The following is a 55,573-nucleotide window of genomic DNA, read 5'->3' as shown; positions in this document are numbered from 1 at the left end:
CACCAGACCTCGGCGGCCGGGTGAAAGGCGTAGACCAGCACTGCGTCGGCGCGGCTGCAGGCCTTGGCAAGGGGCTTGTCCTCGGGTTGGCCGACCTCGATCCACAGGCGCTTGCGGCCGGTGAAGTCGGTGAGCGACACGTCCGGGTCGTCGGTGTCGGAAAGGCCCGCGCCGAAGGCGAGCGTGCCGTCGCCCTGGCAGGTGTCCTGCAGCGCGTGGGCGTTGAGCGCGAGTGCCGCCAGGCGCACCATCATGCGCTCGTCGGTTTCGCTCGGGTGGCGTGCCAGCGTCAGCGCGTGGTCGGCGTAGTAGCCGTGGTCGATGTCGGCGATCGCGAGGTTCGCCTTGAAGATGGTGGATTTCAGAGCCACGAGAAAGCTTGGGCGTTCAGGGTTGAGCGTTCAGGGTTGAGCGTTCAGCGTGGCAACTTACGTGCGGCGGGCGAGTTCGGCGGCCTTGCCGATGTAGCTGGCCGGGGTCATCGCCAGCAACCGATCTTTGTCGGCCTCGGGAATCGCCAGGCTCTCTATGAGCGCGTGCAGCGCTTCGGCGCTCACGGTTTTGCCGCGCGTCACTTCCTTGAGTTTTTCGTAGGCACCGGCCACGCCGTGGCGGCGCATCACCGTCTGAATGGGCTCGGCCAGCACTTCCCAGCTGTGGTCGAGGTCCTGCGCCAGGCGCTCGGCGTTGAGTTCGAGCTTGGACAGGCCCGTGGCCAGCGAGGCGTAGGCCAGCACCGCATAGCCCAGCGCCACGCCGATGTTGCGCAGCACGGTGGAATCGGTCAGATCGCGCTGCCAGCGGCTGATCGGCAGCTTCTCGGCCAGGTGGCGCAAGAGCGCGTTGGCCAGGCCCAGGTTGCCCTCGGCGTTCTCGAAGTCGATCGGGTTGACCTTGTGCGGCATGGTGGACGAGCCGATCTCGCCCGCCTTCAGGCGCTGCCTGAAATAGCCCAGGCTCACATAGCCCCAGATGTCGCGTGAAAAATCGATCAATATGGTGTTGGCGCGCGCCACCGCGTCGAACAGCTCGGCCATCCAGTCGTGCGGCTCGATCTGGATGGAATAGGGCTGGAATGTGAGGCCCAGGCCCTGCGGCTGCGGAGCTTCGACCACCTTGCGCGCAAACGCCTCCCAGTCAAACTCGGGCCAGGCCGCGAGGTGCGCGTTGTAGTTGCCCACGGCGCCGTTCATCTTGGCGAGGATTTTGACCTCGGCAATCCGGACGGTGGCGTGTTCCAGGCGCACCAGCACGTTGGCGATTTCCTTGCCCACGGTGGTGGGGCTGGCGGTCTGGCCGTGCGTGCGGCTGAGCATGGGCGCGGCGGCGTACTGGTGCGCCATGGCGCGCAGCGTGGCGGCGATGCCGCGCAGGGCGGGCAGCAGCACCGCGTCGCGCGCGGCCTGGGTCTGCAGCGCGTGGCTGGTGTTGTTGATGTCTTCGCTGGTGCAGGCGAAGTGCACGAACTCCGCCGCCTTTTCCAGCGCCGCATGGCCCTGGATGCGTTCCTTGATCCAGTATTCGACGGCTTTCACGTCGTGGTTGGTGGTCTTCTCGAAGGCTTTGATGGCAGCACAATTTTCTTCATCAAAACCAGTCACAAGGCTTTGTAGATAAGCGCGATCAGCTCTTGATAACGGAGCAAATTCAGCAAAACCGGCATCCGACAGCGCGATGAACCAGGCCACTTCCACCTGCACGCGCCGGTGCATGTAGCCCATCTCGCTCATCAGGGGGCGAAGGGCGGCGAGTTTGGCGGCATAGCGCCCGTCCAGGGGCGAAAGAGCGGTCAGGGGCGAGAGTTCCATGGGGCGCGATTGTAGGAGGCGGGCCTGCATAAAATGCCTTCCTTCCCATTGCCGTGCCCTTGGCCGCCGTCCCATGAAGCTCATCGGAACCCTGACCAGCCCCTATGTGCGCAAGGTACGCGTGGTGCTGGCCGAGAAGAAGCTCGATTACCGCCTGGAACTGGACAACGTCTGGTCTGAGGAGGCGGCGATCGGCCGCTCCAATCCGCTGGGCAAGGTGCCCTGCCTGGTGCTGGACGGGGGTGACGCGATGTTCGATTCGCGCGTGATCGTCGAGTACCTGGATACGCTCTCGCCGGTGCAGCGGCTGATTCCGGCCGGCGGGCGCGAGCGCTCCGAGGTCAAGACCTGGGAGGCACTGGCCGACGGCGTGCTCGATGCCGGCATCCTGGCGTGGCTGGAGCGCAACTGGGCCGGACGCGGCGATGGCGAGCGCAGCCAGGCCTGGATCGATCGCCAGCTGGGCAAGGTGCGCGCGGGTCTGCGCGGGATCGACCAGGGCCTGGGTGACAAGCCTTTTTGCACTGGCGTGTACCTGAGCCTGGCCGATGTTGCCGTGGGCTGCGCGCTGGGCTGGCTGGCATTCCGGCTGCCCGAACTCGACTGGCGCGGGGAGCACCCCAATCTGGGGCGGCTGCACGACAAACTGATGCAGCGCGCGAGCTTCATCGACACCCAGCCGCGGCTGCAATAAGACCGCCACCCCATGACGCGCAAGGCGCGCATTCCCGTTGGGGAATGCGCGCCTTGCGCGTTGTAAAAACAGTCGCGAAGCGCCCTGAAACGAAAGAAGAGAGGGAGGGAGGAGAGGCCGCCTCAGGCTTTCAACCGGAGATCCGGAAGGCTTCGCAACTGGAAATGGTGTGGTCGTCCTGTTCCTGCAAATCAGTGTCAACGCTCTCGCGGACACCGTATGGACTATACGCTTTGCCCAAAAGTTCCGCGGACGATTGTGGCACTTCAACTCGTCAAGGCAATTTGAAAAGTCGCTGAAGCGACACCTGCGGGCGCACCCCGTGCGTGGTCGGGCGCCGGTCCGCGCCGGCGCATGGCCGTCGATCTTCATCGCCGCGATCTGGGCGTGAGGGACAGCGGCTTGCCCAGCGGCAGGAATCGATAGTGGCCGGGATCAGGTTCATTGGCAGCGCCGTTCAGCCTGGATTATCGGCAGCTCCCGCCCGGGCATGAGGCCGCCGATGCGCCAGCCGGCGGATCCAGTGCTCGAAATCGTCCACGTAGGTGAATACGGCGGGCACCACCAGCAGGCTCAGCACGGTGGAGGTCAGCAGCCCGCCGATCACCGCCATCGCCATCGGCGAGCGAAAGCTCATGTCGGCGCTGCCCAGACCCAGCGCCACCGGCATCATGCCCGCGCCCATGGCGAGCGTGGTCATGATGATGGGGCGCGCGCGCTTGTGGCAGGCATCGAGCAGCGCATCGAGCCGGCGCATGCCGAGCTCGCGCCGCGCGGTGATGGCGTATTCCACCAGCAGGATGGAGTTCTTGGTGGCGATGCCCATGAGCATCACCAGGCCGATCAGCGAGGGCATGGAAAAGCTCTGGTGCGCCAGCATCAGCGCGACGAAGGCGCCGCCGAGCGACAGCGGCAGCGCCACCAGGATGGTGAAGGGCTGCAGCAAATCCTTGAACAGCATCACCAGCACGATGTAGATGCAGACCACGCCGGTGAGCATGGCGATGCCGAAGCTGGAGAACAGCTCGGACATCATCTCCGCGTCGCCCACGTTGACCAGGCGCACGCCGGCGCCCATGTGCTGCACGGCGGGCAGATCGCGCACCGCCTGCTGCACCTCGCCCAGGCCGCGGCTGCCCAGTTCGATCTCGAAGCGCACGTTGCGCGCGCGGTCGTAGCGGCGGATCACGGCCGGTCCGCCCGCGAGCGTGAGCGTGGCGACCTCGCCCAGGCGCACCGGGCCCTTCTGCCCCGGCACCGCCAGGCGTTCGAGCACGCTCAGGTCGGCGCGCGCCGCATCGTCGAGCCGCACCAGGATGGGTATCTGGCGCTGCGCGACGTTGAGCTTGGCCAGGTTCTGCTCGAAATCGCCCACGGTGGCCACGCGCAGCGTCTCGGCGATGGCGGCACTGGTCACGCCCAGATCGGCGGCGCGGGCGAAATCGGGCTGCACGTAAATCTCGGGCCGCGCCAGGCTGGCCGTCGACGTGACGCCGCCGATGCCGGGAATGGTGCGTATGCCGCGCTCCACCTCGCGCGCGGCCCGCTCCAGCTGCTGCGGGTCGTCGCTGGAGAGCGTCATGATGTATTTGTCGTTGGAGCCGCCCAGCCCGACGCGCACGCGCGCGCCGGGCAGGTCGCGCATGGCCTCGCGCAGGCGCGCCTCGATTTCCTGCTTGGACGGGCGTTCGGCGCGCGGCGCCATGCGCAGCGTGAGCGTGGCCTTGCGCGGATCGGCCGCGCCGCCGCCGGTCACCGGGTCCGCACCCGCGCTGCCGCCGCCGATCGTGCTGTACACGGTCTGCACATGGCCGACGCCGAAGGCGCGCTCCGTGGCTTGCAGCACCAGCGCTTGTGTCTCGGGCAGCAGCGTGCCGGGCGGTAGTTCCAGGCTCACCTGCGTCTGAGCGTTGTTGTCGGGCGGCATGAAGCCCGAGGGCAGCAGCGGAATGAGCGCCAGAGATCCGGCGAAGAACAGCAGCGCCGCCACCAGCGTCGCGAAGCGGTGGTGCAGGCACCAGCCGACGGCGCGCATGTAGACCCTGAGCCAGCCCGGCTCATGATCGGCATGCTTCACCGGCTTGAGCAGATAGGCGCACATCATGGGCGTGAGCAGGCGCGCGACGATGAGCGAGGCGAACACCGCCAGCGCCGCCGTCCAGCCGAACTGCTTGAAGAAGCGCCCGGGAATGCCGCTCATGAAGGCCGTGGGCAGGAACACCGCGATCAGCGTGAAGGTGGTGGCCACCACCGCCAGGCCGATCTCGTCGGCCGCCTCCATCGCTGCCTGGTAGGGGCTCTTGCCCATGCCCTGGTGGCGCACGATGTTTTCCACCTCGACGATGGCGTCGTCCACCAGGATGCCGACGACCAGCGACAGCGCCAGCAGCGTCAGGATGTTGATCGTGAAGCCGAACTGCTGCATGCCGATGAAGGCCGGAATCATCGACAGCGGCAGCGCCACCGCCGAGATCATCGTCGCCCGGAACGAGCGCAGGAACAGCCAGACGACGGCCACGGCGAGCGCGGCGCCTTCGTACAGCAGCCGCATCGAGCTGTCGTACTCCTCCTGCGCGATGTCGACGAAATCCACTGTCTTGGTCAGCTGCAGGTGGGGGTAGTCGGCCTGCAGCCTGGCAAGCACCTTCTGCACGCCCGCGCCCACTTCCACTTCGCTCGCGCCGCGCGAGCGCGAGACCTCGAAGCCGATGACCGGCTGGTCACCCAGCAGCGCGGCGGCGCGCGGTTCGGCAAAGGTGTCGGTGACGCTGGCAAGCTGATCGAGCCGCACCTTGCGCGCGCCCGAGAGCGCGATCTGGATGCGCGCCACCTCCGCGGCCGTCTTCACCGTGGCCAGCGTGCGCAGCGGCTGCTCGCCGCTGCCCAGGTCGGCGCGCCCGCCCGCGCTCTCCAGCTGCACCTGGCGCAGCTGGCGCGAGATTTCGCTCGCCGTGGCGCCCAGCGCCTGCAGCTTCACCGGGTCCAGCAGCACGCGCACTTCGCGCGTCACGCCGCCGACGCGGTTGACCGCGCCCACGCCGGGCACGGCCAGCAGCCGCCGCTGGATGGTGTCGTCGACGAACCATGACAGTGCTTCGTCGTCCCAGCGGCTGGAAGCGACGGCGTAGGCCAGGATGGGCTGCGAGGTGAACTCCAGCTTGTTGACGATGGGGTCGCGCAGGTCGGCCGGCATGTCCGATCGCACGCGCGAGACCGCCGAGCGCACGTCGTCCACCGCCTCCTGGATGGGCTTTTCCAGCACGAACTCGATCGCCAGCGTCGCCACGCCGTCGGTCAGCGTGGTGGTGATGTGCTTGAGCCCCTGCACCGTGGCGATGGTGTTTTCCAGCCGCTGCGCGACATCGCTTTCCAGCTGCCCTGGCGCCGCGCCCGGCAGCGCCGCGGTGACGATGACCACCGGCAGATCCATGTCGGGGAAGTTCTGCACCTTCATGGTGCGAAACGCCATCAGCCCCGCCAGCGTCAGCAGGACGAACAGCATCGCCGCAGGAATGGGGTTGCGGATGCTCCAGGCCGAGACGTTCATGGTGACTCTGTTTTTGTAGCTGCCTGCGCTTTATTGGCGGTTGCTGGAGCCTGTTTTTGTTCTGATTTTTCAACCACCCGCACGAGATCGCCGTCGTTCAGGAAGGTGCCGCCGCGCACGACGATGCGGGCGTCGGGCGCCAGCCCCTCGACGACTTCGATGCGCTCGCCGTTCTTCTGGCCGGTGCGCACGCGGCGCAGCAGCACATGCGCGCCCTCGCCGAGCTCGAACACGCTGGGAAAACCATCGCGCACCACCACGGCCGACAGCGGCACGGTGAGCGCCTGGCGCTGGCCGAGCAGGAACTGGCCACTGGCGTACATGCCCGCGCGCAGCGCGCCGCCGCTGGGCAGATCGACATAGATCAGCGCGTTGCGGCTGGCGAGATCGACGGTGGGCGCCAGCATGCGCACCCGCCCCTCGGCCTGCGCACCGCCGGGTGCCGTCACCACGGCCCGGGTGCCGATGGCCAGGCGTGCAAGGTCGGCCGAATTCACTTCCGCGCGCCACTCCAGCCGGTTCCTGCGCACCAGCCGGAACAGCTCGGCGCCGACGTTGACGACCGCGCCGACGGTGGCGCCGCGGGCGGAAATCACGCCGTCATCCGGTGCGCGCACCTCGGTGTGCTTCAGGCGCAGCCGCTGTGCCGCCAGCTGCGCCTGCGCCGCCGCCAGCGAGGCACCGGCACTCAGCTCGGCGGTGGCGTACTGCTGGATCTGCTGCTGGCTCATGGCGCCGCTGCCGGCCAGCGCCTGGGCGCGCGCGGCGTTGGCCCGTGCCTCGGCGACGGCGGCCTGCGCCTGCTGCAGCGCGGCGCGCGCCTGCGCCACGTCGCTTTGCACCAGATCGGTGGCAAAACGCGCCAGCACCTGGCCCGCGCGCACCTGATCGCCCACGTTGACCAGCACCTGCGCGATGCGCAGGCCGCCGATTTCAGCGCCGACACTCGCTTCCTGCCAGGCGGCGATGTTGCCGTTGGCGTTCAGGTGATCGGTCAGCGGTCCGCGCACCGGGGTGGCGGTGGTGACGGTGAGCGCCGGCTGGGGCTGGGGCTTGGGCTGCTCGGCGGCAAGCTGCCCGGCCAAGCCTGCCGAAAGCGCCAGCGCAGCCGCGCACGAAAGGAATCGCGGCATGGGCATATATGCGCAAAAGGCGCGAGTGTCGCACGCAGCAGCGGTGGCCCGGGTCGCGCGCGGCTCACAATTTGTCGAGGGCGATGGCGCCGGGCCAGTCTCCTCCCGCGGCGTGGGCGAGGCGCTGCAGCAGCGCCTGCACTGCGATCCATTGCGTGGCGTTGGCATGGCTCAGCTGCTGGAAGCTGGGCTCGTCAATCGCCAGGATGGCGATCGGCCGATGGCTTTTGCCCGGTGCCGCCAGCAGACTCCAGAGGTCGAAGGTCTTGAGCTCCAGTGCATGCCAGGGGGTGTGTCAACGTCAAGGCAAAAACCAGCGCCAGCGCAAGCAGGGCGGTGCCAATGGATTTAAAAACGATAGCTTTCATCGTGGGTGACGCGGGCCTCGCGCCGCGATCTTCGCATCCGGCGGGCGCCAGACGTACCCAGAAAAACCCGCATCAATCAGACAGGGGGCGAGGCGGGGGTGCTTGCGGCGCCGCTGGAAAAACCGCCTGCCAGAGCGCCAGCACGGCGCTGCGCTCCTGTGCGACCTGTCCGGGCGCGATGCGCGTGGGTTCCTCGTTCAGGCGCGCCTGGTGTTGCACCTGGCGCAGCTGGCGGTAGGCGGCGGCGGCGGCGCGGCCCGTGCCCGCCGGCAGCAGCCCGGCAGCCTCGGCACGCTCCAGCAGGCCGATGTTGCCCTTGTTCTCGCGCAGCCCGGGATGGGCTGCGGCGTGGGCGAGCACGAGGTATTGCACGGCAAATTCCACATCCACCATGCCGCCCGGGTCGTGCTTGACATCAAACAGCCGCGGGCTGCTGCGGTGGGCGGCGCGCAGGCGTTCGCGCATCGCAAGGATTTCCTGCGCCAGCGCGGCATGCTCGCGCGGGGCGGTGATCACGGCTTCGCGCACGGCGTCAAAGCGCCGCCGCAAGGCATCGGAGCCCAGCACGCAGCGCGCGCGCGTCATGGCCTGGTGCTCCCAGGTCCAGGCGGTATTGCTGCCGCGCTGCTGCTGGTAGGCGGCGTAGGCGTCAAAAGTGGTGACGAGCAGCCCCGAATTGCCGTTGGGGCGCAGCTGCGTGTCGATCTCGAACAGATCGCCCTCGCCCGTCTTCGCCGTGAGCCAGGAGGTGAGCTTGCGCACGAAGGCGGCATAGGCCTCGGGCGCCCGTTCGTCGGTGTCGTCGTAGGCGAAGACGATGTCCAGATCGCTGCCATAGCCCAGCTCTTTCCCGCCGAGCTTGCCGTAGCCGATGATGGCGAGCTGCGGCGCGTCGCGGTGGCGGTCCCTGAGTCGCTCCCAGCACCATTGCACCGTGATGGCGAGCAGGCTGTCGGCCAGCAGCGAGAGATCGTCCGCGACCTGTTCCACCGTGATGCGTCCGTCCACGTCGCGCGCCAGGGTGCGGAACACCTCGGCATGGTGGGCGCGGCGCAGCAGGTTCAGCAGCGCCTCTTCGTCGTCCTCGCCGGTGGAGCGCAGGCTGGCGCGGCGCGCATGCAGCTCGCGCTCGAAGGCCGCGCGGTCAAAGCGCTCGTGGAACAGCGCTTCGCTGGCCAGCTCGTCGATCACGCCCGGGTGCTGCTGCAGGTAGCGCGCGGGCCAGCGCGCCGCGCCCAGCAGGACGACCAGGCGGCGCAGCACCAGCGGACGCTCGACCAGCAGCGCGAGATAGCTTTCGCGGCGCAGCAGCAGTTCCAGCCAATCGAGCAGGCGCAGCGCGCCCTGCTCGGAGACGCTGCCTTCGCGCAGCCATTCGCCCGTCTGCTGCAGGATGCGCAGCAGCCGTGCCGTCGCCTGCTCGCGCAACTGCGCCACGCGCGGCTGCTCGCGCCATTGCTGCATGCGCTTCGCCATGGCGGCGGGCTGGGCGGCGATGACGCTTTCCCAGTCGGAGGCGTCGTCCTGTCCGCGCCCGCAGCCGGGGCCGCTGCATTTCTTCTTTTCCGGGCCGCCCAGCAGCGCGTCGAATTCCTGCGCCACGCGCTCGCGGTGGGCGTCCAGGGTGCGCAGAAATTCGCAGCAGCCCAGGCCCATGGTGCGGGCGATCCAGGCCAGATCGTCATCGCCCGTCGGCAGCACATGCGACTGCTGGTCGTCCAGGTACTGGATGCGGTGTTCCACCTGCCGCAGAAAGACATAGGCCTGCGCGAGTGCGTCCGCCGTCTCGCGCTGCATGAGCTGCGCGCGCGCAAGGCGCTCCAGGGCCTCCAGCGTCGGGCGGCAGCGCAGCTCGGGGAATTGCCCGCCGCGCACCACCTGCACCAGCTGCACGGTGAACTCGATCTCGCGGATGCCGCCGCGCGAGAGCTTGACATCGTTGGCGCGCTCGGGGTGGCCGGCGCAGCGGCGCTGCGCCTCCTGCCGGATCTGGCGGTGCAGCACGCGCAAGGCGTCAAAGACTGCGTAATCAAGATAGCGCCGGAATACAAAGGGTAAAACCACGCCGCGCAGTTGCTGTACGCCGGGGCTGGCAAGCGCTGCCGCCGGCGCGACCACGCGGCTCTTGAGCCAGGCAAAGCGCTCCCATTCGCGCCCCTGCTGGCGCAGGTAATCCTGCAGCGTGGCCAGCGACACCGCCAGCGGTCCCGAGTTGCCATGCGGGCGCAGCGCGAGGTCCACGCGGAAGACAAAGCCGTCTTCGGTCTGCTCGCTGACCAGACTGCCCACGCGGCGCACGGCGCGCACGAAATATTCATGGTTGGTAATCTGCCCGCGCCCGTCGGCCAGGCCGGCGGTGTCGCCATCGGCTTCATAGACGCAGATGAGGTCGATGTCGCTGGAGACATTGAGCTCGCGCGCGCCGAGCTTGCCCATGCCGATGATCCACAGCGGCACCTCTGCGCTCGTCTCCGCGGAAAGCGGCCGGCCATGCAGCGCATCGAGTTCCGCGCAGGCCTGCCGGCAGGCCCGGTCAAGCGCAAATTCGGCCAGCCGCGTCAGCGCGCTGCAGACATCGCCCAGCGCGGCGCCGTGGCCGCAGTCGAGCACCATCAGGCGTTCGATCACCAGCTGGCGCAGGATGCGCAGCGCGGCTGCCAGATCCCTGCCCTGTGCCAGCAGCTGGTCGCAGGCAGTGGCCATGGCGGCGCGGTCCGGCACGCCCGAGGGCAGCAGCGCCCACTCTGCGCCGTAGCGCCGGTGCAGGCGCTGGTACAGGCGCGAATGCGCGGCAGGGTCACCCGCGGCGGTAGGGGGCTCGGGGGCGGGTGGCATGGTGGATGAAGGTTCGCCCCCGGAAGAGCGGGGGTGAAATCCGGCGGGGCCGCGGGTCATAATTCCAGTTGCTGCAATCGATGTTCATGTCCGAGGCGTCCACACATTCCCCCCGCTGGCTGAGATGGCTGGCGGGTGCCGCGCGATGGGCCTTGGGGGCATTGCTGGCGTTCTGGGTGCTCCTGGCGCTGGCCTGGGCAGGATTGCATTGGTGGATTGTGCCGCGTATCGATGACTGGCGCCCGGTGCTGGAGCAGCAAGCCCGACGCGCCCTTGGGGTTGATCTGCGCGTGGCGCGGCTGTCCGCACGCAGGTCGGGCGTGCTGCCGACGCTGGAACTGTCGGGCGTGCAGGTGCTGGACGCATCGGGCCAGGCCGCCCTGCAGCTGCAGCGCGTGGTGCTTGCGCTGTCGCCGCGCTCGCTGCTGCGCCTGGGGTTCAGGCAAATCTACATCGATGCGCCGGTGCTGCAGGTGCGGCGCGACCTGCAGGGGCAATGGTTTGTCGCGGGACTGCCCGTGGCGGGCGCCGGCGGCGATGCCTCGGCCATCGATTGGCTGCTGTCGCAGCGCGAGGTGGTGATCCAGGGCGGAGCGGTGCAATGGGTGGACGCGCTGCGCGGGCTGCCCCCGGTCGGTCTGAGCGCCGTTGACCTGGTGCTGCGCGGTGGCGCCTGGGACCACGCGATCCGGCTGGATGCCACGCCGCCGCCGGAGTGGGGGGCGCGGTTTTCGCTGCGCGCGCGCCTGCACGAGCCCTTGCTCAGCCCCTTCAACAATGCCTGGACGCGCTGGAGCGGCGAGGCCTATGCCGAATGGCCCGAGGTGGACATGGCGCGGCTTGCGCCTTACCTCGATCTGCAGGGCGTGCGCGTGGACAGCGGCCGCGGGGCGCTGCGCAGCTGGCTGGATGTGCAGCAGGGGCAGCTGCGCCGCGCCGTCAGCGATGTCGCGCTGGCGCAGGTGCGCGTGCAATGGCCGCAGGCGCAGCAGCCGCTGGCGCTGGCAGAGGCCGGTGCGCGCCTGGGTTTCGAGCCGCTGGCCGCTGGTTTCGCGGCCAAGGCGGAGCGGCTGCACTTTCGGACCGATGACGGCCTGGTCTGGCGCAGCGATGCGCTGGCGCTGCGGATGCAGGGAGAAGGCAGCGCGCGGCGCAGCCGGCTGCAGGCGGACCAGCTCGATCTGGCACTGCTGGCGCGCATCGCCAGCCGCGTGCCGCTGGCGCCTGCCTTGCGGGACGCATTGGCCACCTATGCGCCCGAGGGCCGGGTGGAGCAGCTGCAGGCCGGCTGGCAGGGGCCGCTGGATGCGATCGCGGCCTACAGCGCCAAAGGCCGGGTGGCGGCCCTTTCGCTGGCCGGTGGCGATGGGAAGACCTGCGCCCCGGCTGCTTTCGGGTTGCGCAATGCGGCCGGTCATTTCGAGTTGACCCAGGCGGGCGGCAGCGCAGCGCTTTCCATCGAGGACGGCGCGCTGCTGTTGCCCGGTGTTTTCGAAGACCCCTGCCTGCCGCTGCAGACGCTGGCCGCCAGCGTGCTCTGGCAGATCGACGGGGATGGCGTCAGCGTCGAGAGCAGCGACCTGCGCTTTGCCAATGCCGATGCGCAGGGCCAGGCGCGGCTGCGCTGGAGCACGGGTGGCACGCCCGCATCCCGCCTGCCCGGGATGCTCGATCTGTCCGGCAGCCTCACGCGCGCCAATGGCACGCGCGTGCACCGCTACCTGCCGCTGGCCGTGGGGACGGAGGCGCGCCATTACGTGCGCGACGCGATCACCGCGGGCGTCAGCGACGAGGTGAAATTCCGCGTCCGCGGCGACCTGCGAAACCTGCCGTTCGAACACGATCCACAGGGGGAATTCCATATCGCCGCGCGCGTGAAAAATACCACCTATGCCTATGCGCCGCGCTCGGTGCTCAAGCCTGGCGACCGGCCCTGGCCGGCGCTCACCGGCTTGTCTGGAGCGCTCGTTTTTGACCGTGCCAGCATGCGGGTGGAAGGCGCCGCCGGGCAGGTGGCGGGCAGTCCGCGCCTGGCGGTCAGCCAGGTCAGCGCCCGCATCCCCGACCTGGCCACGCCGGTGGTGCAGGTCACCGGCGACGTGGCCGGGCCGCTGGCCGACATGCTGGCTTTCGTGCGTGGCTCGCAGGTCTCGCAGCTCACCCAGGGGGCGCTCGATGGCATGCAGGCGCAGGGCGCGGCATCGCTGCGGCTGCAACTGCAGCTGCCCATCGCCGGGCTGGAGCAAAGCCGGGTGCAGGGCAGCGTGCAGCTGGCGGGCAACGAGGTGCGCGTGGCCCCTGCAGCGCCGCTGCTCACGCAGGCGCACGGCCAGGTGCAGTTCAGCGAGCGTGGCTTTGATCTGCAGCAGGTGCGCGCCCAGGCCCTGGGCGGGGAAGTACGGCTCTCCGGCGGGTTGAAGGCGCCGGCGCAGGGGGGCGACGCGGTGCTGGCGGTGCAGGCCAGCGGTGTGGCCAGTGATGAGGGCCTGCGCGCGGCGACGGCCGATTCGCCCGGGCTGCGCCCGCTGGCGGCCCACCTGCACGGCCAGGCGCAGTATGAGCTGGCGCTGGGCGTGCGCCAGGGCGTGCCCGAAATCCTCGTCACCACCGACCTGCAGGGCATGGCGCTCGATCTGCCGGCGCCGCTGGGCAAGCCGCGGGAGCAGGCGCTGCCGGTGCGTTTTCAGAGCCAGCTGGTGGCGGCTGCCCACGGCAGCGATCCGCCGCTGGAGCGCCTGACGCTCAAGGCCGGGGAGCGGCTTGCGTTCAATTACCTGCAATCCCTGGGCCACGGCGGACCGCAGGTGCTCTCGGGTCGCCTGGTTCTGGGTCCGGGCGACGCGGCGGCGCAGGCGGGTGAACGCGGCGGCGTGCAGGCCAGCGTCACCCTCGATGCGCTGGACCTCGATGCCTGGAGTGCCCTGACGCTGGCGCCGGCGCCAGGCCGGACGGCCAGGCGCTCGCCGTGGGAGCCCGATCGCGTGGACCTGCGCGTGGCTTCGCTCACCTACTTGCGGCGCACGCTGCATGACGTGGTGGCCCATGCCTTTGCCGAGGGCGGTGGCTGGCGCGCCAGCGTCGCCGCCAGGGAGATGGAAGGCAGCATCGCCTACCGCCCCGCCGATGCCGACCTGCCTCAGGGGCAGGTGCAGGCCCGCCTGTCGCGGCTGTCGCTGCCCAAGGCGGCGGAGTCGCAGGTCGATAGCTTGCTGGACGACGGCCCGGGCGAGCTGCCCGCGCTGGATGTCCAGGTGCAGGACTTCGAGCTGCGCGGCAAACACCTCGGGCAGCTCACGCTGCAGGCGCACAACCGCACCAGCAGCGACGGCCTGCGCGAATGGCGCCTCACGCATCTTGACCTTGCGATGCCGGAGGCGAACTTCAGCTCCAGCGGCAACTGGGCGCTGCTGGGGCGCGCCGGCCCCGACGCGCAGCGGCGCACCGCGCTCAAGTTCGAGCTCAAGGTGCGCGATTCGGGCGCCTTGCTCGATCGCCTGGGCATGCCTGGCGTGCTGCGCCGGGGCAGCGGCCAGCTGTCCGGGCAGGTCGGCTGGCTGGGCTCGCCGATGTCGCCGGACTACCCCAGCATGACCGGGCAGATGCGGCTGGACATGGCCTCGGGGCAGTTTCTCAAGGCCGACCCGGGGCTGTCCAAATTGCTCGGCGTGCTCAGCCTGCAGGCGTTGCCGCGACGCCTGGCGCTGGATTTCCGCGATGTGTTCAGCGCCGGTTTTTCGTTTGACTTCGTGCGCGGCGACGTGAAGATTGCCAACGGCATCGCCAGCACCAACAATCTGCAGATGAAGGGCGTGAACGCCGCGGTGCTGATGGAAGGCCAGGCCGATATCGCCGGCGAAACCCAGGATCTGCATGTGGTGGTGGTGCCGGAGCTCAACACGCTGACGGCTTCGCTCGTCGCCACGGCGATCAATCCGCTCGTTGGCCTGGGCAGTTTCCTGGCGCAGTTCGTGCTGGGAGACACGTTGGTGAAAGCAGCCACGCGCGAGTTCCGCATCGATGGCACCTGGAGCGATCCGCAGGTGCGGCAGGTGCCTGCGGGCGAGACGGGCGCCAAGGAGGAAAAGAAGCCATGAAAGTTGCGGCCATCCAGATGGTGTCGGGTGTGGATCTGCAGGCCAATCTGGCACAGGCAGCCGCCCTGATCGCGCAGGCGGCGCAAGCCGGTGCCGAGCTTGCCGTGCTGCCCGAGTATTTCTGCCTCATGGGCCAAAGCGACCAGGACAAGCTGGCGCTGGCCGAGCGGCCCGGCGATGGCGCGGTGCAGCGGTTTCTGTCGGAACAGGCGCGCGCGCACGGGCTGTGGCTGGCGGGGGGCACCTTGCCGCTGGCCACCAGCGATGCGGCGCGTGTGCACAACACCTCGCTGGTCTTCGATCCGCAGGGGGCCTGCGTGGCGCGCTACGACAAGATCCATCTGTTTGGTTTTGACACCGGCGCGGAGCACTTTGACGAGGCGCGCACCATCCTGCCCGGCAGCCGGCCGGTGCGCTTTGTGCTCGCGTCACGCGGCGGTGGCTGCTGGCGCGTGGGGCTCTCGGTGTGCTATGACCTGCGCTTTCCCGAGCTCTACCGCGCGCATGCGCGCTCGGGCTGCGATCTGCTGCTCGTGCCCAGCGCCTTCACCGCCACCACGGGCCGCGCGCACTGGGAGGTGCTGCTGCGCGCGCGCGCCATCGAGAACCAGGCCTATGTGCTGGCCGCGGCCCAGGGTGGAACGCACGAGAACGGCCGGCGCACCTGGGGCCAGAGCATGGTGGTCGGCCCCTGGGGCGATGTGCTGGCGCAGCAGGCGCAGGGCAACGCGGTGGTGCTGGCCGATCTGGACCCTGCGCGGCTGCGGGAAGTGCGTGGGCAGCTGCCGGCGCTTAAACACCGGGTTTTGTAGACGTCATGCGGCGCCAGCCGCGTCATCGCCAGCGCACGCTGCGGTCATTGCGTCATTTCTCAGCCCGCCTGGCGCTCACCCACGTAAATCTCCACGCGGCGGTTGTGCGCGCGGCCTTCGGCGGTGTCGTTGCTGGCGATCGGCTCGTGCGAGCCGCGGCCGGACACCTGGACATGCGCCGCGTTCACGCCGCGATCCGCCAGGTAGTTGCGCACGCTGGTGGCGCGTTCGAGCGACAGCGGGTTGTTGATCGCGTCCGAGCCGGTCGAATCGGTATGGCCGATGATGCGCACATCCGCGTTCGGACTGGTGCGCAGGCCGTCGGCGAAACGGTTCAGGATCGCGCGGAAATTGGGCTGGATATCGGCGCGCCCGGTGGCAAACGAGATGTCGCTGGGGATGTCGAGCTTGAGCTGGTTGTCCGCCGTCTGCGTCACCGCCACGCCGGTGCCTTGCGTGGCGGCCTGCATTTCGCGCTTCTGCTTTTCCATGTGCTGCGACCAGATGTAGCCGCCCAGCGCGCCCGCGCCCGCGCCAATCACGGCGCCGGTGCCTGCGCTGCCGCCCACAATGGCGCCCAGCGCCGCGCCGCCCAGCGCGCCCACGCCGGCGCCGGTGGCGGTATGGCGCTGGGTGTCGCTCATGTTGGCGCAGCCGGTGAGCAATGCGGCGGCCGCTACAGTGGAAATGATCAATGTACGCATGGCGTTTTTCCTTTCATGGACGCTTGGAGTCAGGTGATTCGGCATCGTCCGCCGGATTCTGGTCCGCATGCAGTTCGCCCTTTTTGCGACCGGAAAACATGGTCCACCAGATCAGCAGCAGAAAGAGCGCCAGCGCCAGCAGGGCTTCAAGGAAAATCAGCAGCATGTGGCTCAGTCTCTCGCGTCAAATCATCGTCGCCGCCATTGTAGGAGTGCTGGCCGCGTGCGGCACGCGCCCGCCGGCGCCGCCCGTGGCCGCGCCAGGCGGCGAGGCGGGAACGCTGGGCCCGCCGCGCCTGGGCCCGCTGGGCGGACCGCTGGCGGTCCCGGGCACGCTGCCGGGCTACCGCAGCCGCTGGGTGCCCGTGGACTGGAACGAGCTGCCGGGCTGGTCGCAGGATGCGATGCATGAAGCCTGGGAGGCCTGGCTGCGCAACTGCGAGCGCCCGGCGCCCGCGTTCGTCCCCCTGTGCCCCGAGGTGCGGCGGCTGGCGATCGCCGGCGAAGACGAGCAGCGCGCCTGGATGCAGCAGCGCCTGCAGCCCTGGCGCATCGAGGCGCAGGATGGCAATGCCAATGGACTGCTCACCAGCTATTTCGAGCCCGAGCTGGAAGGTGCGCGCGTGCGCGGCAATGGCTTCGAGGTGCCGATCTACGCCCCGCCGCCGGGCCTGCCCGCCAGACAGCCCTGGTACACGCGCCGGCAGATCGAGAGCCAGCCCGAGGCGCAGGCGCAGCTGGCCGGCCGCGTGATCGCCTGGGTGCGCGATCCGGTGCAGGCCCTGGTGCTGCACATCCAGGGCACGGGCCGCCTGCGCCTGCAGGAGGCGGACGGCAGCACCCGCCTGGTGCGCCTCGCCTATGCCGGCACCAACAACCAGCCTTACCAGAGCGTGGGCCGCTGGCTGCTCGATCGCGGGCTGGTGCGTGACGCCACCTGGCCGGGCATCAGCGCCTGGGCGCAGGCCAATCCGGGCCGGGTGCAGGAGATGCTCTGGGCCAATCCGCGCTATGTGTTCTTTCGCGAAGAGCCGCTTGATGCGGTCTCTGCCGAGGAGGGCCCGCGCGGGGCGCAGGGCGTGCCGCTGACGCCCGGTCGCTCGATCGCGGTCGACCGCACCAGCATTCCCTATGGCACGCCGGTGTGGCTGGCAAGCGAAGGCCCGGTCGCGCGGCTTGATCGCCTGGTGATGGCGCAGGATACGGGCAGCGCCATCGTCGGCGCGGTGCGTGCGGACTATTTCGCGGGGTCGGGCGATGCGGCGGGCGAACTGGCCGGGCGCCTCAAGCAGGGCTTGCGCCTGTGGGCTCTGTGGCCACGGTAAGATTTGCGCTTCTGCGCTTGCGCCGCAGCGAGCAAGTGCCTTGTTTGCACAAGGCATTTATATAATTATTTACGCATATTTCTCACCCTCTGCCTCAGGCAGGAGCAAAACTCATGGCGGACTCTCGACAGATGGCGAACGCAATCCGTGCGCTCGCAATGGATGCCGTTCAACTTGCCAATTCCGGTCACCCCGGCGCGCCCATGGGCATGGCCGACATGGCGGTGGCGCTCTGGGGGCGGCACCTGTCGCACAACCCGGCCCACCCGCGCTGGGCCAACCGCGATCGCTTCGTGCTCTCCAACGGTCACGGCTCCATGCTCATTTATGCATTGCTGCATCTGACGGGCTACGGCCTGCCGATGGCGGAGCTGAAGAATTTCCGCCAGCTGCACAGCAGGACGGCGGGCCACCCCGAGGTGGGCGTGACCCCGGGCGTGGAAACCACCACCGGCCCGCTGGGCCAGGGCGTGACGAACGCGGTGGGCATGGCGCTGGCCGAAAAACTGCTGGCGGCCGAGTTCAACCGTGACGGCCATGCCATCGTCGATCACCATACCTATGTGTTCCTGGGCGACGGCTGCCTCATGGAAGGCATCAGCCACGAGGCCTGCGCGCTGGCCGGCGCCTGGAAGCTCAACAAGCTGATCGCGCTGTACGACGACAACGGCATCAGCATCGACGGCCAGGTCAGCCCCTGGTACGTGGACGACGTGGCGCAGCGCTTCAATGCCTACCAGTGGAATGTGATCGGCCCCATCGACGGGCACGATCCGGATGTCGTGGACGCCGCCATCGCGCAGGCGCGCGAAGAAACGGAGCGCCCCACGCTCATCATCTGCAAGACCCACATCGGCCACGGCAGTCCCAACCGCGCGGATACCGCCAAGGCGCACGGCGAGCCGCTGGGCGTCGATGAAATCGCCCTCACGCGCGCGGCGCTGGGCTGGAACCACGCGCCGTTCGAGATTCCTGCAGAGGTGTATGCCGACTGGGATGCCAAGGCGGCCGGGGCTGCGCGCGAGGCGGCCTGGAACCAGCGCTTTGCCGCCTACGCTGCGGCGTACCCGGAGATGGCCGCGGAGTTCACGCGCCGCATGGCGGGCGAGCTGCCCAAGCACTTTGCACAGACCGCCGTGGATGCGGTGGTGGAGGCGCACACCAAACGCGAGACCGTCGCCAGCCGCAAGGCGAGCCAGATCACGCTGGAGGCCCTGACCGCGAAGATTCCCGAGCTGCTGGGCGGCAGCGCCGACCTGACCGGCTCCAATCTCACCAACACCAGGAGCACGCCGCAGCTGCGCTTTGACGCAGCGGGTGCGGTGCTGAAGAACGAGGCCGGGCAGGGCGGACGCCACATCAATTACGGCGTGCGCGAGTTCGGCATGGCCGCGATCATGAACGGCATCGCGCTGCACGGCGGCTTCATCCCCTACGGCGGCACCTTCCTCACCTTCAGCGACTACAGCCGCAATGCCATCCGCATGGCCGCGCTGATGAAGCAGCGCGTGGTGCATGTGTTCACGCACGACTCGATCGGGCTGGGCGAGGATGGCCCGACGCACCAGCCGGTGGAGCACACCGCCAGCCTGCGGCTGATTCCGGGCCTGGATGTCTGGCGCCCGGCCGACACGGCCGAAACCGCCGTGGCCTGGAGCGTGGCGCTGAGCAATGCGCATCGGCCCACCGCGCTGCTGCTCAGCCGCCAGAACCTGCCCTATCTGCCCAAGAAGGCGCTGGGCGACATCGCGCGCGGCGCCTATGTCCTGGCCGAACCGCAGGATGCCGGCCTGAAGAAAAAGGCGCAGGCGGTGATCATCGCGACCGGCTCGGAGGTGCATCTGGCGCTGGAGGCGCAAAAGCTGCTCGCAATCAAAAAGATAGCTGTCCGCGTTGTATCCATGCCGAGTACAACCGCATTTGACCGTGAAACGGTGAAATACAAAAAGCTGGTGCTGCCCGACAGCCTGCCGCGCATCGCGGTGGAGATGGGCGTGAGCGAAGGCTGGTGGAAATACGGCTGCGCGGCGGTGGTCGGCATCGACAGCTTCGGCGAGTCGGCGCCGGCCAAGGTGCTGCTGCCGCACTTCGGCTTCACGGCGGAGAACGTCGCCGCGACCGTGCAGGCGGCGCTGGCACGCCGCAAATGATTCTTCGGCAACTGTGTAAAGGGTGACCCCATGACGATCAAGCTTGGCATCAACGGTTTTGGCCGCATCGGCCGCAATGTGCTGCGTGCAGCGATCCAGAATTTCCCCGACATCGAGATCGTGGGCATCAACGACCTGCTCGAACCCGACTACCTCGCCTACATGCTCAGGCACGACAGCGTGCACGGGCGCTTCGATGGCGAGGTTTCCGTGGACGGCAATACGCTCATCGTCAACGGCAGGAAAATCCGCCTGACGGCCGAGAAAGACCCGGCCGCGCTCAAATGGAACGAAATCGGCGCCGACATCGTGCTCGAATCCACCGGCCTGTTCCTGACCAAGGAAACCGCGCAGAAGCACATCACCGCCGGCGCGAAGAAGGTGCTGATGTCCGCGCCCTCCAAGGACGACACGCCGATGTTCGTCTTCGGCGTCAACGACAAGTCCTACGCGGGCGAGGCGATTGCTTCCAATGCCTCCTGCACCACCAACTGCCTGGCGCCCGTGGCCAAGGTGCTCAACGACAAATGGGGCATCAAGCGCGGCCTGATGACCACGGTGCACGCGGCGACGGCCACGCAGAAGACGGTGGATGGCCCTTCCGGCAAGGACTGGCGCGGCGGACGCGGCATCCTGGAAAACATCATTCCGTCCAGCACCGGTGCCGCCAAGGCCGTGGGCGTGGTGATTCCCGAGCTCAACAAGAAGCTTACCGGCATGAGTTTCCGCGTGCCGACGTCCGACGTTTCGGTCGTCGATCTGACGGTGGAGCTGGAGAAGGAAGCCAGCTACGAGGAAATCAAGGCCGAGATGAAGGCGCAGGCCCAGGGCGCGCTCAAGGGCGTGCTGGGCTATACCGAGGACAAGGTGGTGGCCACCGACTTCCGCGGCGATGCGCGCACCTCGATCTTTGATGCGGATGCCGGCATTGCGCTGGACAAGAACTTCGTCAAGCTCGTGGCCTGGTACGACAACGAATGGGGCTATTCCAACAAGTGCCTGGAGATGGTGCGGGTGATGGCGAAGCAATAAGAACGGCCCGGAGCCGGGCTTGCATGAAAAACGCGCCCAAGAGCGCGTTTTTCATGGGGCGGCGCAAAAAATCACCAGGTCTCGCGCAGCACGTCGTTGAACGCGTGGTCGCCCAGCTGGCGCTGCGAGGCCGGCGAGATGTAGACCCTGTCGGCGAATTCGTAGGTGGTGGGATCGGCTCCGGGGACCAGCGTGTTGCTGGTGCACAGCGCGGAATTGACCTGGCCCGTGCCGGTGCCGATGCCCGCCCCGGAATCCGTCGAGGTGCATACCGGGTTGGTGCTGTTGGCGAAGCCGATGTAGTTGTACGGGCGGTGCACGCTGTCGTCGATGGGGTTGACGTAACCCGCCATTTCCACGTAGCGCACGCGCGCGCCCAGGTCTTCGATCTTGAGCAGCAGGCTGGCGTTGAAGGCATCGCTGGCCTGCGTGAGCAGGCTGGTGTTGCTGTTGCTGTCGCTTTGTCCCAAGGCCGCGGCCCAGGGGGTGCGGCCCAGGCGGTAGACGCCGCTGACGACCACATGCAGGTTGGCGCTGGCCAGGCGGCGCACCTGCGCGGCCAGGTCTGCGCCTGCCTGCCGCACCTGCGCCAGGTATTGGTCCGCCGTCTGCGTGCCTGCCTGCACGGCCACCATGCCGACGATCAGATCGGCGGTGCCGGCGCCGATCAGCACCATGTCGCCCGGCAGCACCGTCTGGGTGGCGAGGAAGGCATCGACCTGTTCGCTGACCGTGGGCGTGCCGGCGTTGCCCGCGGCGTCGGGCTTGGCGGTGATGCGTGCATTGCCCTGGGCGAAACTCAGGCCGCCGGCGGCGCTGGAGGCGAGCGTGAGGCCGTAGCGCTGCGCGACCTGTACCGTCCAGTTGTTGACGCTGGCGTCGTTCACGGTGTAGCGGCCGTTGCCGGATGCGTCGCCGAGATAGGCCATGCTGTCGCCAAAGGCGATCATGCGCTGGGGTTTGAAACCGTCGACGACGCTGGAGCCGCAGGCGGCGAGCCAGGCGGTCGATGCGCAGGCCGCCGCAAGCAGGGTGCGGCGCAACCAAGGTGCTGACATGGGGTCGTTCTCCGAATAGAAGCAGCGAGTGTAAACGGTGCTCCGGGCCCGGATCAGCGCGCCGCAGCCGCGCGCTGCAGCCGGTCGCGCACGCCGTCCCATTCGGTGTCGGTGGGGGGTGTTTCGACCCAGATCAGGTGCGCGCCGGCATCGTCGAACGCGCGCAGCTGGGCGAACAATTGCCGTGCGGCGGCCGCGGAGTCATCGGGCATGCGCCGCAGCAGCCGGTGCCTTGCCGTGGCGCGCAGGGGGCTGCGGGCGTAGACGGCCACGTGCGCTGCGTCTTCGCCCAGCAGATCCAGGCCTGCCTGCAGTTCCTGGGCGTTCATCAGGCGGACCGTTGCCCTGGGGGCATAGTGCATCAAAAGTGTGCCTGACGCCCGTGGTTCATGCGCTGGCAGCTCCTCTTTCAGTAGAACCCGCTGCCCACAGGCGCTGGAGAGCCGCTCGCGCGACAGCATGCCGGGGCGCAGCAGCACGGGGGCGGCGCGCGTGCAGTCGATGATGGTCGATTCGATGCCGACGCTGCAGGCGCCGCCATCGAGCACCAGCAGCGCATCGCCGAACTCGTCCTGCACATGCCGGGCGGTGGTGGGGCTGACGCGGCCGAAGCGGTTGGCGCTGGGCGCCGCGAGGCCCCGGATGGCCGGCTGGTGCGCGGCGCAGGCGGCAAGCACCCGCTGCGCCACCGGGTGCGCCGGGCAGCGCAGGCCGACGCTGTCTTGCCCGCCCGCGGCGGCCCGCGCCACGCCCTCGCGGCGCGGCACGATGAGCGTCAGCGGCCCGGGCCAGAAGGCGGCCATCAGCCGCTGGGCAAATGTGGGAAGGCTGCCGGCGTAGTGCAGCGCGCCGCCGGCGTCGGCCACATGCACGATCAGCGGGTGGTTCGCGGGCCGTCCCTTGGTGGTGAAGATGCGGGCGACGGCGGCCTCGTTGTCGGCGTCGGCCGCCAGGCCATAGACGGTTTCGGTGGGCAGGCCGAGCAGGTCGCCCCGGGCAAGCGCCTGCACCGCCGCCTGTACCGAGCTGTCGGGAGTGCCGTCCAGGATCATGGTTCAGAAGGGTGCGATGCCGAGGATCTGCGCCGCGCGCAGCGCCGTGGCACGCACCGCGGCGCTGCTGCTGCCGGTGACCGTCAGGTGCCCCATCTTGCGCCCGGCGCGGGCATCCAGCTTGCCATACAGGTGCAGATGGCAGCCGGGCAGGCGCAGCACTGCGTCCCAGGGCGGAGTGCGGGCGTTGGTGCCTTGGGTGAACCAGAGGTCGCCGAGCAGGTTCAGCATGAGCGCGGGGCTGTGCTGGCGCGGCTGCACCAGCGGCAGGCCGGCCATGGCGCGCACCTGCAGCTCGAATTGCGAGACATCGGCGCCGTCGATGCTCCAGTGCCCGCTGTTGTGCGGGCGCGGCGCGATTTCGTTGACCACCAGGCGCCCATCGGCCAGCACGAAGAATTCGACGCACAGCACGCCGACATAGGCCATGCCGTCGGCGATCGATCGGGCAGCCTCCAGCACCTGGCCGGCAAAGGCTGCGGGCATGCTTTCTTCCAGCACTTCGGTCACGGCGAGGATGCCGTCGCGGTGCAGGTTGCGCTGCACCGGCAGGTGCACCACCGTGCCATCCTGCCCGCGCGCCAGCACGACGGAGCATTCAAACGCCAGCGGCAGGCGCTTTTCCAGCACGCAGGGCGCGCGCCGCAGCTGCTCCCATGCGGGCGCCAGTTCCTGCGGCGTGCCCACGCGCACCTGGCCCTTGCCGTCATAGCCCAGCGTCGCGGTCTTGAGGATGCCGGGCAGCAGGGTGGCGCTCACCGCGGCGAGCTGCTCGGGGGATTCAATGACGGCATGCGGCGCCACCGGCACGCCGCAGCGCACGAAATGGGCCTTCTCGCGCGCCCGGTGCTGGGCGATCGCCACCGCTTCGGCCGCGGGCGCCACCGGCAGCGCGCGCGCCAGGGTTTGCAGCGCCCCAGCGGGGACGTTCTCGAATTCGGTCGTCACCGCCGCGCACAGGCGTGCCAATTCGGCCAGGCCTTGCGGGTCTTCGTAGCCGGTGCGGATGTGGTGATGACTCACGCGCCCCGCCGGGCTGTCCGTATCCGGGTCGAGCACCGCCGTGAAGTAGCCCATGCCTTGCGCCGCATGCACGAACATGCGCCCGAGCTGCCCGCCGCCCAGCACCCCCAGCGTCGCGCCGGGCAGGATCACGCCGTGGCTCATGGCGCCACCGGCGGCAGCGCCATCGCCTGCGCCGCCGCGGTCTGCTCGGTCCGGAAGGCTTGCAGACGCTCGCGCAGCAGGGGGCGCTCATTGGCCAGCAGCGCCACGGCAAACAGCGCCGCGTTGGCCGCGCCCGCGGCGCCGATGGCAAACGTCGCCACCGGCACGCCCCTGGGCATCTGCACGATGGAATACAGCGAGTCCACGCCCTGCAGATGGCGGCTGGCGACCGGCACGCCCAGCACCGGCACCGTGGTCTTGGCCGCCAGCATGCCCGGCAGGTGGGCCGCGCCGCCGGCGCCGGCGATGATGGCCTTCAGGCCGCGCGCCGCGGCGTTTTCGGCATAGGCGAACATCGCGTCGGGCATGCGGTGGGCCGAGACCACGCGCGCCTCGTGCGTGATCTCGAATTGCTGCAGGAGGGCGACGGCGTGCTGCAGGGTCTCCCAGTCGCTGGAAGAGCCCATGACGACGCCGATGTCGATGGAGTTCATGGTGGGGGCGCGAGAAGCGCGCCATGCGGTGCAAGGCCCTTGATTTTAGTGACCCGCGCCTGCAGCTTGCGTGATGTTGCACACTAAGGGTTTGCCAGACAATCGGGCGCATCGCGCCTTTGCAGGAATGGATTGCCATGGATGTCACCACGCAGAATTTTGAAGCCGAGGTCATCGCCGCCTCGATGACCACCCCCGTCCTCGTCGATTTCTGGGCGCCCTGGTGCGGCCCGTGCAAGACGCTGGGGCCCATATTGGAGAAGCTGGAGGCGGACTACGGCGGGCGCTTCAAGCTCGCCAAGATCGACTCCGACCAGGAGCAGCAGCTCGCCGCGATGTTCGGCGTGCGCAGCATTCCCACGGTGGTGCTGATGATGAACGGCCAGCCGGTGGATGGCTTCATGGGGGCGCTGCCCGAGAGCCAGGTGCGCGCCTTCCTGGACAAGCATCTGCCGCCGGCCGGTGAAATGCCCGAAGAGCCGGCCGAGGCTCTTGAGGAGGAGGCCGGCGCCGGCACTGCCTTGGAAGCGCTGCAGGCCGCGGTGGAGGCGGCGCCGGACAATGACGACGCGCGCTTTGATCTGGTGAAATGCCTGCTGCAGCAGGGCCAGCTTGACGCCGCCAAGGTGGCATTCGCCCCGGTCGCGGCCAAGGTCGAGATCTCACGGCGTCTGGCGGCGCTGCAGCTATGGATCAATGCCATCGATTTCGTAGCTGAAACTACAGGCGGGCAAAGCGCTGTTGCCGAATTCGATGCAAAAATTGCCACCAACAAACGCGATTTTGCGGCGCGTTTTGGGCGTGCGCGATTCCTGATCGCCGGCCAGCGCTGGACCGACGCGATGGACGAACTGCTCGAAATCCTGATGCGCGACAAGGCCTGGAGCGAGGACGCCGCGCGCAAGGCCTATGTCGCGGTGCTCGACCTGATCGAGCCGCCGCAGGTCAAGGTGGCCGACGGCCAGATTCCGCCGCAAGACCCGGTGGTGGCAAGCTACCGCAGGCGGCTTTCGAGCGTCGTGCTCAGCTGATGCGCCTGGCGGGCGCCGCGCTGCTGCTGGCGGCGCTGTGGCTGGCCGGTTGTGCCAGCGTGCCGCCGCCCGATGCGCTGCTCGGCGGGGTCGCGCTCACGCGTGCGCCGCTCAGCCTGCCCCCGGACAGTGTCTTTGAAGCCGCGCTGCTGCAATGGCCAGGCGACGGCGCCCCCCCCGTCGTGCTGGCGCGCCAGCGCATCGATGACGCCGGCAGCCCGCCCTATGCCTTGCTGCTGCCCTACCGCCAGGCGGAGATCGCCCCGGGCCTGCGCCACGCGGTGCGCGCCAGCGTCTCGCAGGGCGACGGCCTGATCCTGCACAGCCCCGAGGATGTGGTCGTGCTGCTCGACCCGGCGCTGCGCCGCGTCGACGTGCCGCTTGCGCCGGTGGCGCCGGCGCAGGCCCAGGCGGCGGTGGCGCTGCGCCAGACCTGGTGGCGCCTGGTGGAAATCCCGGACGGCGGCCCGCCCGTCGGATGGCCCGCGGCGCAGGCACGGCCCGCCCATTTGCTGCTGCAGGACACCGAGGCGCGGGTCAGCGGTTCGGGCGGCTGCAACCGCTTTGACGGCAGCTACCAGCTGCAGGGCCGGTCCCTGCGGTTTCTCGCGCTGACGGCGTCACTGCGCCTGTGCCTGGATGGGGGCTTGAGCGAGGCCGCGTTCTTCGAGCGCCTGGCCAAGGTGGCCTCCTACCGGCAGAAGGACAGGCGCCTGGAACTGCGTGGCAGCGATGGCAAGGCCCTGCTGGAATTCGAAGCGCAGGAAGACGGCCTGGCGCCGCTGGCGCCCCGGCCCGACACGCTCAGGCGGTGAGGCGCTCGAAGGCTTCGCGGTACTTGGCGGCCGTTTTGGCGATCACATCCTGCGGCAGGTGGGGCGCCGGCGCGGTCTTGTTCCAGGGTTTGCCGTCCACCAGCGCCTGCTCCAGCCAGTCGCGCACGAACTGCTTGTCAAAGCTCGGCGGGTTGGCGCCGGCGGCCAGCGCCGCCTCGTACCCTTCCACCGGCCAGTAGCGCGAGCTGTCGGGCGTGAGCACCTCGTCCATCAGCACCAGCGCGCCGGAGGAGGTCAGGCCAAACTCGAACTTGGTGTCGGCAATGATCAGCCCCTTGGTCAGCGCATGCGCCGCGGCGGCCTCGTAGAGCGCGATCGCGGTGTCGCGGATTTTTGCCGCGAGGGGCTCACCCACCATCTGCACGGTGGCCGCGTAGCTGATGTTCTCGTCGTGCCCCGACGCCGCCTTGGCCGCGGGCGTGTAGATGGGGTGCGGCAGGCGCGCCGCGTTGGTCAGGCCCGCGGGCAGCGGCACGCCGCAGACCTCGCGGCTCGCCTGGTATTCCTTCCAGCCGCTGCCGGCCAGATAGCCGCGCACCACCGCCTCGATGGCGATGGGCTGCAGGCGCCGGACCAGCATGGAGCGGCCCAGCACCTGCGGCCGTTCCTCGGCCGTCACGGCGGATTCGGGCGCTTCACCCGTCAGGTGGTTGGGAATGATGCGGGCGAGGCGCTCGAACCAGAACAGCGCCATCTGCGTGAGCAGCTGGCCCTTGCCCGGGATGGGTTCGCCCATGATCACGTCGAACGCCGAGAGCCGGTCGCTGGCGATCATCAGGATGCGGTCGTCGCCTACCGCGTAGTTGTCGCGCACCTTGCCGCGCGCCAAGAGCGGCAGCGAGGTGATGCGGGAGGTGTGCAGGGCGTTGGAAGCGGTGTCTGTCATGGTGCGAATCGGTGCCACGCAGACCGCCGCACCCCGGACTAATCCCGCCATTGTGCCGTCTTTTCGACCGCTTGCGGGGCAAAGCCACTGGCGCCAGGCGGATGTCCTTTGCGCGGCGCAACTTCCCGGTGCATAGTGGCTCCAAGGGACAGGACAGGTTCGTCGGCCGCCCGGCACCGGGCGGCATTCTTCCACCGTGAACTACAGGAGAGTTTCATGAATTTGACGATCAGCGGCCATCATCTCGAAGTGACCCCCGCCTTGCGCGGCTACGTCACGTCCAAGCTGGAACGTCTCATCCGGCACTTTGACCAGGTGGTGGACATCAAGGTCCTGCTCACCGTCGAGAAGCAGAAGGAAAAGGAAAAGCGCCAGCGCGCCGAATGCAACGTCCGCGTCAAGGGCTCCGATCTGTTCGCCGAGGCCAGCCACTTCGATCTCTATGCCGCGATCGACGAACTCATGGACAAGCTCGATCGCCAGGTGGTGCGCCACAAGACGCGTACGCAGGACCACCAGGCCGATCTGCGCCGCGCCACGATGCAGGCGGCGGGCGCGATGGCCTGAGCCCAGCCTCGCACCCAGCGCAGCCGTCTTTCGGGGCGGTTTTTTATCGGTGTTTGTCCTTGGGCCGGACACCGATGTCATGAAATTGTCACCGGCGCACCCAATACTCCGTCGGCATGACGCCTGTGCAGACCCTCGACCCCGCTGCCGCGGGGTTCGCCGCTGGTGACGGACCCGAGGCGGCGGCCCTTGCGCCCGCCCGCCTGCTGCTGCTGAACCGCGACCACAGCATCCTGGCCTTCAACGAGCGCGTGCTGGACTGGGCGGTGCGCGAGGACGTGCCGCTGCTCGAGCGCCTGCGCTACCTGTGCATTGTCTCGTCCAACCTGGACGAGTTCTTCGAGGTGCGGGCCGCGGCCCATCTGGCCGCGGCCAGGGCGGCGCAGGCGGGCGAGACCGCCGATGACGGCTACGGCGCCGGCAGCTTCGAGGCCCTGTCGCTCAAGACGCACGCGCTGGTGGCGCGCCAGTACGCGCTGTACAACGATTCGCTGATGCCGGCGTTCGCGGCGCATGGCATCCGCATCGTCTCGCACGGCGAGCGCACGCTGGCGCAGCGGCGCTGGGTGCGCGAGTACTTCCGGCGCGAGGTGCGCCCGCTGCTGATCCCCGTGGGGCTGGACCCGGCGCACCCGTTCCCGCAGGTGGCCAACAAGTCGCTGAACTTCATCGTGCGCCTGCGCGGCGGCGACGCCTTCGGGCGCGAGAACGAGATCGCCATCGTCAAGGTGCCGCGCGCGCTGCCGCGGCTGATGCGCCTGCCGGCCGGCGTCGCGCCGACGGGGCTGCGTTTCGTCAGTCTGTCGAGCATCATCCGCACGCACCTGGCCGAGCTGTTTCCGGGGCGCCAGGTGTGCGAGTTCTCGCAGTTCCGCGTCACGCGCCACTCGGACCTGGCGGTGGACGAGGACGACGTGCGCAACCTGCGCACCGCGCTGCGCCAGGGGCTGCAGCACCGCCACTACGGGCAGGCGGTGCGGCTGGAAGTTTCGGCCGGCTGCTCGCCCGTCCTGGCGGATTTCCTGCAGACCCAGTTCGCGCTGCCGGCGGCGGCGCTGTACCGGGTGCATGGCCCCGTCAATCTGGTGCGCATGGGGCAGCTGGTGGACCTGGTGGACGATCCGGCGCTGCTGTTCACGCCCTGGCGCCCGGCCTGGCCGGCCCGGCTGCCGCAGGCCGGCGCCATCCTGGCGCGGCTGCGCCGGCGCGACGTGCTGATCCACCAGCCGTTCGAGAGTTTTGATGGCGTGCTGGCCTTCCTGCGCGAGGCCGTGGGCGACCCGCAGGTGCTGGCCATCAAGCAGACCATCTACCGCACCGGCGCCGATTCCGAGCTGATGGAGCTGCTGCGTGAGGCGGTGCACCGCGGCAAGGAGGTGACGGCGGTGGTGGAGCTGAAGGCGCGTTTCGACGAGGAGGCCAACATCAACTGGGCCGAGGCGCTGGAGTCCATCGGCGCGCAGGTGGTGTATGGCGTGGTGGGCCTGAAGACGCACGCCAAGATGCTGCTGGTCACGCGCCGCGAGGGCAGCGGCCTGCGCCGCTACGGGCACCTGTCCACCGGCAACTACAACCCGCGCACCGCGCGCCTGTACACCGATCTGAGCTACCTGACGGCCGACGAGCACGTCACGGCCGACATGGACGCCGTGTTCGACCACTTGGCCAACCAGAACCGCCTGCCGAAGCTGCGCCGGCTGCTGCTGGCGCCGTTCGAGCTGCAGCGCAGCCTGATCGGCAAGATCGACGCGGCGGGCCTGGCGGCCGAGCGCGGCGAGGGCGGGCGCATCGTCGCCAAGATAAACGCGCTGACCGACGAGGACCTGATCCGCGCCCTGGTGCGCGCGGGCCAGCGCGGCGCGCGCATCGACCTGATCGTGCGCGGCGCCTGCATGCTGCCCGCGCGGGTGCCAGGCATCACCGACAACATCCGCGTGCGCTCGGTCATCGGGCGGTTTCTGGAGCACACCCGGGTGTTCTACTTCTGCGCCGGCGCGCAGGAGGAGCTGTACCTGGCCAGCGCCGACTGGATGAACCGCAACATGCTGCGGCGCGAGGAGATCGCCTGGCCGGTGACCGATCGCAAACTGCGCCAGCGCATCATCGACGAGTGCCTGGTGGCCTACCTGCACGACGACCGCGACGCCTGGACGCTGGAGCCGGACGGCCGCTACGCCAGGGCGCCGCGCGCGCTGGACGGCACGGGCGCGCAGAATGCACTGATGGCACGCTATGCGCCGTCGCCTGCGTCCACGGTTCCCCATCCGGACACCTGAAAATGGACCTGATTCTCTGGCGCCACGCCGAGGCGGAGAGCGAGGGCGACGAGGGCGAGGACATCGCCCGGCCCCTGACGCACCGCGGCGAGAAACAGGCCGCGCGCATGGCCGTCTGGCTGGAGCGCCAGCTCCCGGACGGTCTGCGCGTGCTGGCCAGCCCGGCGCGCCGGGCCGAGCAGACCGCGCGTGCGCTGGGCCGCAAGGTCAAGCTGCGTGCCGAACTGCTGCCCGGCGGCAGCCCCGACGAGCTGCTGACGCTGGCCCAGTGGCCGGACGCCCGCAGCGCCGTGCTGGTCGTCGGCCACCAGCCGCTGCTGGGCCAGACGGCCGCGCGCCTGCTGGGCTTGCAGGCGCCGGATTGCGCGATCCGCAAGGGGGCCGTCTGGTGGCTGCGGCACCGGCGGCGGCAGGGGGTCGAGGAAACCATCCTGCTGGCGGTGCGTTCGCCGGATTTTTTCTGAAAACTATCGAAAAATGAGCTACTGGCACTTGTATATCAAGCGCTTTATCCACTTTTGACCATTATTTTTTCGCTGCCTTGGGGCGCCCGGTCTTGATCGCCGGAACGGCCTGCAGGGCCACCAGCAGCGCGGCGTCGTCCAGGCCGGCGAGCAGCTTCAGGCCGGCGCGCAGCAGCTCGCTCTTCTTGGCCGGGCGCGCCAGCGCCGCCGCGCGCTGCTTGAGCGCGTCGATGGCGGCGTATTCGTCCTTGGGCATGGTGAAGCCGTCGCGCACCAGCTTGGGCTTGCGCGGCTTGGCGTCGGGCTCGGCGGCGGCCGGAGCGGGCTTCTTGCCCGGTGCGGGTGCGGCCGCGGCCGTTTTGGTTTTGGTCTTGGCGGCCGGGGCGCGAGGGGTTTTGGCGGTGGCGGGCATGGTCTGGATCGGTTTGAAAACGGTATAAACAGTTTATACCGTTTGAAGACGCCGCGCCATCACGCCAGCTCGGCCACGTATTCCCAGGGCGTTTTCTGCCAGGCCTGCGCCTCCTCGCGCAGCAGGTGCGCCGACTGCGGGAAGGCCGCCGCCCAGCCGGGGCGCGAGCGCACGCTGCAGCGGCGGCCATCCAGGCGCAGGGTCAGGCCTTGCACGTCGGGCGCGCGGCGTGCGTGGCACAGCGCGATGGCGGTGCGCAGGCACATGAGCTGCAGCGCCAGCACCGGGTCATCCAGGCCGGCTTCGAGCTTGCGCAGCTTGCCGCGGTGGCCCAGCACCAGCAGGCCCAGGGCGTGCAGCTCGGGCAGGGCGAAGCCGACGGCGTCGGCGTGCTCAAGGATGTAGGCGCCATGGCGGTGGTAGTCTTGGTGCGAGATGCGGCAACCGATCTCGTGCAGCTCGGCCGCCCATTGGAGCTTGCGCGCGGCGCGCTCGCTGCCCGGCGGCGCTGCGCCGGCGAACAGCCGCAGCGCCAGCTGTGCCACGCGAGCGGCCTGCGCTTCGTCCACGGCGAAGCGCCGCATCAGTGCGCGCACGCTGGCTGCCCGCAGGTCGGTGCCGGGCCGCTCGCGATCCAGCAGGTCGTACAGCGCGCCCTGTCGCAGCGCGCCCTGCGCCACCGCCATCCGCTCGACACCCAGCAGCTCGAAGACCGCGCGCACGATGCACAAGCCCCCGCCAATGACCGGGCGCCGGTCGTCCTTGAGCCCTTCCAGGCGCACGCGGTCGGCATGGCGGGCGCGCAGCAGCTGCTCGCGCAGCCAGTCCAGCCCGGCGCGAGTGATGTATCCCTGTTCCCGGCCGGCCGCGGCAAGCATCGAACCGATGGCGCCCGCCGTGCCCGAAGAGCCGTAGGCCACATCCCACAGTTCACCGCGGTATGGCTGGGCCGCCTCGTCGAGCACCGCCTTGGCGGCGGTCTCGGCGATCTCGAAGGCTCTGGGCGTGAACATGCCATCGGCGAAATAGCGCGCCGACCAGGCCACGCTGCCGACGCGGCAGGAGACGACGGCGCTGGACTCGAACTGCCGGCCCAGGATCAGCTCGGTCGAGCGCCCGCCGACATCCACCACCAGCCGCCGCTCGTCGGACTGCGGCAGCAGCCGTGCCACGCCCTGGTAGATGAGGCGTGCCTCTTCGGGGCCGGAGACCACGTCGATCGGGAAGCCCAGAATCTGGTTGCCGCGGGTGATGAAGGCTTCACGGTTGCGCGCCTCGCGCAGGGTCTGCGTGGCGATGGCGCGCACATGCCCTCGCGGGAAGCCCGAGAGGCGCTCGGCGAAGCGCGCCAGGCAGTCCCAGCCGCGCTGCATGGCGTCGGGCGTGAGGTTGCGCTCCTCATCGAGCCCGCCGCCCTGGCGGACGGTTTCCTTGCGGTATTCGACGCGGTGGATGTGCCCGTGTTCGAGGCGGCCGATTTCGAGGCGAAAGCTGTTGGAACCCAGGTCCACGGCCGCCAGCAGTGTTCCGTCTTGCATGGTGCGCTGCGTGCTTGTTGAGGTGGGGCGGCGCAGCATAGCACCGCGCCGTGCGCAGGCGGGTTACTAGGGTTTACGCTAGTTGTGCATAATTACGACCCATCCGCCATGAACCGACTCGCATCCATATTGCCTCCCGCGCAGGTGCTCGTGGGCGTTGACGCCACCAGCAAGAAGCGCGCCTTTGAAGAGGCCGGTCTGCTGTTCGAGAGCCAGCACGGCCTGTCGCGGGCATTGATCACCGACAGCCTGTTCGCGCGCGAGCGCCTGGGCTCCACCGGTCTGGGCCACGGGGTGGCGATTCCGCACGGACGCATCAAGGGCCTGAAATCGCCGATGGCGGCGGTGTTCCAGCTGGCGCAGCCGATCGGCTTCGATGCGCCGGATGAGCAGCCGGTGGGGCTGCTGATCTTCCTGCTGGTGCCCGAGGCGGCGACCCAGAAGCACCTGGAAATCCTCTCGGAAATCGCCGAGCTGCTGGGCGATGGCCAGCTGCGCGACCGCATCAAGACGAGCGCCGATGCGGCCGAGCTGCACGGGCTGATCGCCGGCTGGCAGAGCGCGCACGCGGTGTGACCTGGGCTGAACGGCGGGCCGCATGAAAGCCAACGTCGTTCGCGCCGATACCCTGTTCGAGGAATTCCGCACGCTGCTGCATTGGCAGTGGCTGGCGGGGCAGGAGGCGGGCGAGCGCTGTTTTGAAGATGATGCGGTGCGCGCCGCGCGCTCCAGCGCCGACCTGGTCGGGCACCTCAATTACATCCATCCCTATCGGGCGCAGATCATCGGCGAGCGCGAGGTCGCCTATCTGCTGCGCGGCAGCGCGCAAGACTGCAAGCGGCGCCTGGCGCGCATCGTCACGCTGGAGCCGCCGGTGCTGATCCTGGCCGATGCCCAGGAGGCGCCCGATGAAATGCTTGAAATGTGCGAACGCGCGCAGATCCCGCTGTTTGCCACGCCCGAATCGGCCGCGTTCGTGATCGACGTGCTGCGCGCCTACCTCTCCAAGCACTTTGCCGAGCGCACCTCGCTGCACGGCGTGTTCATGGACATCCTGGGCATGGGCGTGCTCATCACCGGCGAATCGGGCCTGGGCAAGAGCGAGCTGGGACTGGAGCTGATCACGCGCGGCAACGGCCTGGTGGCCGACGACGTGGTCGATCTGGCGCGCATCAACCAGAGCACCATCGAGGGCCGCTGCCCCGATCTGCTGCAGAACCTGCTGGAGGTGCGCGGCATCGGCCTGCTCGACATCCGCGCCATCTTCGGCGAGAACGCGGTGCGCCGGCGCATGCGGCTGCGCCTGATCGTGCATCTGGTGCGCAAGGAGACGCTGGAGCGCGACTACGAGCGCCTGCCGGGCGAGCCCCTGAGCCAGGACGTGCTGGGCGTGCCCATCCGCAAGGTCGTCGTCGAGGTGGTGGCCGGGCGCAACATCGCGGTGCTGGTCGAGGCGGCGGTGCGCAACACCATCCTGCAGCTGCGCGGCATCGACACCTACCAGGAATTCGTCAATCGCCACCGCGACCTCATGGCCAGCGGCAGGGAACCCGGATGAAGCGGTGATTCAGCGCTTGGCCGCGCAGGCCTGGCACAGGCCGTAGAGCGCCATCGCGTGGTCGTGCACCTCCCAGCCGCGCTCCTGGGCGATCAGCTTCTGGCGCTTTTCGATCTCGCTGTCGAAGAACTCCTCCACCTTGCCGCAGCCGGTGCAGATGAAGTGGTCGTGGTGCTGGCCCTCGTTGAGTTCGTAGACCGCCTTGCCGCTCTCGAAATTGCTGCGGATCAGGATGCCTGCCTGCTCGAATTGCGTGAGCACCCGGTAGACGGTGGCCAGGCCGATGTCCGAGCGCTCCTCCAGCAGCACGCGGAACACGTCCTCGGCCGTCATGTGCCGCTGCGAACCCTGCTGAAAGACTTCCAGAATTTTCAGGCGCGGCAGCGTCGCTTTCAGGCCGGTGCTCTTGAGTTCTTCAATATTGGTCATCGTGGTGCGCCCCGTGGTGGCGGGCCGCGGGCGCAGGCCTGCCGCTACAATGAAAACAATCATAGACCGGATGCACAAAACCATGCCAGCCCTCCCCCGTTGGGGCGCTCTTGCGCTCGCCGTCGTCCTGCCTGCAGCGGGGCTGCTGGGGGGCTGCGCCGGTTCGGGCGATCGGCTGGCGAACATGGTCACGCCCTACCGCCCGGAGGTGGTCCAGGGCAACGTCGTGACGCGCGAGCAGGTCGATGCCCTCAAGCCCGGCATGAGCCGCCAGCAGGTGCGCGAGATTCTGGGCACGCCCCTGATGACCAGCCTGTTCCATGCCAATCGCTGGGAATATGTCTTCACCATCCGCCGCCAGGGCGTGCAGGACCAGGCGCGCCACCTGACGGTGTTTTTCGAGCAGGACCGGTTCGACCGCACCGAAGGCGACGAGATGCCGACCGAGCAGGAGTTCATCGCTTCGCTTTCGTCCAGCGTGAAGGACGTCAAGGTGCCGGAGCTCGAAGCCACCGAGGCGCAGCTGGAGCGTTTTCCCAGGGCCAGGGCCGAGGCGGACAAGGCCTCGCCCCAGCCCGCGGCGCCGCCCGCCGGCACGCGCTACCCACCGCTCGAAACCCCGGGCCGCTGATGTTCTCCGGCGGCACCAATCGGCCGCCGGTCTTTTCCGAATGAGGATGGCATGACTTCCACTACCGCACGGCGCATCGCCATTGCCGGTGCCAGCGGCCGCATGGGCCGCATGCTGATCGAGGCCGTGGGCGCCAGCGGCGACTGCGTGCTGGCCGGTGCGCTGGACGTGGCGGCCAGCCCCGCCATCGGGCATGACGCCACGGCCTTCCTGGGCCGCACCAGCGGCGTCGCCGTCACCGCGGACCTGCGCGCGGGGCTTGCGGGCTGCGACGTGCTGATCGATTTCACCCGCCCCGAGGGCACGCTGGCACATGCCAGGGTGTGTGCCGAGCTGGGCGTGCAGATGGTGATTGGCACTACAGGTTTTGACGATTCAGGCAAAGCCCAGCTTGCGCTGGCGGCTGAAAAGACGGCCATCATGCTGGCCCCCAACATGAGCGTGGGGGTGAACGTGACCATGAAGCTGCTGGAGCTCGCGGCCAAGGCGCTGGCCGATGGCTACGACATCGAGATCATCGAGGCGCACCACAAGCACAAGGTGGATGCGCCGTCGGGTACCGCGCTCAAGATGGGCGAGGTCATCGCCGAAGCCCAGGGCACGCGCCTGGCAGACCGCGCGGTCTACGAGCGCTACGGCCACACCGGCGAGAGGAAGGACGGCGCGATAGGCTTTGCCACCGTGCGCGGCGGCGACATCGTGGGCGACCACACCGTACTGTTCGCCGGCACTGGCGAACGCGTGGAAATCACCCACAAATCGGGCAGCCGCGCCGGCTATGCGCAGGGCAGCCTGCGCGCCGTGCGCTGGCTGGCGGGCCAGCCGCGCGGGCTGTTCGACATGTTCGACGTGCTCGGCCTGCGCTGAGTGCCCGAGCCACCCCCATGACCGCCCTGCAGTGGCTGCGCGAGGCCGATGGCGTCATCCAGGCCTGCGCCGCCGTGCTGCTGGCGATGTCCGTCGCCAGCTGGGCGGTCATCCTCTACAAGCTGGTGCTGATGGCGCATGCGCGCACCGATGTGGCGCGTGCTACCCAGGCACTCTGGGCGGCGCCTGCCCTGGATGGCGCGGCGCGGCGGGTCAGGCCGCTGGACCGGCACGCGCTGGTCTGGCCCCTGGTACAGGCGGCGGCCGACCTGCATGCCGGCGGTCGCTCGGACGCGCTGGCGCAGCAGGCCACGCGGGCGCAGCGCGCCACGCGGGTACTGCGCGGCGCCCTGCATGCCGCCCTTTCCCGCCTGCGCTGGGGCCAGGTGCTGCTGGGGACCGTCGGCGCCACGGCACCGTTTGTGGGCCTGCTCGGCACTGTCTGGGGCATTCAGCATGCCCTCATGCAACTTGCGGGCAATGGCCAGATCAGCATGGAGAAGCTCGCCGGTCCGGTGGGCGAGGCGCTCATCATGACGGCGGCGGGCCTGGCGGCGGCGATTCCCGCGGTGCTGGCCTACAACGGCTTTGGCCGCTCGGTGGGCGAGATCGAGGCCGAGCTTGAAGGCCTGGCGCACGATCTGCAGGCGCTGATCGCCGAGCCGCCGGCAGAGGGCTGACATGGCTTTCGGGCGCTTCAGCGAATCTGCCCAACCCCGCCCCATGGGCGAGATCAACGTCACGCCGCTGGTGGATGTGATGCTGGTGCTGGTGGTGATCTTCATCCTGGCGGCGCCGCTGCTGGCGAGCGGCATCCGGCTCGATCTGCCGCATGCCGCCTCGGCGCAGCCCGGCGCGTCCGCGTCCGCCATCACCGTGGTGCTGGACAGGGCGGGCGGGGTCTTCGTGGATGACGCCCCCATCGCGGCGGATGCGCTGGCCGAGCGCCTGAAGCGCCTGGCCGCGCAACAGCCCGGCGCCGAGCTGCAGCTGCGCGCCGACGCGGCCGTGCCCTATGGCCGCGTGGTGGAGCTCATCGGCATGGCCCAGGCCGCCGGGCTGGCTCGCATCGGCTTCGCGGCACAGCCGGAGAAGCTTCTGGAAAAATAGCTGTTGGCGCTTGGTAGTCAATAGTTTGAACCGATTTTCTTCATGGAAATTCGTGCCGCCGCGCCGCGCGAGCGCGTCGGCGGCCAGCGGCGGCGACAGCAGGGGGCCCTGCATCACCACGCAGCCGTGGGCGCGCAGGTTCCTGCTGCTGCGCGGGCGTCTCCACGCCTTCGGCGACCACGTCCAGGTTCAGGCTGCGGGCGATGTGCAGCATTGCGCTGATGAGCGCCCGGGCGGTGGCGCTGCCCTCGATATCGCGCGCGTGGTCTTCAAGCAGAGTGAGCATGTCTGAAAAGACAGAAGCTTGCATCGCGCGCAGGTACTTGGTTTCGATTGGAAAACCATTTGAAACCATTGCCTGCATGGTGCAGGCAGCTCTTGTTTTTGAAATCTGCCCGCCTGCACTCGCAGGTTCGCCGGCGTGCGGACGGATGCGCGGCATGCGCGCGCTCTAGAATGATCGGCTTGTGATTTCCGCGCCCGCGGGTGCGGCTCCTCTCTTTCCCAGCTTCCATGCAAGACCGATACGACCCCGCCGCCGTGGAGCGCGCCGCGCACGCCCATTGGCAACAGCACGATGCCTACCGCGTCACCGAAGACGCGGGCAAGAAGAAGTTCTACGCCTGCTCCATGCTGCCCTACCCCAGCGGCAAGCTGCACATGGGCCACGTGCGCAACTACACCATCAACGACATGCTCACGCGCAGCCTGCGCATGCAGGGCTACAACGTGCTCATGCCCATGGGCTGGGACGCCTTCGGCCTGCCGGCCGAGAACGCCGCGCTCAAGCACAAGGTGCCGCCCGCCCAATGGACCTGGGACAACATCGCCTACATGAAGGGCCAGATGCAGGCGATGGGCCTGGCCATCGACTGGAGCCGCGAGGTCGCCACCTGCTCGCCCGACTATTACCGGTGGAACCAGTGGCTGTTCCTCAAGATGCTGGAAAAAGGCATCGCCTACCGCAAGACCCAGGTGGTCAACTGGGACCCAGTGGATCAAACGGTACTGGCCAACGAGCAGGTGATCGACGGCAAGGGCTGGCGCACCGGCGCGGTGGTGGAAAAGCGCGAGATTCCGGGCTACTACCTCAAGATCACCGACTACGCGCAGGAACTGCTGGACCACGTGCAGCTCGGCGGCGACAAGGCGACGCTGACCGGCTGGCCCGACAAGGTGCGGCTGATGCAGGAGAACTGGATAGGCAAATCCAGCGGCGTGCGCTTTGCCTTTCCTCACGACATCCATGGCGCCGACGGCAAGCTGATCCAGGACGGGCGGATGTACGTCTTCACGACGCGCGCCGACACCATCATGGGCGTGACCTTCTGCGCCGTCGCGCCCGAGCACCCGCTGGCCGCGCACGCCGCCGCGACGAACCCGCAGCTGGCCGCCTTCATCCAGCACTGCAAGGAGGGCGGCACGACCGAGGCGGAGCTCGCGCTCAAGGAAAAAGAGGGCATGCCCACGGGCCTCACCGTCACGCACCCGCTCACGGGCGAGCCGGTGGCGGTGTGGGTCGGCAACTACGTGCTCATGGGCTACGGCGACGGCGCGGTGATGGGCGTGCCGGCGCACGACGAACGCGACTTCGCGTTTGCCAAGAAGTACGGCCTGTCCATCCGGCAGGTGGTGGCCGTCGAGGGCGAGACCTATTCGCTCGATGCCTGGGCCGAGTGGTACGGCGACAAGCCGCGTGCACGCTGCATCCACTCGGGCGTGCTCGATGGCCTCACGCACCCGCAGGCGGTGGACAAGGTGGCCGGGCTGCTCGCGGCCAAGGGTCTGGGCGAGAAGAAAACCACCTGGCGCCTGCGCGACTGGGGCATCTCGCGCCAGCGCTACTGGGGCACGCCGATCCCCATCATCCACTGCGACGATTGCGGCGTGGTGCCGGTGCCCGAGAAGGATTTGCCGGTGGTGCTGCCCGAGGGGCTGGTGCCCGATGGCAGCGGCAACCCGCTCAACAAGTGCGAGGCCTTCCTGAAGGTGAACTGCCCCTGCTGCGGCAAACCCGCGCGGCGCGAGACCGACACCATGGACACCTTCGTCGATAGCTCGTGGTACTTCATGCGCTATTGCGACCCGAAGAACAGCGAGGCCATGGTCGGCAGCGGCACCGATTACTGGATGCGCGATCAGGCGCATGCCGCGGGCGGCAGCGGCATGGACCAGTACATCGGCGGCATCGAGCACGCCATCCTGCACCTGCTGTACGCGCGCTTCTGGACCAAGGTGATGCGCGACCTGGGCCTGGTCAAGGTCGATGAGCCCTTCACCAAGCTGCTCACGCAGGGCATGGTGCTCAACCACATCTACAGCCGGCGCACCGCCAAGGGCGGCAAGGATTATTTCTGGCCCAAGGATGTGGAGCATGTGCTGGATGAAACCGGAAAGATCGTCGGCGCGCGGCTGAAGAACGCGGCCGACAGCAGCGACGGCCTGCTCCCCGTCGGCACGGCGATCGACTACGAGGGCGTGGGCACCATGTCCAAGTCCAAGAACAACGGCGTCGATCCGCAGGAGCTGATAGAGAAATACGGCGCCGACACCGCGCGGCTGTACACCATGTTCACCTCGCCGCCCGAGCTCACGCTGGAGTGGAACGATTCGGCCGTGGAGGGCAGCAGCCGCTTCCTGCGCCGCGTCTGGGGTTTTGGCAGCAGGCTTGCTGCTATGGATAAGGAAGCTGCAAGCGCAAGCGCAGCGGGCGCCAGCGGCCTGAATGATGTGCAATTCGGCAAGGCGGCAAAGGCCTTGCGGCTGGAGATCCACAGCGTGCTCAAGCAGGTCGATTACGACTACCAGCGCATGCAATACAACACCGTGGTCTCCGGCGCGATGAAGATGCTCAACGCGCTGGAGAGCTTCAAGGAGCTTGAAGACGCGGGCGCGCAGGTGGCGCTGATCGAGGGCTACGGCATTCTGCTGCGCGTGCTCTACCCCGCCACGCCCCACCTCACGCATGTGCTCTGGCAGGAATTGGGCTATGCCGGGGTGCTGGGCGAGCTGCTCGATGCCCCCTGGCCGCAGGTCGATCCCGAGGCGCTCAAGCAGGACGAGATCGAACTCATGCTGCAGGTCAACGGCAAGCTGCGCGGCGCGATCCACGTGCCTTCGGACGCGGACAAGGCGGCGATCGAGCAGGTCGCGCTGGCCAGCCCCGATGCACAGAAATTCCTGCAAGGCGGCGCCGCGAAGAAGGTCATCGTCGTGCCCGGGCGCCTCGTCAACATCGTCGCCTGACCGTGATGCATCGCCGCGCGCTGTTTTCCCTCGCAGCCACCGGTCTGCTTGCTGGCTGCGGCTTTCACCTGCGCGGCGCGCCGGATTTCGCCTTCAACTCGCTCTACGTGCCCGCCAGCGGAACCTCGCTGAACAAGGAAATGATCCGCACGCTGCAAGGCGCCGGCGGTCATCTGGTGCTCATCACCGACGCCGCGCAGATCCATCAGGCCGAGGCGCAGTTGGAGCTCTTTGGCGAGCAGCGCTCGCGCACCGTGGTGGGCCTGACCACCGCCGGCCAGGTGCGCGAGCTGCAGCTGGGCCTGGTCGTGCACTTTCGCCTCAAGGACAAGCACGGGCGCGAGTGGGTGGGCGATACGCGGCTCTCGCGCACCGAGGACGTGAGCTACAACGAATCCGTCTCGCTCGCCAAGGAGTCGGAAGAGGCGCTGCTCTACCGCAACATGGCGACCGACCTGGTTCAGCAAATCGTGCGCCGTCTGGCGGCGGTGAAGGCGCCGCGGTGACGGCGGCCTGAGGATCGCCCGTGCAGCTTGCATTGAACCAGCTTGAAGGGCACCTGGGCAAAGGCCTCAAGCCGCTGTATGTGCTGCATGGCGACGAGCCGCTGTTGCAGCAGGAGGCGCAGGACGCCATCCGCGCCGCCGCGCGCGCGCGGGGCTACGGCGAACGCAGCAGCTACACCGTGCAGGGCGCGCATTTCGACTGGAGCGCGGTGCTGGCCGCCGGCGGCAGCCTGAGTCTGTTTGCCGACCGCCAGATCATCGACATCCGCATCCCGAGCGGCAAACCCGGCAAGGAAGGGTCGGCCGCCCTGCAGCAGATCGCCGCCAGCGCGCAGGGCAACGATGGCGTGCTCACGCTCGTGAGCCTGCCGCGCCTGGACAAGGCCACGCGCGGCAGCGCCTGGTTCGCCGCGCTGGAAGGCGCGGGCGTCGGCATCGCCATCGAGCCCATCGCCCGCGAGCAGCTGCCTGGCTGGATTGCCACCCGCCTGGCAGCGCAAGACCAGCGCGTGGCCGGCGGCGTGGAGGGCCAGCACACGCTGCAATTCTTTGCCGATCGCGTGGAAGGCAATCTGCTGGCGGCGCACCAGGAGATTCAGAAACTTGCGCTGCTCTATCCGCCCGGCGAGCTCTCGGCCGCGCAGGTCGAATCGGCGGTGCTCAACGTTGCGCGCTACGACGTATTCCAACTGAGCGAGGCCGTGCTGGCGGGGCAGTTGCTGCGTGTGCAACGCATGCTCGACGGCCTGCGCGCCGAGGGCGAGGCCGAGGTGCTGGTGCACTGGGCCCTGGCCGAGGACATCCGCCAGCTCGCGCGCGTGCGCGCGGCGATGGACGCCGGCAAGCCGCTGCCGCTGGCGCTGCGCGAGGCGCGCGTCTGGGGCAGGAAGGAGCGCCTGTACGAACGCCTGCTGCCGCGCCTTGGCGGCCGCCAGGCGGCGCAACTGCTGCTGGCCGCGCACCGGGTGGACGGCATCGTCAAGGGCCTGAAGGCGCCCGGCTGGCCGGGCGACCCGTGGCAGGCATTGCTGCGCCTGGCCATGCAGACGGGCCGGCTGGCGCGCTGAACAAGGCGGTGGTGCCTGTGGCGGTCGGCAATCAATGGCTGGAGTGAGCGGCTTGCGTCATGCCGGTTGACATGTGTGCACTCGCCGACTTCATCCGCCGCCACCCGCGCCTGATGGTGCTTAGCGGCGCCGGCTGCAGCACGGAAAGCGGCATCCCCGACTACCGCGACCACGACGGCCAGTGGAAGCGCCCCGCGCCCATGACTTACCAGGTCTTCATGCGCGAGCCGGGCGCACGCCAGCGCTACTGGGCGCGCTCCATGATCGGCTGGCCGCGCATGGCGGCCAGCAGGCCGGGGCCTGCGCACGTGGCGCTGGCGCAGCTGGAGGCGGCAGGGCATGTGCCACTGCTCGTCACGCAAAACGTGGATGGCCTGCACGATGCGGCCGGCAGCCGCCGGGTGCTGGACCTGCACGGCCGGCTCGACACCGTGCGCTGCCTGGCCTGCGCCGCCACCCTGCCGCGCCACGATCTGCAGCAAAGGCTGCAGGCGGCCAATGGCGGCTGGCTGCGTGCGCATCTGCCGCGGGACATCGCCACCGCGCCCGATGGCGATGCGTATCTGGAGGGCCTGGATTTTTCCGGCTTTCAGGTGCCGGCCTGCCCGGCCTGCGGCCATGGCGTGCTCAAGCCGGACGTGGTGTTCTTTGGCGAAAGCGTGCCGCGCGTGCGGGTTGATGCGGCCATGGCGGCGCTGCGGGCGGCGGATGCGCTGCTCGTCGCCGGCTCCTCGCTCATGGTGTATTCGGGCTTTCGCTTCGCCCGCGCCGCCGCCGAGTGGAGCAAACCGATTGCGGCGGTGAATCTGGGCCGGACGCGGGCAGACGAATGGCTGGCGCTCAAGATACAGGCGCCGGTGGGCGCCGCGCTCACGGCGCTGGTGGCGGCCATCGGCTAGTGGCCGGCGGCATCTGACATTCCGATACATCCCCGCGCGTGCAGGTGCTATGTTCAGCGCGCTGCGGTGCGCAGGGCGCGCACCGCGAAGGCCACCCATCCCAGGAGACGGCGACATGCCATCCACGGTACTCATCACCGGTTGTTCGTCCGGCATTGGCGCTGCCACGGTGCAGTGCTTTGCAGACCAGGGCTGGAACGTGGCGGCGACGCTGCGCAAGCCGGCGCAGGCGCGGTTCGGCCAGGGCCGCGGCTGCGTTGAGCCATTCGCGCTCGACGTGACCGATCAGGCCTCGGTGGATGCGGCGGTGGCGCAGGCCACCCAGCGCTTTGGCCGCATCGACGTGCTCATCAACAACGCGGGCTACGGGCTGTTCGGTCCGTTCGAGACCGCCACGCCCGCAGCCATCCGCAGACAGTTCGCCACCAATGTGGAGGGCGTCTTTGCCGTCACGCGCGCGGTGCTGCCGGGCATGCGCGCGCAGGGCAGCGGGGTGCTCATCAACATCGCGTCGCTCACGGGGCTGGTGGCGATGCCGCTGTATTCGCTGTACGCGGCGTCCAAGTACGCGGTGGTGGGGTTTTCCGAGTCGCTCAGCCACGAGCTCGCGCCGCTGGGCATCCGCGTGAAGGTGTTCGCGCCGGGGGCGGTGGCGACGGATTTTTCGGGCCGCTCGATGGTGCGCACCTTCGAGAGCGACGGCGGGCCGTACGCCGATTCGATCGCCAAGGTGCAGGCCACGTTTGCCACCAACCGTGCCAGCGGCGGCGCGGCCTCGTCGGCGGAGCAGCTGGCGCAGGCGCTGTACGGCGCCGCCACGGATGGGAGCGGCCAGGTGCGCTACGTGGTGGGCGCCGACGCGCAGCAGGTGATGCAGATGCGCCAGCAGATCGGCGACGAGGCGCTGCTGGCGGGGCTGCGCCAGCGCTTCGGGCTGGCGGCCTGAGCGCCGCGGCCGCGGCGTCTGCCGGTGCGCTGCCGATTGCGTCAAAATCCGGGCATGAATGCCCTGAACATCGCCGAATACACCGAATCGCTGGGCCTGCAGGCAAAACAGGCTGCAGCGCTTATGGCGTCTGCGTCAGCAGCTATCAAAAATAAGTCTTTGCTGGCGCTGGCGCGGCTGCTGCGCGAAAACGGCGAGCCACTGGCGCAAGCCAATGCGCAAGACCTGGCGCAGGCCGAGGCCGCGGGGCTTGCCGCGCCCATGGTCGATCGCCTGCGCCTCACGCCCAAGGTAATCGAGACCTGCGCACTGGGCTGCGAGCAGCTCGCGGCGATGCCGGACATCATTGGCGAAATCATCGGGATGAAGCAACAGCCCAGCGGCATCCGCGTGGGCCAGATGCGCGTGCCTATCGGCGTGTTCTGCATGATTTACGAAAGCCGCCCGAACGTGACGATCGAGGCGGCGAGCCTGTCGATCAAGAGCGCCAACGCGGCCATCCTGCGCGGCGGCTCGGAGGCCATCCATTCCAACCGCGCGCTGGCCGCGCTGGTGGTGCGGGCCTTGGCCGAGGCCGGCTTGCCCGAACAGGGCGTGCAACTGGTGCAGACCACGGACCGCGCGGCGGTGGGCCAGCTCATCGCCATGCCGCAGTATGTGGACGTCGTGATCCCGCGCGGCGGCAAGGGCTTGATCGAGCGCGTCAGCCGCGAAGCGCGCGTGCCGGTGATCAAGCACCTGGACGGCAACTGCCACAGCTATGTGGACGACCCCTGCGACATCGCGCTCGCGCTCAAGGTGGTGGAGAACGCCAAGACGCAGAAATACAGCCCCTGCAACGCGACCGAAAGCCTGCTGGTGGCGCGCGGCGTGGCGCGGGAATTCCTGCCGCGCATGGCGGCCGTCTTCGTCGCCAGGGAGGTGGAGATGCGCTGCGACGAGGAGGCAGCGGCATTGCTGGCGCCCGCGCATCCGGGCAACGACATCGTCAAGGCCTATGCGTCGATGAGCACGAAGAAATACGTCAAGCGGGCGCAGGAGCCCGACTGGTCCGAGGAGTACCTCGCGCCCATCATCAGCATCAAGGTGGTGGCGGGGCTCGATGAAGCCATCGCGCACATCAACCGCTACGGCAGCCACCACACCGATGCCATCCTGACGACCGACCACAGGCATGCGCAGCGCTTTCTGCGCGAGGTGGATTCGGCCAGCGTGATGGTCAACACCAGCACGCGCTTCGCGGATGGCTTCGAGTACGGCCTGGGCGCCGAGATCGGCATCAGCACCGACAAGTTCCACGCCCGCGGGCCGGTGGGCATCGAGGGCCTGACCTCGCTCAAGTGGGTGGTGCTGGGCGAGGGCGAGGTGCGCGGCTGACCGCGCGCCGCGGTGCGATGAAGATCATCATCGTCGGCGCCGGGCGCGTGGGCACGGGCGTGGCCGAGAGCCTGGTGTCGGAGAAGAACGACATCACGGTGATCGACAGCGACGCCGAATGCCTGCGCGAGCTGCAGGACCGCATGGACCTGCGCGGCGTGGTCGGCAGCTGCACCGACCCGCAGGTGCTGGCCGAGGCCGGCGCGCGCGATACCGACCTGCTCATCGCCGCCGCATCGCAGGATGAGGTCAACCTGGTGTGCTGCAAATTGGCCTGGATGCTGTTCAGCATCCCCACGCGCATCGCCCGCGTGCGCGCGCAGGGCGAAGGGTTCGAGGACGACAGCGCGCTGATGAGCAAGGAGGGCTTCGCGGTCGATCACGTCCTGTGCCCGGAGAATTCGCTCACGCGCTACATCGGCCTGCTGGTGGAGCACCCCGAGGCGCTGCAGGTGCGCGAGTTCGCGGGCGGGCGCGCCTGCCTGGTTTCCGCGCGTGCACGCCACGGTGCGCCGGCCGTGGGCATGCAGGTCAAGGCGCTGCGCGAGCAGATGCCCGAGGTGGCGATGCGCATCGTCGCCATTTACCGCCGCTTCACCGATGGGCCGGACCGCTTCGTGCCCTGCGACGGCGCCACCTTCATCGAGCCCGGCGATGAGGTGTTCGTTCTGGCGGGGCGCCAGCGCGTCGCGCAGGTGCTGGCGGCGCTGCACCGTCCGGAGGGCCAGTCGGCCAGGCCGGTGCGCCGCATCATGGTGGCTGGCGGCTCCAGTGTCGGCGAGCGCCTGGCGCAGGAGCTCTCGCGCCAGGCCGGGCGCTTTCACATCCGCATCATCGATGACGACGCCGGGCGCTGCGAGCAGCTGGCGGCGCGCGTGCCCGAAGGCGTGCTGGTGCTGCATGGCGAGGCATCCGATGAAGACCTGCTGGCCGAAGAGGGGGTGGAGGAGACCGACCTGTTCCTGGCGCTCTCGGACGACGACGAGGACAACATCATGGCCTGCCTGCTGGCCAAGCGCATGGGCGCGCGCCGGGTGCTGGCGCTGATCAACCGCCACAGCTACGCCGACCTGATGCATGGCACGCAGATCGACATCGCGCTCTCGCCCGCGCAGACCATCCTGGGCGAGCTGCTCACCTACGTGCGCCGCGGCGACGTGCAGGCGGTGCACAGCCTGCGCCGCGGCGTGGCCGAGGCGCTGGAGGTGGTGGTGCGCGGCGACCGCAAGAATTCGCGCGTGGTGGGGCGGCGCGTGCAAGACCTGCCGCTGCCGCCGGAGGTGCATATCGGCCTGATCGTGCGCGGCCTGCCCGACCCGGACGCATCGCCGCCCGTGGAAGGCGAAGCATCGCCGCCGCAGGCACCGCGGGGCGAACCTGAAATCATCATCCCGCGCAGCCACACGGTGCTCGAACGCAACGACCATGTGGTGTTCTTCCTGCCGCGCAAGCGCCTGGTCAAGGAAGTGGAAGAGTTGTTCCGCGTGCGCGCCACATTCTTCTGACCGGCCCGCTCCAGCATGAAGGATCTGGCCCTTGTCGCGCGCGTGCTGGGCATGCTGTTGTGCATTTTTTCCGCGGCGCTGCTGGTGCCGCTGGGGATCTCGCTGGCCTGGGATGACGGCCTGTGGCGCATCTACGCGGTTTCCGGCTTGTTCATTGCGGCCGTCGGCGCGGGGATGTGGTGGTGGCTGCGGCGCCAGCACCGGGACATGCTGCCGCGCCACGGCATCATCCTGGTGACGCTGTCCTGGCTGCTGCTGCCCTTGGCGGCCAGTCTGCCGCTATGGCTGGCACTGGCGGATGTCGGCAAACCCCTGTCGTTCACGCACATTTACTTCGAGGCGGTCTCGGCGCTCACGACCACGGGGGCGACGGTGATCGAAGGGCAGGATGGCTTGCCGCTCTCGCTCAATGTCTGGCGCACCTTTCTGCAGTGGATCGGCGGCATGGGCATCCTCATCATGGCCATGGCGGTGCTGCCCATGCTGGGCGTGGGCGGCAGCCAGTTGTTCCGCGCCGAGGCCGCCGGGCCGATCAAGGACACCAAGCTCACGCCGCGCATCACCGAGACGGCCAACGGCATGTGGAGCGTGTACCTGGCCATCTCGACCGTCTGCGCACTCGCCTTCTGGGCAGGCGGCATGAAACCCATGGACGCACTGATGCACATGTTCACCACCATGAGCCTGGGGGGGCTGTCGCCGCACGACGCGAGCTTTGCGTACTTCAACTCGCCGCTGCTGGAAGGCATCGCGGTGCTGTTCATGGTGCTGGCCAGCTGCAATTTCACGCTGTACTTCGTGGCGCTGCGCAAGCGCAAGTGGTTCGCGCTGTGGCGCGATCCGGAGGCGCGCGCCACGGTGCTGGCGCTGCTGGGCGGCGGGCTGCTGGTCTCGCTCATCCTCTGGGTCAAGGGCGTGTACGCGCCGCTGGAGGCCTTGCGCTACGGCATGTTCCACACCGTTTCGGTGGCCACCACCACGGGATTTGCGAGTGTGGACTATCCGCACTGGCCGGTGTTCGTGCCGGTGTTCCTGCTGCTGCTCTCGGGCGTGGCGACCAGTGCCGGCTCCACGGGGGGCGGCATCAAGATGGTGCGCATGCTGATTCTGGTCAAGCAGGCCCGCCGCGAACTGCGCCGCCTGGTGCATCCGCACGCCATGCAGCCGGTGGTGCTGGGCGGCAGCGTGGTGGACAACCGCATGATCTTCTCGGTGCTGGCCTTCATGCTGGTCTATGGCGCGACGGTGATCGTGCTGTGCATGGCGCTGCTGCTGACCGACGTCGACCCGCTGACGGCGTTCTCCATCGTGCTCTCCAGCGTGAACTGCACGGGCACCGGGCCCGGCACCCTGGGTGTGGATCTGAGCTACACCCAGCTGAGCGATTTTCAGGTGTGGATCTGCACCCTGGGCATGCTGCTGGGGCGGCTGGAAATCCTGAGCTTCGTGGCGCTGCTGTCCCCGGCATTCTGGCGACGCTGAATCCGCTTTCTACAATGCCGCGCTGAACCACGAGACGAGATACCCGCATGGTCCCCCACCTCATCACCGCGCTGACCGGTCCGATCAATGAACTGGAGCAGCGCATGCTCGATGCGATGCCCGCGATCGAGCGCTGGTTCCGCCTTGAATGGATGGAGCACACGCCGCCGTTCTACACCTCGGTCGATCTGCGCAACGCGGGCTTCAAGCTCGCGCCGGTGGACACCAGCCTGTTCCCGCACGGCTGGCACAACCTCACGCCGGAAATGCTGCCGCTGGCGGTGCAGGCGGCAATGGCGGCCATCGAGAAAATCTGCCCCGAGGCGCGCAACCTCCTGATCATTCCGGAGAATGGTTTGCGCGGGCCGGGCGATCTGGCCGACGTGGCGCAGCTGCAGCGCATTTTCAATCTGGCCGGGCTGAACGTGCGCGTGGGCTCGATAGACCCGGAAGTGAAGAAGACCGCAGGCTTCGACCTGCCCGATGGCGCCAGTGTGCAGGTGGAACCTGCGCTGCGCCTGCGCAAGCGGGTGGGGCTGAAAAATTTCGACCCCTGCACCATCCTGCTCAATAACGAACTGGCGGCGGGCGCGCCGGGCATCCTGGAAGAACTGTACGAGCAGTATCTGCTGCCACCGCTGCAGGCGGGCTGGACGGTGCGCAGGCGCAGCCGGCACTTTCAGAGCTATGAAGAGGTGGGCAAGCGTTTCGGCAAAATGCTGGGGATCGATCACTGGCTGATCCATCCGATCAGCGCCAGTGCCGAGGCCGCAAAGGGCAAAGGCAAGGAGCTGGAGCAGTTGCGCGCAGCGGTGGATACGGTCATCTCCAAGGTGCGCCGCAAGTACAAGGAATACGGCATCAATGAGAAGCCGTTCGCCGTCATCAAGGCCGATGATGCGAGTGACGAGGCCGGCGTGGCGTTGTTGCGCGATGCCCGGGACGTCGAGGTGCTGGCGGCCGAGGGGCGCCTGCCCCAAAGCGGGCACTGGCTGGTGCAGGAAGGGGTGCTGACGCAGGAGCGCGTGCACGAGGCCGTGGCCGAGCCGGTAGTCTACACCATGGACCGCTACGTTGTCGGCGGCGTCTATCGCGTGCATGCCCAGCCGGACACGGCCGAAGGCGCGCGCGTGCATGGCGCCTGTTACGTGCCGCTGGCGTTCGAGCACAGCACCCATCTGCCGCAGCCTGGCGTGCGTCCCGGCGCGAGCGCTCCCAACCGGTTCTACATGTATGGCGTGGTGGCGCGCCTGGCAATGCTTGCCGCGAGCTACGAACTCGAAGCCACGGACCCGGAGATGCAGGAACTCGCCTGAGTCTCCGGCCTTTCGGGCGCACAATGGCGCCCCCGCACCTCGCGTCCATCCGCATGTCCGATTCGCGCTCCTCGCTGCCGACGCTGATGGTGGGCGCCATTGGCGTGGTGTTTGGCGATATCGGCACCAGCGTGCTCTATACCGTCAAGGAGGTCTTCGGCAGCGGCCACGTGCAGTTCACGCCGGGCAACGTGTATGGCGTGCTGTCGCTGATTTTCTGGACCTTGACCATCGTCGTGTCGGTCAAATACGTGGCGCTGGTGCTGCGCGCCGACAACAACGGCGAGGGTGGCCTGGTGGCGATGCTCACGCTGGCATCGGGCGCGGTGGCCGACAAGCCCGTGCTGCGCCGCCGCATGCTGCTGGTGGGCATCTTTGGCACCTGTCTGTTCTACGGTGATGGCGTCATCACGCCCGCCATCACCACGCTTGGCGCCATGGAAGGCCTGCAGGTCTTTTCGCCGGCGCTGGGCGACTATGTGATCGAGCTCACGCTGCTGGTGCTGCTGGCGCTGTTCCTGGTGCAAAAAAAAGGCACGGCAGGCATTGGGCGGTTTTTCGGCCCGGTGATGCTGCTGTGGTTTGCCGTGATTGCGCTGCTGGGCGTGCTGCAGATCTGGCACCACCCGCAGGTGCTCTGGGCGGTATTGCCCATCCATGCGTTCAAGTTCGCGCTGCACGCGCCGGGGGTGACCTTCATCATTCTGGGGGCGGTGGTGCTGTGCGTCACCGGCTGCGAGGCGCTGTATGCCGACATGGGGCATTTCGGCCGGCGTCCGATCCGCCTGGCCTGGTTCTGGATCGCGATGCCGGCGCTGGTGCTCAACTATTTCGGACAGGGCGCGCTGCTGCTGGCACGCGGCAAGGCGGTGGTGGACAACCCCTTCTTCCATCTGGCGCCCGCCTGGGTCACGCTGCCGCTGGTGGTGCTGGCGACAGCCGCCGCGGTGATCGCCTCGCAGGCCTTGATATCGGGCGCGTTCAGCGTGACCAAGCAGGTGATCCAGCTGGGTTTTCTGCCGCACCTGAAGATGGATCACACCAGCGTGCGCAACCTCGGGCAGATTTACATGCCGCTGGTCAACTGGGGGCTGTTCGCGATGATCGTGCTGGCGGTGGCGATGTTCCGCTCGTCCAACAACCTGGCGGCGGCCTACGGCATCGCGGTGACGACGGACATGCTGATCACCACGGTGCTGACCTTTTTCGTGGTGCGCTACGCCTGGAAGATGTCGCTGGTTCTGACGCTGGCGGTCACCGGGCTGTTTCTCACGGTCGATCTGTTGTTCTGGAGCTCCAACCTGCTCAAGCTCCTGCACGGCGGCTGGTTTCCGCTGGCGATCGCGGGCACCGTCTTCATGCTGATGATTACCTGGCGCGACGGTCTGGAACTGCTGCGCCGCGCGTTGCAGGCCACCGCGCTGACGCTGGAGGATTTTCTTGAATCGCTGTTTGTCGCGCCACCCACGCGGGTGGAGGGCACGGCGGTGTTTCTCTGCGCCGACCCTGCCATCGTGCCCAATGCCTTGCTGCACAACCTCAAGCACAACAAGGTGCTGCACGAGCAGAACCTGTTTGTGAGCGTGCACCAGCATGAGGTGCCGTGGATCGGCATGGAGAAGCGTGTGCAGATCGAGGCGCTGGGCCATGATTGCTGGCGCGTGGTGCTGCACTACGGCTTCAAGAACGATCCTGACTTGCCCAAGGCACTTGGCCTGCTGGCAGGGCGCGGCGTCAATCTCGATCCCATGAGTACCAGCTATTTTCTGTCGCGCCACATCGTCGCGCCGGGCCTCGCCACCGGTCTGGCGCCATGGCGGGAAAAGCTTTTCGCCTACATGCACCACAGCGCCACGGCTGCGGCCGAATACCTCAATCTGCCGAGCAATGCCGTGGTCGAACTGGGATCGAAAGTGGAGATCTGAATGCCCGGTCGCCCTGAACGACGCTCCGGCACCCTGGCGCTGTCCATCGGCGCCGTCGGCATCGTCTTCGGCGACATCGGCACCAGCGTGCTCTACGCCTTCAAGGCGGCGCTTGGCGCGTCTGGCGCGCCGCTGTCCGAGGCCCAGGTGCTGGGCGTGGTCTCGCTCTTCATCTGGGCGCTGATCGTCATCGTGGCGTTCAAGTACGTGGCGCTGGTGATGCGCGCCGACAACCATGGCGAGGGCGGCATGATGGCGCTGCTGGCGCTGGCCTCGCGCGCGGCCGATGCGGCCGGCCAGGGCCCGCGCCTGCGCGCCGGCGTGACGGTGCTTGGCATGTTCGGCGTCGCGCTGTTCTTTGGCGATGGCGTCATCACACCGGCGATCTCGGTGCTGTCGGCGGTCGAGGGCCTGGAGATCGCCACCCCGGCGGCCAGGCCCTACGTGATCCCGATCACGCTCGCGGTGCTGGTGCTGCTGTTCATGGCGCAGCGTCGCGGCACGGGCCAGATCGGCCACCTGTTCGGGCCGTTGATGGTGCTGTGGTTCGTCGTGATCGGCGGGCTTGGCGCGCGCCAGGTGTGGGCGCACCCACAGGTACTGTCGGCGCTGTCGCCGCTGCATGCGCTCACTTTTGCAGCGGCCAACCTGAAGATCGCCTTCATCACCCTGGGCGCCGTGTTCCTGTGTCTGACGGGCGCGGAGGCGCTATACGCCGACATGGGCCACTTCGGCAAGCGGCCGATCCGCCTGGCCTGGTTCGTGCTCATCATGCCGGCGCTGATGCTCAACTACCTCGGCCAGGGCGCGCTGGTGCTGCACGACGCGGCGGCCATTGAAAACCCGTTCTACCGCCTGGCGCCGCCGTGGGTCCTGATCGCCCTGGTGGTGCTGGCCACCGCGGCCACCGTGATTGCCTCGCAGGCGCTGATTTCGGGCGCGTTCTCGGCCACCAAGCAGGCGATCCAACTCGGCTTTCTGCCGCGCATGGTGATCGTGCACACCTCGCTGCGCGAGCTTGGGCAGGTGTATGTGGGCATCACCAACTGGCTGCTGCTCGCCGGCGTGGTGCTGGCGGTCGGCCTGTTTCGCAGCTCGGACAACCTGGCGGCGGCCTACGGCATCGCCGTGAGCCTGTTGATGGTGATGACCACGCTGCTCACCTATCTCGTGATCCGCCAGGGCTGGCGCCTGTGGGCGCCATTGGCCGTGGGCGCGACGGTGTTCTTCCTCGCCATCGACCTGGTGTTCTTCAGCTCCAACGCGCTCAAGGTGGTGGACGGCGGCTGGTTCCCGCTGCTGATCGCCGGGCTGATCTACGTCGTGATGTCCACCTGGAAGCGCGGCCATGAGCTGCTGGGCCAGCGCATGCGCGCGCAATCGATCGATCTTCAGTCCTTCCTCGACGCCGTCTTCATCGCCCCGCCGCCGCGCGTGGCGCGCACGGCAGTGTTCATGGCGCCGGTGGCCGGCGTTGCGCCCGCCGCGCTGATGCACAGCCTCAAGCACTTTCAGGTGCTGCACGAGCGCATGCTGTTCGTCACCGTCGTGAGCCACGAAGTGCCGTGGATCGGGCTCGATGAGCGCGTGCGCGCGCAGGCGCTGGGGCACGACTGCTGGCAGGTGAGCGTGAACTACGGCTTCAAGAACGATTTCGACATTCCGGCGGCGCTGGAACTGCTGCGCACGCAGGGCTGCGCGCTCGACCCCATGACCACCAGTTACTTTCTGTCGCACGCCATCGTGCTGCCGCACGCCGGCGGCGCCATGGCGCCGTGGCGCGAAAAGCTGTTCGCCGCCATGCGGCAGATGGGCTCGACCGCGACGGTGCAGTTCCTGAACCTCCCGGGCAATGCTGTGGTCGAGCTCGGCGCCCAGATCGAAATCTGACGGTGTTGGTCACAATCTTCAAATGCAATTTTTCCGTGACGTGAGCTTTTCGGCGGCGAGCGCAGGCTTTGTCGCCACATTGGTGGGCTTCACCAGTTCGGTGGCGCTGGTGTTCCAGGCCGCACAGGCCTTTGGCGCATCCGAGGCCGTGATCGCCTCGTGGATGTGGGCGCTGGGCTTGGGGATGGGCCTTGCCACCGCCATCCCTTCGCTCATCCTGCGCAAGCCGGTGATGATCGCCTGGAGCACGCCCGGTGCGGCGGTGCTCGCCAGTGCCGGCCTGGGCTTTGATCTGGCGCAGGCCACGGGGGCCTTCATGGTGTCCGCGCTGATGGTTGTCTTGGTGGGCGCCACCGGATGGTTTGAACGCGTGATGAACCGAATTCCGATGGCCATCGCAGCGGGGCTTCTCGCGGGCGTGCTGGTGAACTTTGGCATGGCCGCTTTCAGTGCCGTGCAGGCCGCGCCACTGCTGGTGCTGGCGATGCTGACGACATACCTGCTGAGCAAACGCTGGCTGCCGCGCTATGCGGTGCCGCTCACCTTGCTGGTGGCTGTCGCAGTGGCTGCGGCTCAGGGCGGCATCGCCTGGTCAAAGGTGGCGTGGGATTGGGCGGTGCCCGTCTGGACGACGCCGCGCTTTACCTGGCAGGCGGCAGTGAGTGTGGCGCTGCCGCTGTTTGTCGTCACCATGGCCTCGCAGAACATGCCCGGCGTGGCGGTCATTCGCGCGACTGGCTACCAGATGCCGATCAGCCGCATCATCAGCATGACCGGCCTCGCCACCCTGGTACTTGCGCCGTTTGGCGGCTATGCCTTGAACCTGGCGGCCATTACGGCCGCCATCTGCATGGGGCCTGAGGCGCACCCTGATCCGGGGCGCCGGTATGCGGCGGCTGTCATCAATGGCCTGCTTTACGTGCTGGTCGGCCTGTTTGGCGCCGCCGTTGCTGGTTTGCTGATCGCCTTTCCCAAGGAGTTGGTGGCGGCCATCGCCGGACTGGCGCTGCTTTCCACCATAGGCGGCGGGTTGGTCGCCGCGCTGCGGGACGAGGTGCATCGCGAGCCAGCGCTCATCACCTTTCTGGTCACTGCCTCTGGCGTTGCCCTTGCCGGCATCGGCTCCGCGTTCTGGGGCGTGGTTGCGGGCAGTGCGGCGCTGTTTGTGCAACAGTATGGGCGACCGCGTACTGCCGTACGCTCTTGAGAACTTGCACCATGAACTTGCTTTACGTTGCCGATCCACTCGAGCATTTCAAGATTTACAAAGATACGACCTTCGCCATGATGCGCGAAGCCCAGCGACGCGGGCATCGCATCGCGGCCTGCGAGCCGTGCGACCTGCACTGGCAGCGAGGTGGCGTGGTGCAGGCGCGCGTGCGGTGGATTGAACTCAGCGGCGGTGGGCCCGAGTGGTTCACCGAGACGACGCTGGAGACCGCAGCACTCAAGGACTTCGACGGCGTACTGATGCGCAAGGACCCGCCGTTCGATGCGGAATTCATCTATGCCACGCATCTGCTTGAACAGGCGGAGCGTGAAGGGGCGCATGTCTTCAATCGCCCCGCGGCGCTACGCGATCACCCTGAAAAACTCGCCATCATGGAATGGCCCCAATTCATCGCTCCGACGCTGGTGACACGCTCGGCACAGGAGATTCGGCGGTTTCATGATGAGCACCGCGACATCATTCTGAAGCCCCTGGACGGCATGGGCGGCATGGGCATCTTTCGCGTCCAGGCAGATGGCTTGAACCTCGGCTCCATTATTGAAACCTTGAACAAAGGCGGTGCGCAGACGGTGATGGTGCAACGCTATTTACCCGAGATCGTCGATGGAGACAAGCGTGTGCTGGTCATCGGCGGCAAGCCAGTACCGTACTGTCTCGCGCGAGTGCCGCAGGGCAACGACATCCGAGGCAACCTGGCGGCTGGCGCCAGGGGAGAGGCGCGCCCACTCACTGCGGCTGATCGCGCTACCGCCGAGGCGATGGGCCCCACTCTCGCACCGCGCGGATTGTTGTTGATCGGTCTGGACATCATCGGTACGCACATTACGGAAATCAACGTCACCAGCCCGACCTGCTTTCAGGAAATCACCGAGCAGAGCGGCTGCGACGTCGCCGCCCTGTTCCAGGATGCGCTGGAAGCGGCGATCAAGGCATTTTGAATTTTCCCCTCAACTTCTTGCGCGGTTCGTAAAAACGGGTATACAATGCAAGGCTTCGCTGATCGCAGCGCTTCTTTGCAAGGGATGCTCCCGGACTTGATCTGTGGGGTTTTTGTGGGGGAGAAGGGATCGTTAACAAGTTACAGCCGATAAGCGTGGGCGTTTGGTGGTGCTCCTGGTGAGTGCCTGCTGGGCTCGTCCTTTGGGATGGGTCTGAAACAAACGCTCATGGAGATAGAAGTGAAGTTCACTTCAATTCCGTTTTTATGAGTGAGGTCGCAAGACCTTAAATTTAACAAGATCGAACTGAAGAGTTTGATCCTGGCTCAGATTGAACGCTGGCGGCATGCCTTACACATGCAAGTCG

General features: G+C 68.2%; 49 protein-coding genes and 1 rRNA gene (1 of these 50 cut by a window edge). 33 read left to right on the top strand and 17 right to left on the bottom strand.

The window, feature by feature from the left end; translation table 11 throughout:
• Positions 1 to 371 carry the 5' portion of a YaeQ family protein gene (locus K320_RS0115535; protein ID WP_024539740.1) on the bottom strand. It extends 190 nt beyond the left edge of the window, so 371 of the gene's 561 nt are visible here — the first part of the coding sequence; its start codon is at positions 369 to 371; the stop codon falls past the left edge of the window.
• A 57-nt stretch (positions 372 to 428) separates the two neighbouring features.
• The gene (gene purB / locus K320_RS0115530) at positions 429 to 1,808 is read right to left on the bottom strand and encodes an adenylosuccinate lyase (RefSeq protein ID WP_024539739.1); all 1,380 of its coding nucleotides are present in this window, start codon (positions 1,806 to 1,808) and stop codon (positions 429 to 431) included.
• Between the two features lie 73 nt (positions 1,809 to 1,881).
• On the opposite strand from purB, the gene K320_RS0115525 reads away from it, so the two are divergent.
• Both K320_RS0115525 and K320_RS19370 read left to right on the top strand, forming a co-directional pair.
• Positions 1,882 to 2,502 (top strand): glutathione S-transferase family protein, encoded by a 621-nt coding sequence (locus tag K320_RS0115525; RefSeq protein ID WP_024539738.1) that lies wholly within the window; start codon positions 1,882 to 1,884, stop codon positions 2,500 to 2,502.
• A gap of 169 nt (positions 2,503 to 2,671) precedes the next feature.
• The gene (locus K320_RS19370; RefSeq protein ID WP_156914028.1) at positions 2,672 to 2,893 is read left to right on the top strand and encodes a hypothetical protein; all 222 of its coding nucleotides are present in this window, start codon (positions 2,672 to 2,674) and stop codon (positions 2,891 to 2,893) included.
• Positions 2,894 to 2,959: 66 nt separating this feature from the next.
• On the opposite strand, the gene K320_RS0115520 is transcribed toward K320_RS19370, so the two are convergent.
• The 4 genes from K320_RS0115520 to glnE form a co-directional block, all read right to left on the bottom strand.
• Positions 2,960 to 6,049 (bottom strand): efflux RND transporter permease subunit, encoded by a 3,090-nt coding sequence (locus tag K320_RS0115520; protein WP_024539737.1) that lies wholly within the window; start codon positions 6,047 to 6,049, stop codon positions 2,960 to 2,962.
• On the bottom strand, positions 6,046 to 7,182 hold the full coding sequence (locus K320_RS0115515) for an efflux RND transporter periplasmic adaptor subunit (protein WP_024539736.1): 1,137 nt from the start codon (positions 7,180 to 7,182) through the stop codon (positions 6,046 to 6,048). Before K320_RS0115515 ends, K320_RS0115520 begins: the two co-directional genes overlap by 4 nt.
• Before the next feature lie 194 nt (positions 7,183 to 7,376).
• The gene (locus tag K320_RS19365) at positions 7,377 to 7,550 is read right to left on the bottom strand and encodes a hypothetical protein (RefSeq protein WP_211236133.1); all 174 of its coding nucleotides are present in this window, start codon (positions 7,548 to 7,550) and stop codon (positions 7,377 to 7,379) included.
• Positions 7,551 to 7,622: 72 nt separating this feature from the next.
• Positions 7,623 to 10,385 (bottom strand): bifunctional [glutamate--ammonia ligase]-adenylyl-L-tyrosine phosphorylase/[glutamate--ammonia-ligase] adenylyltransferase, encoded by a 2,763-nt coding sequence (gene glnE, locus K320_RS0115505; protein WP_024539735.1) that lies wholly within the window; start codon positions 10,383 to 10,385, stop codon positions 7,623 to 7,625.
• 80 nt (positions 10,386 to 10,465) lie between these two features.
• Between glnE and K320_RS0115500 the strand changes: the two genes are divergently transcribed.
• Together K320_RS0115500 and K320_RS0115495 are read left to right on the top strand one after the other, a co-directional pair.
• Positions 10,466 to 14,479: a YhdP family protein gene (locus tag K320_RS0115500; protein WP_342667236.1), complete on the top strand. Its 4,014-nt coding sequence runs from the start codon at positions 10,466 to 10,468 to the stop codon at positions 14,477 to 14,479.
• The gene (locus K320_RS0115495; protein ID WP_024539733.1) at positions 14,476 to 15,291 is read left to right on the top strand and encodes a carbon-nitrogen hydrolase family protein; all 816 of its coding nucleotides are present in this window, start codon (positions 14,476 to 14,478) and stop codon (positions 15,289 to 15,291) included. Before K320_RS0115500 ends, K320_RS0115495 begins: the two co-directional genes overlap by 4 nt.
• Before the next feature lie 59 nt (positions 15,292 to 15,350).
• Here the strand turns inward: K320_RS0115495 and K320_RS0115490 are convergent, their stop codons facing one another.
• Positions 15,351 to 15,995 (bottom strand): OmpA family protein, encoded by a 645-nt coding sequence (locus tag K320_RS0115490; RefSeq protein ID WP_024539732.1) that lies wholly within the window; start codon positions 15,993 to 15,995, stop codon positions 15,351 to 15,353.
• 13 nt (positions 15,996 to 16,008) lie between these two features.
• The gene (locus K320_RS19245; RefSeq protein ID WP_169730055.1) at positions 16,009 to 16,161 is read right to left on the bottom strand and encodes a hypothetical protein; all 153 of its coding nucleotides are present in this window, start codon (positions 16,159 to 16,161) and stop codon (positions 16,009 to 16,011) included.
• Between K320_RS19245 and mltA the strand changes: the two genes are divergently transcribed.
• The 3 genes from mltA (at position 16,094) to gap (ending at position 20,502) form a co-directional block, all read left to right on the top strand.
• Positions 16,094 to 17,320, top strand: coding sequence for a murein transglycosylase A (gene mltA, locus K320_RS0115480; RefSeq protein WP_024539731.1), 1,227 nt, complete (start codon positions 16,094 to 16,096; stop codon positions 17,318 to 17,320). The two genes, K320_RS19245 and mltA, sit on opposite strands and share 68 nt — an antisense overlap.
• Positions 17,321 to 17,433: 113 nt before the next feature.
• Positions 17,434 to 19,470 (top strand): transketolase, encoded by a 2,037-nt coding sequence (gene tkt / locus K320_RS0115475; RefSeq protein WP_024539730.1) that lies wholly within the window; start codon positions 17,434 to 17,436, stop codon positions 19,468 to 19,470.
• A 30-nt stretch (positions 19,471 to 19,500) separates the two neighbouring features.
• Positions 19,501 to 20,502 (top strand): type I glyceraldehyde-3-phosphate dehydrogenase, encoded by a 1,002-nt coding sequence (gap, locus tag K320_RS0115470; protein ID WP_024539729.1) that lies wholly within the window; start codon positions 19,501 to 19,503, stop codon positions 20,500 to 20,502.
• Between the two features lie 71 nt (positions 20,503 to 20,573).
• Here the strand turns inward: gap and K320_RS0115465 are convergent, their stop codons facing one another.
• From K320_RS0115465 to purE, 4 genes are read right to left on the bottom strand one after another with little or no spacing between them, the layout of a single operon-like run.
• Entirely contained in the window at positions 20,574 to 21,560 is a 987-nt protein-coding gene (locus tag K320_RS0115465; protein ID WP_024539728.1) for an SGNH/GDSL hydrolase family protein, read from the bottom strand.
• 53 nt (positions 21,561 to 21,613) lie between these two features.
• On the bottom strand, positions 21,614 to 22,612 hold the full coding sequence (locus K320_RS0115460) for an L-threonylcarbamoyladenylate synthase (RefSeq protein ID WP_024539727.1): 999 nt from the start codon (positions 22,610 to 22,612) through the stop codon (positions 21,614 to 21,616).
• 3 nt (positions 22,613 to 22,615) lie between these two features.
• Complete coding sequence (locus tag K320_RS0115455; protein WP_024539726.1) at positions 22,616 to 23,779, bottom strand: 5-(carboxyamino)imidazole ribonucleotide synthase; 1,164 nt, start codon at positions 23,777 to 23,779, stop codon at positions 22,616 to 22,618.
• On the bottom strand, positions 23,776 to 24,273 hold the full coding sequence (gene purE, locus K320_RS0115450; protein WP_024539725.1) for a 5-(carboxyamino)imidazole ribonucleotide mutase: 498 nt from the start codon (positions 24,271 to 24,273) through the stop codon (positions 23,776 to 23,778). Before purE ends, K320_RS0115455 begins: the two co-directional genes overlap by 4 nt.
• Before the next feature lie 137 nt (positions 24,274 to 24,410).
• On the opposite strand from purE, the gene trxA reads away from it, so the two are divergent.
• Together trxA and K320_RS0115440 are read left to right on the top strand one after the other, a co-directional pair.
• The gene (trxA, locus tag K320_RS0115445; RefSeq protein ID WP_024539724.1) at positions 24,411 to 25,304 is read left to right on the top strand and encodes a thioredoxin; all 894 of its coding nucleotides are present in this window, start codon (positions 24,411 to 24,413) and stop codon (positions 25,302 to 25,304) included.
• Positions 25,304 to 26,119 (top strand): META domain-containing protein, encoded by an 816-nt coding sequence (locus tag K320_RS0115440; RefSeq protein ID WP_024539723.1) that lies wholly within the window; start codon positions 25,304 to 25,306, stop codon positions 26,117 to 26,119. Before trxA ends, K320_RS0115440 begins: the two co-directional genes overlap by 1 nt.
• Here K320_RS0115440 and K320_RS0115435 read toward each other — a convergent pair.
• On the bottom strand, positions 26,109 to 27,026 hold the full coding sequence (locus tag K320_RS0115435) for a phosphoribosylaminoimidazolesuccinocarboxamide synthase (protein ID WP_024539722.1): 918 nt from the start codon (positions 27,024 to 27,026) through the stop codon (positions 26,109 to 26,111). The genes K320_RS0115440 and K320_RS0115435 overlap by 11 nt on opposite strands.
• A gap of 216 nt (positions 27,027 to 27,242) precedes the next feature.
• Here K320_RS0115435 and hpf point away from each other — a divergent pair, with 216 nt between their 5' ends.
• From hpf to K320_RS0115420, 3 genes are all read left to right on the top strand, one after another.
• The gene (gene hpf, locus K320_RS0115430) at positions 27,243 to 27,593 is read left to right on the top strand and encodes a ribosome hibernation-promoting factor, HPF/YfiA family (RefSeq protein WP_024539721.1); all 351 of its coding nucleotides are present in this window, start codon (positions 27,243 to 27,245) and stop codon (positions 27,591 to 27,593) included.
• A gap of 116 nt (positions 27,594 to 27,709) precedes the next feature.
• Complete coding sequence (gene ppk1, locus K320_RS0115425) at positions 27,710 to 29,869, top strand: polyphosphate kinase 1 (protein ID WP_051384957.1); 2,160 nt, start codon at positions 27,710 to 27,712, stop codon at positions 29,867 to 29,869.
• Positions 29,870 to 29,871: 2 nt separating this feature from the next.
• A complete protein-coding gene (locus tag K320_RS0115420) occupies positions 29,872 to 30,333 on the top strand; it encodes a SixA phosphatase family protein (RefSeq protein WP_024539719.1) in 462 nt (153 codons plus the stop codon).
• A gap of 61 nt (positions 30,334 to 30,394) precedes the next feature.
• On the opposite strand, the gene K320_RS0115415 is transcribed toward K320_RS0115420, so the two are convergent.
• Together K320_RS0115415 and K320_RS0115410 are read right to left on the bottom strand one after the other, a co-directional pair.
• The gene (locus tag K320_RS0115415; protein WP_024539718.1) at positions 30,395 to 30,745 is read right to left on the bottom strand and encodes a hypothetical protein; all 351 of its coding nucleotides are present in this window, start codon (positions 30,743 to 30,745) and stop codon (positions 30,395 to 30,397) included.
• Between the two features lie 59 nt (positions 30,746 to 30,804).
• A complete protein-coding gene (locus K320_RS0115410; protein ID WP_024539717.1) occupies positions 30,805 to 32,283 on the bottom strand; it encodes a Ppx/GppA phosphatase family protein in 1,479 nt (492 codons plus the stop codon).
• 108 nt (positions 32,284 to 32,391) lie between these two features.
• Between K320_RS0115410 and K320_RS0115405 the strand changes: the two genes are divergently transcribed.
• Positions 32,392 to 32,859 (top strand): PTS sugar transporter subunit IIA, encoded by a 468-nt coding sequence (locus K320_RS0115405; protein ID WP_024539716.1) that lies wholly within the window; start codon positions 32,392 to 32,394, stop codon positions 32,857 to 32,859.
• A gap of 22 nt (positions 32,860 to 32,881) precedes the next feature.
• Positions 32,882 to 33,841, top strand: a complete 960-nt coding sequence (gene hprK / locus K320_RS0115400) for an HPr(Ser) kinase/phosphatase (RefSeq protein ID WP_024539715.1) — start codon at positions 32,882 to 32,884, stop codon at positions 33,839 to 33,841.
• A gap of 9 nt (positions 33,842 to 33,850) precedes the next feature.
• On the opposite strand, the gene fur is transcribed toward hprK, so the two are convergent.
• Entirely contained in the window at positions 33,851 to 34,270 is a 420-nt protein-coding gene (gene fur / locus K320_RS0115395; RefSeq protein ID WP_024539714.1) for a ferric iron uptake transcriptional regulator, read from the bottom strand.
• A gap of 82 nt (positions 34,271 to 34,352) precedes the next feature.
• Here fur and K320_RS0115390 point away from each other — a divergent pair, with 82 nt between their 5' ends.
• Genes K320_RS0115390 through K320_RS0115375 form a run of 4 tightly spaced genes read left to right on the top strand, consistent with a single transcriptional unit; the run spans position 34,353 to position 36,878 of the window.
• Positions 34,353 to 34,901, top strand: a complete 549-nt coding sequence (locus K320_RS0115390) for an outer membrane protein assembly factor BamE (RefSeq protein WP_407059770.1) — start codon at positions 34,353 to 34,355, stop codon at positions 34,899 to 34,901.
• A gap of 51 nt (positions 34,902 to 34,952) precedes the next feature.
• Positions 34,953 to 35,768, top strand: coding sequence for a 4-hydroxy-tetrahydrodipicolinate reductase (gene dapB, locus K320_RS0115385; RefSeq protein WP_024539712.1), 816 nt, complete (start codon positions 34,953 to 34,955; stop codon positions 35,766 to 35,768).
• Positions 35,769 to 35,785: 17 nt separating this feature from the next.
• Entirely contained in the window at positions 35,786 to 36,448 is a 663-nt protein-coding gene (locus tag K320_RS0115380; RefSeq protein WP_024539711.1) for a MotA/TolQ/ExbB proton channel family protein, read from the top strand.
• A 1-nt stretch (position 36,449) separates the two neighbouring features.
• On the top strand, positions 36,450 to 36,878 hold the full coding sequence (locus K320_RS0115375) for an ExbD/TolR family protein (protein ID WP_024539710.1): 429 nt from the start codon (positions 36,450 to 36,452) through the stop codon (positions 36,876 to 36,878).
• 40 nt (positions 36,879 to 36,918) lie between these two features.
• Here K320_RS0115375 and K320_RS19580 read toward each other — a convergent pair whose 3' ends face one another.
• On the bottom strand, positions 36,919 to 37,164 hold the full coding sequence (locus K320_RS19580; RefSeq protein ID WP_245593908.1) for a hypothetical protein: 246 nt from the start codon (positions 37,162 to 37,164) through the stop codon (positions 36,919 to 36,921).
• Here K320_RS19580 and K320_RS19575 point away from each other — a divergent pair.
• The 15 genes from K320_RS19575 to K320_RS0115300 all read left to right on the top strand — a co-directional run.
• On the top strand, positions 37,163 to 37,333 hold the full coding sequence (locus tag K320_RS19575) for a hypothetical protein (RefSeq protein WP_245593904.1): 171 nt from the start codon (positions 37,163 to 37,165) through the stop codon (positions 37,331 to 37,333). The genes K320_RS19580 and K320_RS19575 overlap by 2 nt on opposite strands.
• 58 nt (positions 37,334 to 37,391) lie before the next feature.
• Positions 37,392 to 40,124, top strand: coding sequence for a leucine--tRNA ligase (gene leuS / locus K320_RS0115365; RefSeq protein WP_024539708.1), 2,733 nt, complete (start codon positions 37,392 to 37,394; stop codon positions 40,122 to 40,124).
• Between the two features lie 5 nt (positions 40,125 to 40,129).
• Positions 40,130 to 40,630 carry an LPS-assembly lipoprotein LptE gene (locus K320_RS0115360; protein WP_024539707.1) on the top strand — a complete coding sequence of 167 codons (501 nt, stop codon included), beginning with the start codon at positions 40,130 to 40,132 and terminating at the stop codon, positions 40,628 to 40,630.
• Positions 40,631 to 40,650: 20 nt separating this feature from the next.
• Positions 40,651 to 41,697 (top strand): DNA polymerase III subunit delta, encoded by a 1,047-nt coding sequence (gene holA, locus K320_RS0115355; RefSeq protein WP_024539706.1) that lies wholly within the window; start codon positions 40,651 to 40,653, stop codon positions 41,695 to 41,697.
• Positions 41,698 to 41,756: 59 nt separating this feature from the next.
• Positions 41,757 to 42,596: an NAD-dependent protein deacetylase gene (locus tag K320_RS0115350; protein WP_024539705.1), complete on the top strand. Its 840-nt coding sequence runs from the start codon at positions 41,757 to 41,759 to the stop codon at positions 42,594 to 42,596.
• Between the two features lie 115 nt (positions 42,597 to 42,711).
• Complete coding sequence (locus tag K320_RS0115345) at positions 42,712 to 43,542, top strand: SDR family oxidoreductase (protein WP_024539704.1); 831 nt, start codon at positions 42,712 to 42,714, stop codon at positions 43,540 to 43,542.
• Between the two features lie 54 nt (positions 43,543 to 43,596).
• Positions 43,597 to 44,919 carry a glutamate-5-semialdehyde dehydrogenase gene (locus K320_RS0115340; protein WP_024539703.1) on the top strand — a complete coding sequence of 441 codons (1,323 nt, stop codon included), beginning with the start codon at positions 43,597 to 43,599 and terminating at the stop codon, positions 44,917 to 44,919.
• Between the two features lie 17 nt (positions 44,920 to 44,936).
• Positions 44,937 to 46,424 carry a Trk system potassium transporter TrkA gene (gene trkA / locus K320_RS0115335; RefSeq protein ID WP_024539702.1) on the top strand — a complete coding sequence of 496 codons (1,488 nt, stop codon included), beginning with the start codon at positions 44,937 to 44,939 and terminating at the stop codon, positions 46,422 to 46,424.
• A 15-nt stretch (positions 46,425 to 46,439) separates the two neighbouring features.
• The gene (locus K320_RS0115330; protein WP_024539701.1) at positions 46,440 to 47,906 is read left to right on the top strand and encodes a TrkH family potassium uptake protein; all 1,467 of its coding nucleotides are present in this window, start codon (positions 46,440 to 46,442) and stop codon (positions 47,904 to 47,906) included.
• A 47-nt stretch (positions 47,907 to 47,953) separates the two neighbouring features.
• A complete protein-coding gene (gene gshA, locus K320_RS0115325) occupies positions 47,954 to 49,222 on the top strand; it encodes a glutamate--cysteine ligase (protein WP_024539700.1) in 1,269 nt (422 codons plus the stop codon).
• A gap of 53 nt (positions 49,223 to 49,275) precedes the next feature.
• Positions 49,276 to 51,147, top strand: a complete 1,872-nt coding sequence (locus K320_RS0115320) for a potassium transporter Kup (protein ID WP_024539699.1) — start codon at positions 49,276 to 49,278, stop codon at positions 51,145 to 51,147.
• Positions 51,148 to 53,037 (top strand): potassium transporter Kup, encoded by a 1,890-nt coding sequence (locus K320_RS0115315; protein WP_024539698.1) that lies wholly within the window; start codon positions 51,148 to 51,150, stop codon positions 53,035 to 53,037.
• Positions 53,038 to 53,059: 22 nt separating this feature from the next.
• Positions 53,060 to 54,244 (top strand): benzoate/H(+) symporter BenE family transporter, encoded by a 1,185-nt coding sequence (locus K320_RS0115310; protein WP_024539697.1) that lies wholly within the window; start codon positions 53,060 to 53,062, stop codon positions 54,242 to 54,244.
• 11 nt (positions 54,245 to 54,255) lie between these two features.
• Entirely contained in the window at positions 54,256 to 55,206 is a 951-nt protein-coding gene (gshB, locus tag K320_RS0115305) for a glutathione synthase (protein WP_024539696.1), read from the top strand.
• 303 nt (positions 55,207 to 55,509) lie between these two features.
• Positions 55,510 to 55,573 (top strand): 16S ribosomal RNA (locus tag K320_RS0115300); the annotation flags it as partial.

Origin of the sequence: Comamonas badia DSM 17552 (assembly GCF_000484635.1) — a bacterium.
GTDB classification, from domain to species: domain Bacteria; phylum Pseudomonadota; class Gammaproteobacteria; order Burkholderiales; family Burkholderiaceae_C; genus Comamonas_C; species Comamonas_C badia.
The sequence above is the reverse complement of the archived record's forward strand: the minus strand, read 5'-3'. Positions and strand labels throughout refer to the sequence as shown.

Excerpts from the sequence above, each read along its gene's own strand:
- K320_RS0115315 (WP_024539698.1), top strand. The coding sequence starts at position 51,148 with ATGCCCGGTCGCCCTGAACGACGCTCCGGCACCCTGGCGCTGTCCATC.
- K320_RS0115310 (WP_024539697.1), top strand. The coding sequence starts at position 53,060 with ATGCAATTTTTCCGTGACGTGAGCTTTTCGGCGGCGAGCGCAGGCTTT.
- K320_RS0115420 (WP_024539719.1), top strand. The coding sequence starts at position 29,872 with ATGGACCTGATTCTCTGGCGCCACGCCGAGGCGGAGAGCGAGGGCGAC.
- K320_RS0115340 (WP_024539703.1), top strand. The coding sequence starts at position 43,597 with ATGAATGCCCTGAACATCGCCGAATACACCGAATCGCTGGGCCTGCAG.
- hprK (WP_024539715.1), top strand. The coding sequence starts at position 32,882 with ATGAAAGCCAACGTCGTTCGCGCCGATACCCTGTTCGAGGAATTCCGC.
- purB (WP_024539739.1), bottom strand. The coding sequence starts at position 1,808 with ATGGAACTCTCGCCCCTGACCGCTCTTTCGCCCCTGGACGGGCGCTAT.
- K320_RS0115415 (WP_024539718.1), bottom strand. The coding sequence starts at position 30,745 with ATGCCCGCCACCGCCAAAACCCCTCGCGCCCCGGCCGCCAAGACCAAA.
- dapB (WP_024539712.1), top strand. The coding sequence starts at position 34,953 with ATGACTTCCACTACCGCACGGCGCATCGCCATTGCCGGTGCCAGCGGC.
- K320_RS19575 (WP_245593904.1), top strand. The coding sequence starts at position 37,163 with ATGTCTGAAAAGACAGAAGCTTGCATCGCGCGCAGGTACTTGGTTTCG.
- K320_RS0115465 (WP_024539728.1), bottom strand. The coding sequence starts at position 21,560 with ATGTCAGCACCTTGGTTGCGCCGCACCCTGCTTGCGGCGGCCTGCGCA.
- K320_RS0115330 (WP_024539701.1), top strand. The coding sequence starts at position 46,440 with ATGAAGGATCTGGCCCTTGTCGCGCGCGTGCTGGGCATGCTGTTGTGC.
- ppk1 (WP_051384957.1), top strand. The coding sequence starts at position 27,710 with ATGACGCCTGTGCAGACCCTCGACCCCGCTGCCGCGGGGTTCGCCGCT.
- K320_RS0115375 (WP_024539710.1), top strand. The coding sequence starts at position 36,450 with ATGGCTTTCGGGCGCTTCAGCGAATCTGCCCAACCCCGCCCCATGGGC.
- K320_RS0115495 (WP_024539733.1), top strand. The coding sequence starts at position 14,476 with ATGAAAGTTGCGGCCATCCAGATGGTGTCGGGTGTGGATCTGCAGGCC.
- K320_RS0115500 (WP_342667236.1), top strand. The coding sequence starts at position 10,466 with ATGTTCATGTCCGAGGCGTCCACACATTCCCCCCGCTGGCTGAGATGG.
- K320_RS0115320 (WP_024539699.1), top strand. The coding sequence starts at position 49,276 with ATGTCCGATTCGCGCTCCTCGCTGCCGACGCTGATGGTGGGCGCCATT.
- trkA (WP_024539702.1), top strand. The coding sequence starts at position 44,937 with ATGAAGATCATCATCGTCGGCGCCGGGCGCGTGGGCACGGGCGTGGCC.
- K320_RS0115460 (WP_024539727.1), bottom strand. The coding sequence starts at position 22,612 with ATGATCCTGGACGGCACTCCCGACAGCTCGGTACAGGCGGCGGTGCAG.
- K320_RS19245 (WP_169730055.1), bottom strand. The coding sequence starts at position 16,161 with ATGCTGCTGATTTTCCTTGAAGCCCTGCTGGCGCTGGCGCTCTTTCTG.
- K320_RS0115345 (WP_024539704.1), top strand. The coding sequence starts at position 42,712 with ATGCCATCCACGGTACTCATCACCGGTTGTTCGTCCGGCATTGGCGCT.
- leuS (WP_024539708.1), top strand. The coding sequence starts at position 37,392 with ATGCAAGACCGATACGACCCCGCCGCCGTGGAGCGCGCCGCGCACGCC.
- K320_RS0115455 (WP_024539726.1), bottom strand. The coding sequence starts at position 23,779 with ATGAGCCACGGCGTGATCCTGCCCGGCGCGACGCTGGGGGTGCTGGGC.
- gshA (WP_024539700.1), top strand. The coding sequence starts at position 47,954 with ATGGTCCCCCACCTCATCACCGCGCTGACCGGTCCGATCAATGAACTG.
- hpf (WP_024539721.1), top strand. The coding sequence starts at position 27,243 with ATGAATTTGACGATCAGCGGCCATCATCTCGAAGTGACCCCCGCCTTG.
- K320_RS0115520 (WP_024539737.1), bottom strand. The coding sequence starts at position 6,049 with ATGAACGTCTCGGCCTGGAGCATCCGCAACCCCATTCCTGCGGCGATG.
- gap (WP_024539729.1), top strand. The coding sequence starts at position 19,501 with ATGACGATCAAGCTTGGCATCAACGGTTTTGGCCGCATCGGCCGCAAT.
- K320_RS0115405 (WP_024539716.1), top strand. The coding sequence starts at position 32,392 with ATGAACCGACTCGCATCCATATTGCCTCCCGCGCAGGTGCTCGTGGGC.
- K320_RS0115490 (WP_024539732.1), bottom strand. The coding sequence starts at position 15,995 with ATGCGTACATTGATCATTTCCACTGTAGCGGCCGCCGCATTGCTCACC.
- K320_RS0115440 (WP_024539723.1), top strand. The coding sequence starts at position 25,304 with ATGCGCCTGGCGGGCGCCGCGCTGCTGCTGGCGGCGCTGTGGCTGGCC.
- K320_RS0115390 (WP_407059770.1), top strand. The coding sequence starts at position 34,353 with ATGCCAGCCCTCCCCCGTTGGGGCGCTCTTGCGCTCGCCGTCGTCCTG.
- K320_RS0115350 (WP_024539705.1), top strand. The coding sequence starts at position 41,757 with ATGCCGGTTGACATGTGTGCACTCGCCGACTTCATCCGCCGCCACCCG.
- purE (WP_024539725.1), bottom strand. The coding sequence starts at position 24,273 with ATGAACTCCATCGACATCGGCGTCGTCATGGGCTCTTCCAGCGACTGG.
- K320_RS0115410 (WP_024539717.1), bottom strand. The coding sequence starts at position 32,283 with ATGCAAGACGGAACACTGCTGGCGGCCGTGGACCTGGGTTCCAACAGC.
- glnE (WP_024539735.1), bottom strand. The coding sequence starts at position 10,385 with ATGCCACCCGCCCCCGAGCCCCCTACCGCCGCGGGTGACCCTGCCGCG.
- K320_RS19580 (WP_245593908.1), bottom strand. The coding sequence starts at position 37,164 with ATGCTCACTCTGCTTGAAGACCACGCGCGCGATATCGAGGGCAGCGCC.
- gshB (WP_024539696.1), top strand. The coding sequence starts at position 54,256 with ATGAACTTGCTTTACGTTGCCGATCCACTCGAGCATTTCAAGATTTAC.
- K320_RS0115525 (WP_024539738.1), top strand. The coding sequence starts at position 1,882 with ATGAAGCTCATCGGAACCCTGACCAGCCCCTATGTGCGCAAGGTACGC.
- mltA (WP_024539731.1), top strand. The coding sequence starts at position 16,094 with ATGGTCCACCAGATCAGCAGCAGAAAGAGCGCCAGCGCCAGCAGGGCT.
- fur (WP_024539714.1), bottom strand. The coding sequence starts at position 34,270 with ATGACCAATATTGAAGAACTCAAGAGCACCGGCCTGAAAGCGACGCTG.
- K320_RS0115435 (WP_024539722.1), bottom strand. The coding sequence starts at position 27,026 with ATGACAGACACCGCTTCCAACGCCCTGCACACCTCCCGCATCACCTCG.
- K320_RS0115515 (WP_024539736.1), bottom strand. The coding sequence starts at position 7,182 with ATGCCGCGATTCCTTTCGTGCGCGGCTGCGCTGGCGCTTTCGGCAGGC.
- K320_RS0115380 (WP_024539711.1), top strand. The coding sequence starts at position 35,786 with ATGACCGCCCTGCAGTGGCTGCGCGAGGCCGATGGCGTCATCCAGGCC.
- tkt (WP_024539730.1), top strand. The coding sequence starts at position 17,434 with ATGGCGGACTCTCGACAGATGGCGAACGCAATCCGTGCGCTCGCAATG.
- trxA (WP_024539724.1), top strand. The coding sequence starts at position 24,411 with ATGGATGTCACCACGCAGAATTTTGAAGCCGAGGTCATCGCCGCCTCG.
- K320_RS19365 (WP_211236133.1), bottom strand. The coding sequence starts at position 7,550 with ATGAAAGCTATCGTTTTTAAATCCATTGGCACCGCCCTGCTTGCGCTG.
- K320_RS0115360 (WP_024539707.1), top strand. The coding sequence starts at position 40,130 with ATGCATCGCCGCGCGCTGTTTTCCCTCGCAGCCACCGGTCTGCTTGCT.